The sequence below is a fragment of the Clostridium sp. JS66 genome, from assembly GCF_033561535.1.
GTDB classification, from domain to species: Bacteria; Bacillota; Clostridia; order Clostridiales; family Clostridiaceae; genus Clostridium_AM; species Clostridium_AM carboxidivorans.
Genome location: NZ_CP131467.1, coordinates 4,498,381 through 4,556,051, shown reverse-complemented (window position 1 = coordinate 4,556,051; position 57,671 = coordinate 4,498,381). Strand labels below are relative to the sequence as shown.

At 30.3% G+C, this 57,671-nt stretch carries 52 protein-coding genes and 1 riboswitch (2 of these 53 only partly in view); of the genes, 38 read left to right on the top strand and 14 right to left on the bottom strand.

Annotation, left to right across the window (positions count from 1 at the left end; all coding sequences use genetic code 11):
- The 13 genes from Q6H37_RS21130 to Q6H37_RS21070 all read left to right on the top strand — a co-directional run.
- Positions 1-57: the end of a ribonuclease H-like domain-containing protein gene (locus tag Q6H37_RS21130; RefSeq protein WP_412523879.1), read on the top strand. It extends 612 nt beyond the left edge of the window; only the last 57 of its 669 coding nucleotides appear in the window; its start codon lies beyond the left edge, outside the window; its stop codon occupies positions 55-57.
- 45 nt (positions 58-102) lie between these two features.
- The gene (locus tag Q6H37_RS21125) at positions 103-819 is read left to right on the top strand and encodes a FadR/GntR family transcriptional regulator (RefSeq protein WP_318736290.1); all 717 of its coding nucleotides are present in this window, start codon (positions 103-105) and stop codon (positions 817-819) included.
- Between the two features lie 701 nt (positions 820-1,520).
- On the top strand, positions 1,521-3,029 hold the full coding sequence (locus Q6H37_RS21120; RefSeq protein WP_318736287.1) for an L-lactate permease: 1,509 nt from the start codon (positions 1,521-1,523) through the stop codon (positions 3,027-3,029).
- Between the two features lie 45 nt (positions 3,030-3,074).
- A complete protein-coding gene (larA, locus tag Q6H37_RS21115) occupies positions 3,075-4,349 on the top strand; it encodes a nickel-dependent lactate racemase (RefSeq protein ID WP_318736284.1) in 1,275 nt (424 codons plus the stop codon).
- Positions 4,350-4,406: 57 nt separating this feature from the next.
- Positions 4,407-5,195, top strand: a complete 789-nt coding sequence (locus Q6H37_RS21110) for an electron transfer flavoprotein subunit beta/FixA family protein (protein WP_318736281.1) — start codon at positions 4,407-4,409, stop codon at positions 5,193-5,195.
- Between the two features lie 76 nt (positions 5,196-5,271).
- Entirely contained in the window at positions 5,272-6,474 is a 1,203-nt protein-coding gene (locus Q6H37_RS21105; RefSeq protein ID WP_318736278.1) for an electron transfer flavoprotein subunit alpha/FixB family protein, read from the top strand.
- Positions 6,475-6,537: 63 nt separating this feature from the next.
- Positions 6,538-7,953, top strand: a complete 1,416-nt coding sequence (locus tag Q6H37_RS21100) for an FAD-binding oxidoreductase (protein WP_318736276.1) — start codon at positions 6,538-6,540, stop codon at positions 7,951-7,953.
- Positions 7,954-8,116: 163 nt separating this feature from the next.
- Entirely contained in the window at positions 8,117-8,323 is a 207-nt protein-coding gene (locus Q6H37_RS21095) for a DUF1657 domain-containing protein (protein ID WP_318736273.1), read from the top strand.
- A 17-nt stretch (positions 8,324-8,340) separates the two neighbouring features.
- Entirely contained in the window at positions 8,341-9,201 is an 861-nt protein-coding gene (locus Q6H37_RS21090; RefSeq protein ID WP_318736270.1) for a DUF421 domain-containing protein, read from the top strand.
- Positions 9,202-9,214: 13 nt separating this feature from the next.
- On the top strand, positions 9,215-9,694 hold the full coding sequence (spoVAC, locus tag Q6H37_RS21085) for a stage V sporulation protein AC (protein ID WP_318736265.1): 480 nt from the start codon (positions 9,215-9,217) through the stop codon (positions 9,692-9,694).
- Positions 9,695-10,696: a stage V sporulation protein AD gene (spoVAD, locus tag Q6H37_RS21080; RefSeq protein ID WP_318736261.1), complete on the top strand. Its 1,002-nt coding sequence runs from the start codon at positions 9,695-9,697 to the stop codon at positions 10,694-10,696.
- 19 nt (positions 10,697-10,715) lie between these two features.
- Positions 10,716-11,069: a stage V sporulation protein AE gene (gene spoVAE / locus Q6H37_RS21075; RefSeq protein ID WP_007061968.1), complete on the top strand. Its 354-nt coding sequence runs from the start codon at positions 10,716-10,718 to the stop codon at positions 11,067-11,069.
- Between the two features lie 62 nt (positions 11,070-11,131).
- The gene (locus Q6H37_RS21070; protein WP_318736256.1) at positions 11,132-11,338 is read left to right on the top strand and encodes a DUF1657 domain-containing protein; all 207 of its coding nucleotides are present in this window, start codon (positions 11,132-11,134) and stop codon (positions 11,336-11,338) included.
- 44 nt (positions 11,339-11,382) lie between these two features.
- Here the strand turns inward: Q6H37_RS21070 and Q6H37_RS21065 are convergent, their stop codons facing one another.
- Complete coding sequence (locus Q6H37_RS21065) at positions 11,383-12,474, bottom strand: ABC transporter substrate-binding protein (protein ID WP_318736254.1); 1,092 nt, start codon at positions 12,472-12,474, stop codon at positions 11,383-11,385.
- Positions 12,475-12,752: 278 nt separating this feature from the next.
- Here Q6H37_RS21065 and Q6H37_RS21060 point away from each other — a divergent pair, with 278 nt between their 5' ends.
- The 6 genes from Q6H37_RS21060 to Q6H37_RS21035 all read left to right on the top strand — a co-directional run bounded on the left by Q6H37_RS21060 (position 12,753) and on the right by Q6H37_RS21035 (position 19,573).
- A complete protein-coding gene (locus tag Q6H37_RS21060) occupies positions 12,753-13,838 on the top strand; it encodes an iron ABC transporter permease (RefSeq protein ID WP_318736251.1) in 1,086 nt (361 codons plus the stop codon).
- Positions 13,835-14,617: an ABC transporter ATP-binding protein gene (locus Q6H37_RS21055; protein ID WP_318736249.1), complete on the top strand. Its 783-nt coding sequence runs from the start codon at positions 13,835-13,837 to the stop codon at positions 14,615-14,617. The genes Q6H37_RS21060 and Q6H37_RS21055 overlap by 4 nt, the downstream gene beginning before the upstream one ends.
- Positions 14,618-14,659: 42 nt before the next feature.
- The gene (locus Q6H37_RS21050; RefSeq protein WP_318736247.1) at positions 14,660-15,460 is read left to right on the top strand and encodes a class I SAM-dependent methyltransferase; all 801 of its coding nucleotides are present in this window, start codon (positions 14,660-14,662) and stop codon (positions 15,458-15,460) included.
- Positions 15,461-15,496: 36 nt separating this feature from the next.
- Positions 15,497-16,027 (top strand): nucleoside-triphosphatase, encoded by a 531-nt coding sequence (locus tag Q6H37_RS21045; RefSeq protein WP_318736245.1) that lies wholly within the window; start codon positions 15,497-15,499, stop codon positions 16,025-16,027.
- Positions 16,028-16,040: 13 nt separating this feature from the next.
- A complete protein-coding gene (locus tag Q6H37_RS21040) occupies positions 16,041-17,072 on the top strand; it encodes an ABC transporter substrate-binding protein (RefSeq protein WP_318736242.1) in 1,032 nt (343 codons plus the stop codon).
- Between the two features lie 173 nt (positions 17,073-17,245).
- Complete coding sequence (locus Q6H37_RS21035; RefSeq protein ID WP_318736240.1) at positions 17,246-19,573, top strand: type IA DNA topoisomerase; 2,328 nt, start codon at positions 17,246-17,248, stop codon at positions 19,571-19,573.
- Between the two features lie 43 nt (positions 19,574-19,616).
- Here the strand turns inward: Q6H37_RS21035 and Q6H37_RS21030 are convergent, their stop codons facing one another.
- The 4 genes from Q6H37_RS21030 to Q6H37_RS21015 are packed head-to-tail and all read right to left on the bottom strand — an operon-like array spanning position 19,617 to position 23,018.
- Positions 19,617-20,468 carry an ABC transporter permease subunit gene (locus tag Q6H37_RS21030; RefSeq protein ID WP_318736237.1) on the bottom strand — a complete coding sequence of 284 codons (852 nt, stop codon included), beginning with the start codon at positions 20,466-20,468 and terminating at the stop codon, positions 19,617-19,619.
- Positions 20,468-21,373 (bottom strand): ABC transporter ATP-binding protein, encoded by a 906-nt coding sequence (locus Q6H37_RS21025; RefSeq protein ID WP_318736235.1) that lies wholly within the window; start codon positions 21,371-21,373, stop codon positions 20,468-20,470. Before Q6H37_RS21025 ends, Q6H37_RS21030 begins: the two co-directional genes overlap by 1 nt.
- Before the next feature lie 5 nt (positions 21,374-21,378).
- On the bottom strand, positions 21,379-22,485 hold the full coding sequence (locus Q6H37_RS21020; protein WP_318736233.1) for a zf-HC2 domain-containing protein: 1,107 nt from the start codon (positions 22,483-22,485) through the stop codon (positions 21,379-21,381).
- Positions 22,486-22,487: 2 nt separating this feature from the next.
- Entirely contained in the window at positions 22,488-23,018 is a 531-nt protein-coding gene (locus Q6H37_RS21015; protein WP_318736231.1) for an RNA polymerase sigma factor SigX, read from the bottom strand.
- Between the two features lie 249 nt (positions 23,019-23,267).
- Here Q6H37_RS21015 and Q6H37_RS21010 point away from each other — a divergent pair, with 249 nt between their 5' ends.
- The 4 genes from Q6H37_RS21010 (at position 23,268) to Q6H37_RS20995 (ending at position 27,908) form a co-directional block, all read left to right on the top strand.
- Entirely contained in the window at positions 23,268-24,086 is an 819-nt protein-coding gene (locus tag Q6H37_RS21010; RefSeq protein ID WP_318736230.1) for an FUSC family protein, read from the top strand.
- A gap of 179 nt (positions 24,087-24,265) precedes the next feature.
- Positions 24,266-26,611, top strand: coding sequence for a xanthine dehydrogenase family protein molybdopterin-binding subunit (locus Q6H37_RS21005; RefSeq protein WP_318736228.1), 2,346 nt, complete (start codon positions 24,266-24,268; stop codon positions 26,609-26,611).
- Positions 26,598-27,434, top strand: coding sequence for an FAD binding domain-containing protein (locus Q6H37_RS21000; protein ID WP_318736226.1), 837 nt, complete (start codon positions 26,598-26,600; stop codon positions 27,432-27,434). Before Q6H37_RS21005 ends, Q6H37_RS21000 begins: the two co-directional genes overlap by 14 nt.
- Positions 27,435-27,908 (top strand): (2Fe-2S)-binding protein, encoded by a 474-nt coding sequence (locus tag Q6H37_RS20995; protein WP_318736223.1) that lies wholly within the window; start codon positions 27,435-27,437, stop codon positions 27,906-27,908.
- A gap of 74 nt (positions 27,909-27,982) precedes the next feature.
- Here Q6H37_RS20995 and Q6H37_RS20990 read toward each other — a convergent pair whose 3' ends face one another.
- Both Q6H37_RS20990 and gltX read right to left on the bottom strand, forming a co-directional pair.
- Positions 27,983-29,347, bottom strand: coding sequence for a nucleobase:cation symporter-2 family protein (locus Q6H37_RS20990; protein WP_318736220.1), 1,365 nt, complete (start codon positions 29,345-29,347; stop codon positions 27,983-27,985).
- A 168-nt stretch (positions 29,348-29,515) separates the two neighbouring features.
- A riboswitch (purine riboswitch) is annotated at positions 29,516-29,617 on the bottom strand.
- A gap of 250 nt (positions 29,618-29,867) precedes the next feature.
- Positions 29,868-31,322: a glutamate--tRNA ligase gene (gltX, locus tag Q6H37_RS20985; RefSeq protein WP_318736217.1), complete on the bottom strand. Its 1,455-nt coding sequence runs from the start codon at positions 31,320-31,322 to the stop codon at positions 29,868-29,870.
- A 525-nt stretch (positions 31,323-31,847) separates the two neighbouring features.
- On the opposite strand from gltX, the gene Q6H37_RS20980 reads away from it, so the two are divergent.
- The 3 genes from Q6H37_RS20980 (at position 31,848) to Q6H37_RS20970 (ending at position 35,636) form a co-directional block, all read left to right on the top strand.
- Positions 31,848-33,023, top strand: a complete 1,176-nt coding sequence (locus Q6H37_RS20980) for a methyl-accepting chemotaxis protein (RefSeq protein ID WP_318736214.1) — start codon at positions 31,848-31,850, stop codon at positions 33,021-33,023.
- 276 nt (positions 33,024-33,299) lie between these two features.
- Positions 33,300-34,346 carry a glyceraldehyde-3-phosphate dehydrogenase gene (locus Q6H37_RS20975; RefSeq protein WP_318736211.1) on the top strand — a complete coding sequence of 349 codons (1,047 nt, stop codon included), beginning with the start codon at positions 33,300-33,302 and terminating at the stop codon, positions 34,344-34,346.
- Between the two features lie 207 nt (positions 34,347-34,553).
- Positions 34,554-35,636, top strand: a complete 1,083-nt coding sequence (locus Q6H37_RS20970; protein WP_318736209.1) for a dihydroorotate dehydrogenase — start codon at positions 34,554-34,556, stop codon at positions 35,634-35,636.
- Positions 35,637-35,924: 288 nt separating this feature from the next.
- Here Q6H37_RS20970 and Q6H37_RS20965 read toward each other — a convergent pair whose 3' ends face one another.
- Positions 35,925-36,173 (bottom strand): hypothetical protein, encoded by a 249-nt coding sequence (locus Q6H37_RS20965; RefSeq protein WP_318736206.1) that lies wholly within the window; start codon positions 36,171-36,173, stop codon positions 35,925-35,927.
- Positions 36,174-36,352: 179 nt separating this feature from the next.
- Between Q6H37_RS20965 and Q6H37_RS20960 the strand changes: the two genes are divergently transcribed.
- Positions 36,353-37,621: a S8 family peptidase gene (locus Q6H37_RS20960; RefSeq protein WP_318736204.1), complete on the top strand. Its 1,269-nt coding sequence runs from the start codon at positions 36,353-36,355 to the stop codon at positions 37,619-37,621.
- A 78-nt stretch (positions 37,622-37,699) separates the two neighbouring features.
- Here the strand turns inward: Q6H37_RS20960 and Q6H37_RS20955 are convergent, their stop codons facing one another.
- Positions 37,700-39,214: an MBL fold metallo-hydrolase gene (locus Q6H37_RS20955; RefSeq protein WP_318736200.1), complete on the bottom strand. Its 1,515-nt coding sequence runs from the start codon at positions 39,212-39,214 to the stop codon at positions 37,700-37,702.
- 132 nt (positions 39,215-39,346) lie between these two features.
- Positions 39,347-39,952 (bottom strand): CoA pyrophosphatase, encoded by a 606-nt coding sequence (locus tag Q6H37_RS20950; protein ID WP_318736197.1) that lies wholly within the window; start codon positions 39,950-39,952, stop codon positions 39,347-39,349.
- A gap of 223 nt (positions 39,953-40,175) precedes the next feature.
- Between Q6H37_RS20950 and Q6H37_RS20945 the strand changes: the two genes are divergently transcribed.
- Positions 40,176-41,444, top strand: a complete 1,269-nt coding sequence (locus Q6H37_RS20945) for a D-alanyl-D-alanine carboxypeptidase family protein (protein ID WP_318736194.1) — start codon at positions 40,176-40,178, stop codon at positions 41,442-41,444.
- Positions 41,445-41,669: 225 nt separating this feature from the next.
- Complete coding sequence (locus Q6H37_RS20940; RefSeq protein ID WP_318736192.1) at positions 41,670-41,891, top strand: hypothetical protein; 222 nt, start codon at positions 41,670-41,672, stop codon at positions 41,889-41,891.
- A 199-nt stretch (positions 41,892-42,090) separates the two neighbouring features.
- On the opposite strand, the gene Q6H37_RS20935 is transcribed toward Q6H37_RS20940, so the two are convergent.
- The gene (locus tag Q6H37_RS20935) at positions 42,091-43,572 is read right to left on the bottom strand and encodes a nicotinate phosphoribosyltransferase (protein ID WP_318736189.1); all 1,482 of its coding nucleotides are present in this window, start codon (positions 43,570-43,572) and stop codon (positions 42,091-42,093) included.
- 183 nt (positions 43,573-43,755) lie between these two features.
- Between Q6H37_RS20935 and Q6H37_RS20930 the strand changes: the two genes are divergently transcribed.
- Together Q6H37_RS20930 and Q6H37_RS20925 are read left to right on the top strand one after the other, a co-directional pair.
- Positions 43,756-45,966, top strand: coding sequence for an ATP-dependent helicase (locus Q6H37_RS20930; protein ID WP_318736186.1), 2,211 nt, complete (start codon positions 43,756-43,758; stop codon positions 45,964-45,966).
- Positions 45,967-46,138: 172 nt separating this feature from the next.
- Entirely contained in the window at positions 46,139-46,375 is a 237-nt protein-coding gene (locus tag Q6H37_RS20925) for an SWIM zinc finger family protein (protein WP_318736184.1), read from the top strand.
- Between the two features lie 234 nt (positions 46,376-46,609).
- Here Q6H37_RS20925 and Q6H37_RS20920 read toward each other — a convergent pair whose 3' ends face one another.
- Positions 46,610-47,209 carry a site-specific integrase gene (locus Q6H37_RS20920; protein ID WP_318736181.1) on the bottom strand — a complete coding sequence of 200 codons (600 nt, stop codon included), beginning with the start codon at positions 47,207-47,209 and terminating at the stop codon, positions 46,610-46,612.
- 507 nt (positions 47,210-47,716) lie between these two features.
- Here Q6H37_RS20920 and Q6H37_RS20915 point away from each other — a divergent pair.
- Both Q6H37_RS20915 and Q6H37_RS20910 read left to right on the top strand, forming a co-directional pair.
- Positions 47,717-47,851 carry a hypothetical protein gene (locus Q6H37_RS20915; protein WP_318736179.1) on the top strand — a complete coding sequence of 45 codons (135 nt, stop codon included), beginning with the start codon at positions 47,717-47,719 and terminating at the stop codon, positions 47,849-47,851.
- A gap of 146 nt (positions 47,852-47,997) precedes the next feature.
- Positions 47,998-49,044 carry a PocR ligand-binding domain-containing protein gene (locus Q6H37_RS20910; protein ID WP_318736177.1) on the top strand — a complete coding sequence of 349 codons (1,047 nt, stop codon included), beginning with the start codon at positions 47,998-48,000 and terminating at the stop codon, positions 49,042-49,044.
- 80 nt (positions 49,045-49,124) lie between these two features.
- Here the strand turns inward: Q6H37_RS20910 and Q6H37_RS20905 are convergent, their stop codons facing one another.
- The gene (locus Q6H37_RS20905; RefSeq protein WP_318736175.1) at positions 49,125-50,231 is read right to left on the bottom strand and encodes an MGDG synthase family glycosyltransferase; all 1,107 of its coding nucleotides are present in this window, start codon (positions 50,229-50,231) and stop codon (positions 49,125-49,127) included.
- Positions 50,232-50,450: 219 nt separating this feature from the next.
- On the opposite strand from Q6H37_RS20905, the gene Q6H37_RS20900 reads away from it, so the two are divergent.
- The 3 genes from Q6H37_RS20900 to Q6H37_RS20890 all read left to right on the top strand — a co-directional run bounded on the left by Q6H37_RS20900 (position 50,451) and on the right by Q6H37_RS20890 (position 54,581).
- Positions 50,451-51,827 (top strand): MFS transporter, encoded by a 1,377-nt coding sequence (locus tag Q6H37_RS20900; protein WP_318736173.1) that lies wholly within the window; start codon positions 50,451-50,453, stop codon positions 51,825-51,827.
- A 182-nt stretch (positions 51,828-52,009) separates the two neighbouring features.
- On the top strand, positions 52,010-52,900 hold the full coding sequence (locus tag Q6H37_RS20895; protein ID WP_318736170.1) for a bifunctional helix-turn-helix transcriptional regulator/GNAT family N-acetyltransferase: 891 nt from the start codon (positions 52,010-52,012) through the stop codon (positions 52,898-52,900).
- Between the two features lie 196 nt (positions 52,901-53,096).
- On the top strand, positions 53,097-54,581 hold the full coding sequence (locus Q6H37_RS20890) for an erythromycin esterase family protein (RefSeq protein WP_318736168.1): 1,485 nt from the start codon (positions 53,097-53,099) through the stop codon (positions 54,579-54,581).
- 277 nt (positions 54,582-54,858) lie between these two features.
- Here Q6H37_RS20890 and corA read toward each other — a convergent pair whose 3' ends face one another.
- A complete protein-coding gene (gene corA, locus Q6H37_RS20885) occupies positions 54,859-55,923 on the bottom strand; it encodes a magnesium/cobalt transporter CorA (protein WP_318736164.1) in 1,065 nt (354 codons plus the stop codon).
- Positions 55,924-56,229: 306 nt separating this feature from the next.
- Here corA and Q6H37_RS20880 point away from each other — a divergent pair, with 306 nt between their 5' ends.
- Positions 56,230-57,435, top strand: a complete 1,206-nt coding sequence (locus Q6H37_RS20880) for an MFS transporter (RefSeq protein ID WP_318736161.1) — start codon at positions 56,230-56,232, stop codon at positions 57,433-57,435.
- Positions 57,436-57,594: 159 nt separating this feature from the next.
- Positions 57,595-57,671: the beginning of a DMT family transporter gene (locus Q6H37_RS20875; protein WP_318736158.1), read on the top strand. 835 nt of this gene lie beyond the right edge of the window; only the first 77 of its 912 coding nucleotides appear in the window; its start codon is at positions 57,595-57,597; the stop codon falls past the right edge of the window.

Here is a 57,671-nt window from a genome sequence, read left to right as displayed (position 1 = left end):
GAAATTTATGTGAATTGGAACATTGTAATGAAAAGAGATGAAATATTAGAGAGTTAGAGATTTTTTCTAATGCAGTTTAATAAAAAAGGGAGGTTTGATTTCATGTTCAGCCCAATAAAAAACACAAAGGTTTATGAACAGGTTATAGAACAAATTAAAAATATGATCATAGATGGCACGTTGAAAAAAGGAGATAAATTACCTTCAGAAAGGGAGTTGGTAGAACATCTTGAAGTTAGCAGAACATCTATAAGGGAAGCTTTAAGAGCCCTTCAAATTATAGGGTTAGTTGAATGTAGACAAGGTGAAGGAAATTATATTAGGGAAAGCTTTGAAAATAGCTTATTTGAACCTCTATCTATGATGTTTATGCTTCAAAAAAGTAGTTCTCTTGAAATTATGGAAATTAGAAAAATTATTGAAGTAGAGACTACTGCTTTAGCTTCTCAAAGAATTACAGATGAAGAATTGGAGCATATGAAGATGTTACTCGATACCATTAAAAGTTCTGCTGATGAAGATGACAAGGTAAAAGCTGATAAGGCATTTCATTATGGAATTGCAAAGGCTTCTAGAAATTATTTAATAATTAATATTTTAAATGCAATTTCATCTTTAATGGATGAATTTATTAAGGATGCAAGAAGAAGAATATTGGTGGAAGAAGAGAATAAAGATGAATTAGCTAAACAACATGATGACATATATAAAGGTCTTAAATCTCGTAATCCTAAAAAAGCATCAGAGGCTATGAAGAGACATTTAGATTTTACTAATGAATATTACTTGGATTCGGCAAGTAATTCTGAAAACTGTTGATAACAAATGTTGATAAAGAAATAAAAGAAACTGTTGCATTAAGGGAAAATAATACATACATTGGATTGGTTTCTAATTTACCAAACAACCTATTGTATATAAATTACTTAATGCAATAGTTTTTTTATTTATATAAGTTTAATAAATTTTATATAATATAAAAGATTTACAAATTAGATTGTTATTTAAATAACTAAAATTCTGATAAATTACATTTTGAAGGAAAATTCAAAAAATTATTCTTTTTAAAATATTAAGCATAAAGGCTATTAAATCAATGTGTAACAGTAGAAATATAAAGTTTGGATTCAATGTTAATTAGATAACAATTGTAGAAATTACTAAAATAGTGTGGTAATATTAAAACAACAACTGGTCATACCATACTACCAATTTAAATATAACAGCAAAATACATAAAATAGGAAATGGTAATTCATCCAAACATTAATGTTAAATAAATAACCTCTTTGAAGCTATTGAGCAATATTTGAAAAAATATTTAAATATTTTTTATGTAAATGTTTTAATGTGAAGGTTGCAATAATAACGTTTACATGAGCTTGAAGAATTGAATAGCTGATGTTAATGAAATAACTATTGTAGAAATATTGAGAATATTATGCTAGAATCTAGTTATCAACTGGTACTACCATAGTACCATGTTACCATACTACCAATTCATTAACAGGAGGATAAAAAATGAATATGTATGTACTATTTTTTATTGCATTAATACCAATAGTTTGGCTTATGATTTCGCTGGGAGTGTTAAAAACACCAGGTCATAAGGCAACACCAGTAACATTAATCGTAACATTAGTTTTAGCAATTGCAGTATGGAAAATGCCTGTAGTTGATGCATTGAGAGCAGGACTAGAAGGTGCAGCAAGTGCAATATGGCCTATAATTATAGTCATAATTGCAGCAGTATTTATTTACAATTTATCTATTTATACAAAGAGTATGGATCTAATTAAAAATATGATGACAAGTATTACCACAGACAAGAGAATTTTAGTTCTTATACTTGCTTGGGGATTTGGAGGATTTTTGGAAGCTATTGCAGGCTTTGGAACAGCAGTTGCAATTCCTGCCAGCATAATGGCTGCTCTTGGATTTGATCCAGTATTTGCTGCAATTATATGTTTAATAGCAAATACAACACCAACAGCTTTTGGAGCTATAGGACTTCCGGTGTCCACACTTGCTAAGCTTACAAATTTAGATCCTAATATTTTAAGTTATGCAGTTGGGTTACAATTAGCAGTGCTGATTGTTATAGTACCAGTAATATTAGTAATGATAACAGGTAAAAGTGTTAAGGCAATTAAAGGCGTTTTAGGAATATCAATAGTTTCAGGACTAGCTTTTGCCATACCAGAAGTATTGACAGCTAAATACATGGGAGCTGAACTTCCAGCAATACTTGGCTCTATAATTTGCTTAGCAGTAACTATAGGGTATGCTAAAGTATTTCATAAGGATAAGGCTTTCAAAGATGCTGAAAAAATATCCTTTAGCAAAGGAGTTATGGCATGGGTGCCTTTTATATTAGTATTTGTAGCTATAATATTTACCAGTTCTTTATTCCCAGGAATAAGTAAAGGTTTATCAAAAATAAGTACTACTGTTAAGATTTATCATTCGTATACGTTTACTTGGATTAATAATCCTGGTTCATTAATTATAATAGCAGGAATTGTAGGAGGATTAATGCAAGGAGCTAAGATTGGTGAAATACTAAATGTTTTAGGTAAAACAATTAAACAAATGACAAAATCAGCTATTACCATAATAGCCATCGTAGCTCTTGCCAAAGTGATGAGTTATAGTGGAATGATTAAATCTATAGCAGTTGTTTTAGTTGCAGTAACTGGACGTGCTTATCCAGTAATAGCACCTATTATAGGAGCACTTGGAACTTTTGTAACAGGAAGTGATACTTCAGCTAATATTTTATTCGGACAACTTCAAGTAGAAGCTGCTAAATCCTTAGGTTTAAATCCATATTGGCTAGCAGCAGCTAATACAGGTGGTGCTACAGCAGGTAAGATGATTTCGCCACAAAGTATAGCAGTGGCTACGGCAGCTACAGGACTTGCAGGTGCAGAAGGTAAGATTTTAAATGCTACGTTGAAATTTTGTATAGTATATGTAATCGTTTTGGGAGTTATAGCTTACTTTGGAGGCGCAGCATTCAATTTATAATTATAAAGAATATATTTTATATTTATTATTGGGGGGTATAATGTAATGTCAAAAATTAAAATTCCTTATCACAAAAAAATGCTAGAAATCGCCATAGAAGATAAGAATTTAGCTGGGATTTTGGAGTCAAAGGCAGGAGAATACAAGACAGATTTATCTCAAGAAGAAATAGTTGAAAAAGCTTTAAATAATCCTATTGGAAGTGAAAGCTTAGAGGATTTAGTAAAGGGTAAAAAAAATATGGTTATTATAACTAGTGACCATACAAGACCTGTGCCAAGCAAGATTACAATGCCTATACTTTTAAGGAGAATTAGAAAAGTAAATCCTGAAATAGATATAAAAATACTTATTGCTACAGGATTTCACAGGCCTACTACTCATGAAGAGTTAATAAATAAATTTGGGGAAGAAATAGTTAAAAATGAACAAATAGTAATACATCATTCCACAGATGAAAGTACTTTGGTTAAAGTTGGAACTTTACCTTCAGGAGGAGAGCTTATATTAAACAAATTAGCTATGGAAACAGAACTTTTAATAGCAGAAGGTTTTATAGAAGCACATTTCTTTGCAGGATTTTCAGGTGGAAGAAAAAGTATACTTCCAGGGATTGCATCTGCCCAAACTGTTATGGCAAATCACTGTTCTGAGTTTATAGCAAGTGACTTTGCAAGAACAGGTATACTTAAGGGCAATCCTATACACAAAGATATGCTTTATGCAGCAGAAAAGGCAAAACTTGCTTTTATATTAAATGTAGTTATAGATAGTGAAAAGAAAGTAATTAATGCTTTTGCAGGTCACAGTCAATTTGCTCATGAAGAAGGATGTAAATTTGTGCTGGAGCTTTCAAAGGTAGATAAAATAGAAGCTGATATAGCAATATCAACTAATGGTGGTTATCCACTAGATCAAAATATATATCAATCAGTAAAAGGAATGACAGCAGCAGAAGCCACTTGCAAAGAAGGCGGAGTAATAATAATGGTTTCTGCCTGCAATGATGGACATGGCGGACAATCCTTCTATGACAATTTAGCTAATGCTAAAAGTCCTAGAGAGCTTTTAGATAGAATAGAAAAAGTACCAAGAAATAAAACTGCTCCAGATCAGTGGGAATTTCAAATATTAGCAAGAATGCTTGATAAATTTACAGTTATATTGGTTACTGACATGTGTGATCCACAGATGATAAAAAACATGCATATGGAACATGCTTATACCTTTGAGGAAGCATTAAAGAGGGCTTATGAACTAAAGGGTAAGGATGCAAAAGTAACAGTTATACCAGATGGGGTATCAGTTATAGTTAGATAGAATGTTAACTTTGAATTTTAATATAGTAAATAATAAAATTTTATGGAGGTATTTCACATGGAAATATTAGTATGTATAAAACAAGTACCAGGTACTTCAAAAGTAGAAGTAGATCCAGTAACAGGAGTTTTAAAAAGGGATGGTGTTGATTCAAAGATGAATCCATATGATTTATATGCATTAGAAACAGCACTTAGAATGAAGGCAAAGGTAGGAGGTACTGTGAAGGTTATAAGCATGGGACCACCACAAGCAGCAGAAGTTATAAAGGAAGCTTATATGATGGGGGCAGATGAAGGAGTTCTTCTTTCAGATAGAAAATTTGCTGGAGCAGATGTTTTAGCAACTTCTTATACTATATCTCAAGGAATTAAAAGTATGGGAAAAGTAGATTTAATACTATGTGGAAAACAAACTACAGATGGTGATACTGCTCAAGTAGGACCAGAAATGGCAGAGTATTTGGGAATACCACATATAGCAAACGTGAGAAAAATAGAAGAGCTTAAGGAAAAGTCAATGGTAGTGGAAATGGATATGCCAAATACAATAGAAGTAGCAGAAGTTAAGTATCCATGCTTATTGACTGTAGAGAAGGATATATTCCAGCCAAGACTTCCATCTTACAAAAAGAAGCTAGAAACTAAAGACAGAGAAGTTAAAATGTTAAGTTTGAAAGATTTTGAAGATAAAAATGAAAATAAATATGGATTAAATGGTTCACCAACACAAGTTGAAAGAATATTCCCACCAGCAGTAAATACAGATAAAGAAATGTGGAAGGGAACAGGAGAAGAATTAGCAGCTAAGCTTGAAGATAAGCTGAAAAAGATGAAGTTTCTATAAGATTTAAATTATCAAATATATAATGGTTAAAGTTAGTTAAAAATGTTTTTAAGGTAAATTTAAGGAGGAACGAGTTATGGGTAAATTAGTAGTAAATCAGGAGAAATTAACTCCTTCAGCTATAGAAGAATTAGTAAAAATATGTCCCTTTGGAGCTCTAGAAGAAAAAGAAGGAAAAATAGAAATAAATGCAGGCTGTAAAATGTGCAAGCTTTGTGTTAAAAAAGGACCTGCAGGGGTTATGGAATTTGTAGAGGAAGAAGTAGAAGCTATAGATAAAAGCCTTTGGAAGGGTGTAGCTGTATATGTAGATCATGTAGAAGGTGACATTCATCCAGTAACTTATGAACTTATTGGAAAAGCTAAGGAATTAGCAGCAAAAATAAATCATCCTGTTTATGCAGTGTTTGTAGGACATGATATAGAAAAAAAGGCAGAAGAAATACTACATTACGGAGTAGACAAGGTTTTTGTATATGATGATGAAGAATTAAAGGATTTTAGAATAGAACCTTACACTAAAGCTATGGAGAACTTTATAGACAATGTTAAGCCTTCAACTTTACTTGTAGGTGCAACTACAGTAGGAAGATCATTAGCACCAAGGGTAGCAGCTAGATTTAGAACAGGACTTACAGCAGATTGTACAATACTTGATATGAAGGACAATACTGATTTAGTGCAAATAAGACCAGCTTTTGGTGGAAATATAATGGCTCAAATAATAAATCCAAACCACAGACCACAGCTTGCTACAGTAAGATATAAGGTTATGGATGCACCAGAGAGAAGTCAAGAAAAGTCTGGAGAAATAGTAACTTGTAGTATAAAGAAAGAAGAATTAGCTTCTAATATAAATGTATTAAAGGTTACAAAGAAGGAAGTAGAAGAAAGTATATCTGATGCAGATGTAATAGTAGCGGTAGGAAGAGGCTTAAAGGCAGAAAAGGATATGGAAATGGTAAAAGAGTTTGCTACTTTGATTGGAGCACAAATAGCAACTACAAGACCACTTATTGAAGCAGGTTGGGCAGATGCAAAAAAACAAATAGGATTAAGTGGAAGAACTGTTAAACCAAAGCTTATAATCACTTTAGGAATATCAGGAGCAGTACAGTTTGCAGCAGGAATGAATAATTCTGATTGTATAATTGCCATAAATAAGGATCCTAAAGCTTCCATATTTAATGTAGCTCACTATGGAATAGTAGGAGATATTTATGAAGTAGTACCAAAACTTATAAATAATGTAAAAGAAGGAAAACCTTTAACAGTGTAGTATCTTAATAAAGTTAGACTTGAGCAATTATTAAAAATTAAAACGAATTTGGAGGTAATTAGGATGGAATGTCTATGTAATAAAGAATATAAAAAATTAGATAAAAAGGACATTGATTTTTTAATAGATATTTTAGGTGAAGACAGAGTTTACACAGGGGAAAATATAAATGAAGATTTCAGCCATGATGAATTAGGTGGAATAAGTAAAATGCCAGAAGCTATGGTAGAAGTTTTAAGTACAGAGGAAGTTTCTAAGGTAATGACTTATGCTTATGAAAATAATATTCCTGTAGTAGCTAGAGGATCAGGTACTGGTCTAGTTGGAGCATCTGTTCCAATTCACGGCGGTATAATGATAAACTTAACAAATATGAATAACATACTTGAAATTGATGAAGAAAATTTAACTCTTACATTGGAGCCAGGAGTACTTTTAATGGAAATAGGCAAATATGTAGAAGAGCATGATTTATTCTACCCACCAGATCCAGGTGAAAAATCAGCAACTATAGGTGGAAACATAAATACAAATGCTGGTGGAATGAGAGCAGTTAAATATGGAGTTACAAGAGATTATATAAGAGGACTAGAAGTAGTTCTTCCAACAGGAAAAGTAATAGAAGTAGGTGGAAAGATAGTTAAAAACAGTTCAGGCTACAGCATAAAAGATTTAATTTGTGGTTCAGAAGGAACTTTAGGTATTGTAACAAAGGCCGTACTTAGATTGCTTCCATTACCTAAAAAGGCTATAAGCTTGCTTATACCATTCCCTAATTTGGAAACAGCAATAAATACAGTGCCAAAGATTATAAAATCTAAATCTATACCAACAGCTATAGAATTTATGCAAAGGGAAGTTATACTTGCAGCAGAAGAATTCTTAGGAAAGAAATTCCCAGATAATTCATCAGATGCATATTTACTTTTAACTTTTGATGGAAATAGTACTGCCGATATAGAAAAGGATTATGAAAAAGTAGCTAATATATGCTTAGAAGAAGGAGCATTAGATGTATATATTTCAGATACAGATGAAAGAAAAGAGGCTGTATGGTCAGCTAGAGGAGCCTTCCTTGAAGCAGTAAAGGCAACCACTACAGAAATGGATGAATGTGATGTAGTAGTACCAAGAAACAAGGTGGCAGAGTTTGTAAAATATACAGATGAGCTTCAAAAGAAATTCGATGTAAGAATAAGAAGTTTTGGACATGCAGGAGATGGAAATTTACACGTATATGTATTGAGAGATGATTTAGCTAAAGCAGAGTGGGAAAAGAAATTAAGTGATGTATTTGAATGCATGTATAAAAAATCTCGAGAATTACACGGGTTAGTATCTGGAGAGCATGGAATAGGTTTTGCTAAGAAGAGCTATATGTTTGAACAATATGGAGATGACTATATAGAACTTATGAAAAATATTAAATTAGCCTTTGACCCTAAAAATATATTAAATCCAGGAAAAGTTTGCGAATAGTTTTAATCAATAAAGTATGCCAGAGGAATAGAACCTCTGGCATACTTTATTTTTTGTATCTAATAATTGAAGTGCAAAATTAAGTTTTTAGAATAAAAATAAAAATACTTGTAAAAATAACAACATAAATAAATTTTAATTACATAAGAGGAGGTTGAAGATATTGACGGTTGCTTCAAAATTAAAACAGACTATAAGCAGCTTAAAGGGAGTTGAGAGCACTTTAAGGATTTATTCACTTCAAGCACAGAATAAAGAACTTAAGGTTGTATATAGAAATGCAGTAAAAGATATTGATGAAGTCATCAAAAGTTTGAAAAAAAGAGAAAAAGCTATAGAACTTGAAGAACCTCAATATAAAAGTAATTAATTTGGAGGAAATAACGTATGAGTACATGGATATTGGTATTGTTAAGGTCTATAGGGTTATTTTTTTTGACTTTAATTTTAGTAAGAATATTGACCAAAAACTATTCAGTTAGAATTACTCCATTTAGGATTATTAATTACGCTGTAATTGCTATTTTAATTTCATTAGTTTCAGTAAATGCTATTTCAAATTGGGTATTTGGAATTATTACCCTAGCAGTTTGGATTTTATTGCCTATCATATTAGATTACATGTCCGTGAAAGTAAGATTTATATATAACTTAGTTAATGGAAAGGAAAAAGTTTTAGTTAAAGATGGGAAAGTTATGGAGGAAAATTTAACAAAGCTTGGACTTACAGGAGAGGATCTTTTAAGAGAACTGCGTTCAAAGGATGCATTTAATTTAGCAGATGTAGAATTTGCTGTAATGGAGTCTACAGGAGATATGAATGTTGTTCTAAAATCAGATAAAAAGCCAATTACTCCACATGATTTAGGAATTAAGGTTTCTCCAGAAACAGCACCACAAACGGTAATATTAGATGGAAATGTTATAAATGAGTCCTTAAGTAATTTAAGGTTAAATCAAACCTGGCTCAATGAAAAGTTGGAAAACTTGGGAGTGTCTTTAGATAATGTTTTTGTTGGTCAGGTAGATTGTAATGGTGAACTATATGTGGATGTTTTTGATGATAGTATAGAACTTCCAGAAGCCAGTGTTAAGGAAATGCTTTATGCAAGTTTGGAAAAAAGTCAAGCGGATATAATTACATTCTCTTTAGAAACTGAAAATGTAGAAGCTAAGGATATGTATGTGAGAGAAGCTAATAGGCTTAAAACAATTATGAAAAAATTAGAACCATACTTATTACGTTAAGAAGGTGAAAAAAGTGGCTAGTAAGAAAAAGAAAAAATTAACACCAACACAGCAACAATATCAAGATTTAGCTAATGCAGTAGAACCAAAAAGACCTGTTCTATTAAATTCAGTTAGAGCATTTATAGCAGGAGGAATTATATGTACAATTGGTGAAATTATCCAGTTTATATTTATAAAATATTTTCATTTTAGTGAAACTACTGCAGGAAATCCAACGGTAGCAGTTTTGATTATAATATCTGTATTGCTCACTGGTTTTGGAGTTTATGATCACATTGCTCAATGGGCAGGAGCAGGAACTGCAATTCCAATTACAGGCTTTGCTAACACCATTGCATCCAGTGCTATTGAACATAGAAGTGAAGGTTATGTTCTAGGTGTTGGAGGAAATATGTTTAAGATAGCAGGACCAGTAATTACCTTTGGAGTTTTTGCAGCTTTTGTAATGACCATTATAAAAATTACTATTAAATGGTTAGGTGGGATGTAAATGATTACTGGTCATCAATCATGGAGTTTTAAATCTAAGCCAGTTATATTAGGTTCATCTGCTGTAGGAGGGCCTTTTGAAGCAAAAGGAGCGATAAAGGAAGATTTTGATATTCTTCATCAAGATATTTGGGTAGGTCAAGACAGTTTTGAAAAAGCAGAAAAGAAGATGTTAGAAGAAGCTTGTCAATTGGCAATTAAGAAATCTAATATTAAGAAAGATAAAATACAATTTTTTGTAAGTGGTGATTTAATGAATCAAATAATTACAAGCAGTTTTACTGCTCGTACGTTAGGAATACCTTATTTAGGAGTATTTGGTGCCTGTTCCAGCTCAATGGAGGGATTAGCATTATCTTCTTTAATGGTGGAAAGCAAGGCTGCACAATATGTAGTATCAGGTACTTCAAGTCATAATAGCTCAGCAGAAAAGCAGTTTAGGTATCCTACAGAGTATGGAAGTCAAAAACCACCTACTGCTCAGTGGACTGTAACTGGAGCCGGAGCAGCAGTAATAGGTCATGAAGGACAGGGTCCTAGGGTTACTTCTGCAACTATAGGAAAAGTAATAGATATGGGAATTTCTGATCCTTTTAATATGGGAGCAGCTATGGCACCGGCAGCAGTGGACACCATTGAAGCTCATTTTAGAGATTTTAATATTGAACCTTCTTATTATGATATTATTGCAACTGGTGATTTGGGAAAGGTAGGTCATAAAATTGCCAGTAATTTATTTGAAGAGCATGGTTTCAAAATGCCATCAAATATTTTTACTGATTGTGGGAAAATCATATATGAAGAAGATCAACCTGTTTTTGCAGGAGGCAGTGGCTGTGGTTGTTCTGCTGTAGTTACTTATGGCCACTTTTTAAAACGTATGTTAAAGGGTGAATTAAAGAGAATTCTAATAGTGGCAACGGGAGCGCTAATGTCACCAATGTCCTATCAGCAAAAGGAAAGCATACCTAGTGTTGCACATGCAGTGTCTATAGAGATATGAAGAGAAGGGTGAATAATATATGGAAAAATTCATGTGGGCATTTATAGTAGGTGGTGGTATATGTGTAATAGGCCAAATTATGATGGATGTATTTAAGCTTACACCTGCACATACTACAACCACTTTGGTAGTGGTAGGAGCAATATTGGGAGGCTTAGGCTGGTATGATCCTTTAGTTAAATTTGCTGGAGCAGGAGCTTCTGTACCTATAATGAGCTTTGGAAATTCTTTAGTAAAAGGTGCCATGATGGAAGCAGAAAGAGATGGGCTTATTGGTGTACTTACTGGAACTTTTGAAATTACCAGTACAGGTATTTCTGCAGCAATTATATTTGGTTTTTTAGCAGCTTTAATATTTAAACCTAAAGGATAAGTAATTAAGTATTAGAACTAGTAGTAATGGAATAAAAAATTTCAGGCAAAGGAGGTGGTGAAATGACAGTAGGAACTCAAATGCAGCAAGCAATTGCAGGAATACAAAGTGCTGCTGCTACAATGAAAACATTTGTGCTTGAAACTGAAGATAAATCTGCAAAACAAGATTTTCAACAAATAGCTAAAAATCTTGATAGTGCTCTTGAAGTTTTAAAGGGAAGACAAGAATATATTGAAGAACAGGAACCTCAATATAAACAATGTTAATTTACATAAAAGCTGAAGGCTGTCCTTCAGCTTTTTATTTAAAGTTATTTGGAAATAGGATCATCATCATTGATGATTCTATTAGCTTCTTCTTCTGAAAGATCATAATTTAAAAATGTTTTATAAAAGTTTCTTGTTTCTTTAATTATATCTATATTAGCAAATTTATCTGGATTTATAATTTTTGCAGCCCATTGAATTTGTAATGCCTCTTCTGCACTATATCTATCCCAATAAAATGCTCCATCTGGATTGAAGTATACTTTCGATGTCTTGACAGCATTTACTTTTTGCCAGGATTGATCATTCAATAAGTTATCCATGCTTTTTTTGCCATTATTTAATTTCATTAGAGTAGTACTGCTTAATATTACAATATCAGGATTCCATTTTAGTACTTGTTCCATAGATACTTGCTTATTGTTTCCTTTTACTTCTGAGGCTGCATTTACGCCACCAGCTGTATTTATCCACGCATCAATTATTGTATTGCTGCCATCTACAGTTAGTGGAGAAAGTGAAGTTACATGTAGAACTTTAGGCCTCTGTTCTTTAGGTATTTTCGATGTTACGCTGGTTATAGCATTGAGTTTACTATCTAGATATGATATGTAAGCATCTGCTCTTTTCTTACTATTATCTCCAAGAATATCACCTGTAAGTTTAATACATTCCTTTAGACTTTTAAAATCAGTAAAATTTAATTGAACAACTGGAATGCCCAAGTCTGATACTTTTTTTGCATTTTTATCATCTAAAGGCATGAATATTATATCAGGTTTTGCTTTTACAAGCTCTTCTGTATTGACACTATCTGAAGTAAATACTGTTGATGCATTTTTCATTTTAGGGTTTACTTTATATAGCCAGGGTCTTCCCTTTTCTGTAAGAATTGTTGAGACAATCTTATCTCCAGCGCCTAAAATGCATAAAACTTCATTATGTGCCTGCCAGGCATCTCCAATCTTTTGTATATTGGAAGGTATAGTGACTTTTTTTCCAGCAGAATCAGTAATTGTTTTTGATTGTCCACTTTTTTCAATTGTCTCTTTTGAACTTTTACCACTGCTGCAGCCAACTAGTAAAAAAATCATTGAAAAAATAATGATGAGCATAGATTTTAAATTTTTTTTCATAAGTGACACATCCTTTAAAAAATTTAATAGCAGCAAAATATTATGCTGTTAAAATCATTATGGAATCCATTACAATGTTAAGAAAATTATGTTTACATTAGCATAATAAACCGTTATACTTATAATAACATAACGATTCATAATAAATCTATACTTTTGTGTTCTATTTGTTGAAATTTAGAATTAATTAAATAAAGATGAAGTAAATGATTTTCATTAGTAGTATTTTATGAAAATTTATTATATAAGCAATTATAGTTGAAAGGGATGAAAAGCAAGTGTCAGAACCATTAATACTAAATGATACACAGGAAAATTCAAAATTAAAAAATCATGAAAGAAAATTTGAGCAAAGAAAAACAACTTACCTCATGATCATTATTGCTGTGATGCCTATAGCTGCTATTTTAATTTCATTAACTATTGGCAGATATTCAATATCCTTACCACAATTTTTTAGTGTTATATCATCAAAAATTTTTGGACATAGTGTAACTCAATCCAATACTATTGAAACGGTGCTTTTCAATGTTAGGGCTCCTAGAATTTTATCAGCATTAATGGTTGGAGCAGCTTTATCTGTGTCTGGAGCCACATATCAAGGGCTATTTAGAAATCCAATGGTGTCCCCAGATATACTTGGAGCTTCTGCTGGTGCGGCATTTGGTGCAGCATTTGGAATACTTTTATCATTTAATGCTTTAAGTATACAAATTTCAGCATTTTTATTTGGGCTTCTAGCTGTAATAATAACATATTCAATAAGCAACATAATATCAAAGGGTAACAATGTCGCTTTATTATTAGTGCTTACAGGAATTGTTGTTAAAGAACTATTTACATCTTTTATTTCAATTACAAAATATGTGGCAGATCCATATGAAAAGCTTCCAGTTATAACTTTTTACCTTATGGGCGGGTTATCCTCTGTTACCATGAAAGACATCAAAATGTTATTAATACCAATGATTATAGGAGTTATACCACTATTCTTACTAAGATGGAGGTTTAATGTTCTTTCCTTTGGAGATGAAGAAGCAAAATCTTTAGGTGTTGATACTTCAAAGCTAAGATTAATTGCAATTCTTAGTTCAACCTTAATTACAGCAGCGGCTGTATCAATTAGCGGTATGATTGGATGGATAGGACTTGTAATACCTCACATAGCTAGAATGATTGTGGGTCCTAATTTCAAAGTATTGTTGCCTAGTTCATTACTTATAGGAGGTACTTTTCTTTTGTTAGTTGATGATGTGGCTCGATGTGCCTTTAGCATAGAAATTCCTTTGGGAATTTTAACATCGTTAATAGGAGCTCCTTTTTTTATTTACCTTTTAGTTAAAGGAAGGAGAGGATGGATATGAAGTTAGAGATCAAAAATGTAGTTTGTGGTTATGGAAAAAAGAATGTGGTGAATAATATATCCATGAATGTAAATTCAGGAGAAATATTATGTCTATTAGGGCCTAATGGTGTTGGTAAGACTACTTTTTTTAAAACTATATTGGGTTTTTTAAAACTAAAAGGTGGAGAAATATTAGTAGATGGGAAAAACATACATAGTTGTTCCAGAAAACAATTAGCCAAAATTATTGGTTATGTTCCTCAATCACATACTCCTCCATTTCCATTTAAAGTTTTTGATGTGGTATTAATGGGAAGGACTGCGCATCTTTCAATGTTTTCTTCTCCAACTAAGGAAGATAGGGAAATTGTAGAAGGAACCTTAGAGGATTTAAAAATAGATTATTTAAGAGATAAGATATATACAGAAATAAGCGGTGGGGAAAGGCAAATGGTTCTAATTGCTAGGGCTCTTGCTCAAGATCCTAAGATACTTATAATGGATGAACCAACTTCAAATTTAGATTTTGGAAATCAGATTAGGGTGTTAGAACAGATAAATAAACTTTCACAAAGAGGACTAGCGATTATTATGACTTCACATTATCCCAACCATGCTTTTTTATGTTCTACAAAAGTAGCATTTATGCAAAGAAATAATGTATTTACAGTAGGTAGTGTGGATGAAGTTGTTACAGAAGACAATCTTAAAGAAGCATATGGCATTAATGTAAAAATAATAAATACATTTAATTCTAAAGGTGACAATGTAAAAGCTTGTATTCCTATGATCAATTGATTTAAATTTTTATTGAAAATTAGTGATGAGAGGATTAATTATATGGAAATAAAAGAGATGATAAATAATTACTGGTCAAAAAGAGCTGATGAATTTAGTGAATGTCGTCTTAAAGATTTTGAAGGTTTGCAGCGTAAAGTGTGGACAGATATAATTAGCGAAGTAGTTCCTAATGGAAGAGGACTTCGTGCACTGGATGTGGGCACAGGTGCTGGTTTTTTTGCATTTTTACTGGCTGATATGGGTTTTGAAGTAACAGCTGTAGATTATTCTCAACGTATGATCCAGAATGCGTTAGCTAATGTAGAAAAGCTTGGATATAGAGAAATAGAATTTCTTGAAATGGATGCACAAAATTTAAAATTTGAGGATGGTAGTTTTGATTTTATCATATCTCGAAATGTGACATGGACATTACCAGATCCTAAGAAAGCCTATAAAGAATGGTGTCGTGTCCTTACAGCAGGAGGTAAAATTATGAATTTTGATGCCAATTATGGACAGGGCTTTAGGCAAGCAGAGAAAATGGGACAAACATACAAGCAAATGCAAAATTGGTCTCCTAGTTCATATAATCGAAAACTGCAAAGTGAAGAGCTGATTTGTGAACGTAATAATTATGCAAAACAACTTTATATATCTAATATTGTGAGACCACAATGGGATGTAGATGTATTGATTCAAAATGGTATTAATAAAATAACTATTGACACAGAAATTAGTAAGTCTGTATATGTGAATAAGAAATTATTGGATATAGAAAAAAATGAAACAGTTTATTGTAAAATCAAAAATGATTCAGATTCACAGATGTTTATGGTATGTGGTACTAAAGGCAGATAAATTAAGATTTTAATAGAGAAAGGGGATTAATATATTATGAAAAAGATTTTCTTTACTGGTGAAAGGGGAGTAGGAAAATCTACATTGCTAAAAAAGATTATTAAAAATGTGGATTGTTCTATAGGTGGTTTTATTCAAGAAAAAGAATTTATAGGGGAAACTAAAAAATTCAAAGTAAATTCACTTTATAATTTAGAAGAAAGTTATACCATTGGAGTTTATGATGCAGATAAGCATGAACTACATTCAGATATGAATATGTTTAATGTCATATCTCAAGACATACTGTTAAAAAGCTTAGACAATAGGGAATTAATAGTATTAGATGAATTGGGATTTATGGAAGAAAAAGCTCCATTATTCAAAGATACTGTTTTTAAAATACTTAATAGTGATAAGCCTGTTATAGGAGTATTAAAAGAATGTGATGGAAATTTTGTACAGAAAATAGCAAAAAGAGAAGATGTACAAGTATTTAAAATTGATGAAAGTAATAGAGATTCAATGGAAGATGAAATTTTTAAAATGCTGCAAAACAATAATGTAAAGTTAAAGAAAAAATTATAGGGGTGATAAAAAAATGAAAAGAATAGCTAAAATTTTAATTTTAGTACTAATTGTATGTACTTTTGGAGCCTGCAGCAAAAACTCAACAGCTACGCAAAGTACAAATAGTACAGATAGCAATAAAAAAATTACTGTCACTGATGGAATGAAAAGAAAAGTAGAATTGTCCAAGCCTGCTGAAAAAGTATTAACTAACTATCCTATAGCAGTTCAAATACTATGTGCTTTGAATAAGCAAGATAATATTTTGGGTGCAGATGGAAATGCTATAAAGAATCCACTAACTTTTTCACCAAAGGCAGGTTCAAGCAAAACAGCTGCTAGTAATGATATAAATGTGGAACAAGTAATAGCTGCTAAACCAGATCTTGTTATCATTTATAAAAAGAACAAAGAAATTGTACCAAAATTAGAGAAGTCTAATATTAAAGTTTTTGTTATAAGTGCAGAGAACCTTGATGAATTAAAATCTACCGTAAAAGATTTAGGAATACTTACTGGTAAAGAAAAAAAATCAGAAGAATTTATGGATTATTATACTAAAAAGTTAGATTCTATTAATAACAAACTTAAAGCTGTAGATCAAAAAAACAGACCTAAGGTATACATGGCAGGTGGAAGTATGTATTCAACTCCAGGGAAGAATATGTTTCAAAATTCATTAATTGAGTTAGCTGGAGGAATAAATGTTGCTGGTTCTTTAAGTAGCAATAAATGGTGTGATATATCTGCAGAACAGCTAATTGGTTGGAATCCTGATATAATAGTTCTTACACAATATTCTGGAGTAAAGCCACAAGATGTACTTAATAATGCTGCTTTAAAAGATGTGAATGCTGTAAAAAATAAAAAAGTTTATTTAATACCTTCAAAAATAAGTGCTTGGGATATGCCTTGTCCACAGACAATTTTAGGAATAATGTGGTTAAGTGTAAAGACAAATCCTGAAGTATTTAAAGATACAAATATAACAAAAGAAGTGGATGATTTTTATCAACAATTTTATGGTACTACTTATACAAAACTTGGTGGTACTTTAGATTAATTGGATAAAAAATACCTCTCTGGCAATAATATTATGTGAAAAGCTAAATTATGATATAATTGATTTTGAAACTATTTTAAATGAAATTTTTAAATTTAGTTACTTTGGTGTATAATTGGACAAGTAACTTGTGAAAATGAATACTTAAGCATTAAGATACAGAGAGGTTTTTTATGAGTAAAGCTTTATTTATTACAGAAAAGCCGTCAGTGGCTATGGAATACGTTAAACTTTTAAATGTAAAAGGTACCAAAAGAGATGGATATATAGAATCAGACAAGGCTGTGTTCTCATGGTGTGTGGGACATATGGTGACTATGAGTTATCCAGAAGCCTATGATCCTAATTTAAAAAGATGGTCCTTAGATACTTTACCTTTTTTACCTAAGGAATATAAATATGAAATTATTCCGGCAGTATCAAAGCAGTTCAATGTAGTTAGTGGATTATTAAAAAGAGAAGATATAAATACAATATATGTATGTACCGACTCAGGAAGAGAAGGAGAATACATTTATAGACTTGTAGATCAAATGGTAGGAGTACAAGGTAAGGAAAAGAAGAGAGTGTGGATTGATTCTCAAACAGAAGAAGAAATACGCAGAGGTATAAAAGAAGCAAAGGACATTTCAGAATATGATTCATTGGCTGATTCAGCATATTTAAGAGCTAAAGAAGATTATCTTTTAGGAATAAATTTTTCTAGACTTTTAACTCTTAAATATGGAAAAACTGTGGCTAATGCTACTGGAGATAAATTGGTGGTAATTGCAGTAGGCAGGGTTATGAGCTGTGTTCTTGGAATGATTGTAGATAGAGAACGGGAGATTAGATCTTTTGTAAAGACACCTTTTTATAAAATTTTAGGAAGCTTTGATGGTAATTCTAATGGAGAATATGAAGAAGAAATGGTTTATGAAGGTGAATGGAAATCTGTAGAGGGTTCTAAATATAAGGATTCACCTCTTTTATATAATGAAGGTGGTTTTAAGAAAAGAGAAGATGCTGAAAAGTTTATAGAAGAAATAGGTGAGAAAATTTTTGAACAGGAGCCTGTTATAGAGAATATAAAAAAGACTGTAGAAAGTAAAAATGCTCCTTTGCTTTTTAATTTAGCAGAACTCCAAAATGAGTGTTCAAAGAAGTTTAAAATAAGCCCTGAAGAAACCTTAAATAAAATTCAATCCTTATATGAAAAAAAGCTGCTTACATATCCAAGAACAGATGCCAGAGTTTTGTCTAAGGCTGTAGCAAAGGAAATAGATAAAAATATAAGAAAACTTTTGAAATACGATGGAGATAAAGAAATAAAAGGTATAGCGGAAAATATATTGAATAATAAATGGTATTCAAATTTGGAAAAAACTAAGTATGTAAATGATAGCAAAATAACAGATCACTATGCTATTATACCAACAGGAGAAGGGCTTCAAAGCTATAATGGTCTCACAGATTTGGAGAAAAAGGTATACAATTTAGTACTTAGAAGATTTTTGGCTATATTTTATCCTCCAGCCAAGTATAACAAAATTGCCATTACAACTCAGGCAAGGGGAGAAAGATTTTTTACTACAGATAAGGTTTGTGTAGAAGAAGGATACCTTAATGTATTAAAAGAATATAAAAAGAATAAAGAAGAAAAGAATTTAAAGTTTTTAAGCAAACTTAAAAAAGGGCAAATGGTAGATGTAGTTGACATGGAAGTAAAGGAAGGGGAAACTTCACCTCCTAAAAGATATACTTCAGGATCGATAATCATTGCTATGGAAAATGCAGGTAAGCTTATTGAAGATGAAGAACTTAGAGAACAGATAAAAGGAGCTGGGATAGGAACTTCTGCAACACGAGCTGAAATATTAAAGAAGTTAGAAAAAATAGGTTATATTATGTCTGACAAGAAAACTCAAGTTATATCTCCAACTCAAAAGGGAGAAATGATATATGAGGTTATAATAAATTCTATACCCACACTGCTTAATCCTACACTTACAGCCAGTTGGGAAAAGGGATTAAAAATGGTGTATGGAAAGGAAATAGAACCTGATCTATTTATGAAAAAGCTAGAGGATTACACTAAACTTAATGTAAAAAAAGTTATGGATAGAATGAATATGGGAGATATGCATGGCTTTTTTGAAGAAGTTAAGGGTAAAAATAGTAATGGAGTAAAAGTTAAAAGTTCTTCTAAAAGCAAGAAAAGCTCAAATACAGATAAAAATGAAAATGGAGCTAGAGAATCATTAGGATTATGTCCTATATGTAAAACAGGTGATATTGTAAAGAATAGTAAGGGATATGGCTGCAATAATTGGCAAAGTGGATGTAAGTTTTTTGTATCAGAAATTTGTGGAAAAAAGATACCTGTTGAACAAATTAAAAATTTAATGAGTCATGGAAAAACAGATATTATAAATGGCTTTAAATCAAAAAAAGGCAATGAATTTAATGCAAGACTCATAATAAAGGGAGGAAAAATAGAACTTTCTTTTGAAAATTCATAAATACATTAAAAGATCATGCTAGGGGAACCCAGCATGATTTTTCTTATCCAATATCTTTTTTAGAAAAGTTTTTAACGCTTATAAATATAAAAAATACTAAGTATATGCATACATAAAACATCATATATAAGCTTGGTGTTGTAGATTTTTCTGTCATACCAAAGCCTGATAGAAAGTTAAAGGAGCCTAAAGAAGTAAAAATAGTAGAAATCATTTTTCTATAAATAACTTCAAAGGGAGAAATTAAACTTGAAATTATTCCAATGGTGGAAAGAGAATCATTTTTTGTATATGATCCTATTTCTTCCATTACTCCACCAATTAGTCCAAGTATATATAAAGACATTATTAATATTCCATTATTTAAGGTTTTTAATTTAGTACTTCCATAAAGAGATAGAGATAATATGGTTAAAGGTTGTAAAATAAAAAACAGGAAGCCTTTAGCTAAAACGCTTATTCCAAAGGTTTCTACAATAGATATTTTACTTACAGTGGAAATAACAATTACTGCTATGTAAAGAACAATGCTGTATAAAATAATTAGAATAGCTGTCCCTAAGTATTTCCCAAGTATATATTCACTTCTTCTAATTGGTTTTGTTAAAATTGTTAAAATTGTCCCATTTTCTATTTCAGAAGAAACAGTTCCTATAGACAGCATTATGGTTAGAAAAGCTACAAGCATACTGGAAAAATAGAAGCCAACTATAGAAATAGTTGAAGAAAGATTTACAACCATATCTATCATGCCATTGTTTTGATGTATATTCTTACCTATAAATCTAAAAATAATAGTTAAAAGAATAAGATATATTATAGTTAATATGCCTATAAAATGAAAAATTTTCTTTCTATAAATTTCCTTAAAAGTAGATAGAGCAATTATAAGCATTAATTTTGACCTCCTTCAACAAGCTTTATAAATAGGTCCTCAAGACTGTTTCTGTGTGGAGTAAGTCCATATAGCTTTCCGCCACTTGATATAATTAATGATGCAATTTGATGTATTTCATCATCTTCCTTTACGTGCATTTTAATGTTTTTTCCATCAAAGGTTATATCTTCATCAAATTTTTCAAGCTTATTTAAAATTTCATTATTTATATCCTCTACATGAATATCCAGAACAGTATTTCCTTCTAAAAGATCATTCATTTTTCCTTGTTTTATAATATTTCCTTTGCTGATAATGGCAGCACTATCACAAATCATTTCCACTTCACTTAAAAGGTGACTGTTTAAAAATACAGTTTTACCCATACTTTTTAATTTTAACATAATATCTCTAACTTCTTTTCTACCTATGGGATCTAGAGCAGAGGTAGGCTCATCTAAAAAAAGTAGCTTTGGGTCACAAAGAAGAGCACTGGCAATTCCTATTCTTTGCTGCATTCCTTTACTATAAGTACCTATTTTACTTTTTTCAGCACCCTTTAAATTAACAATTTCAAGAACTTCTTCTATTTTTGCAAAAGAAGCTTTTTTGTCAAGCTTGTATAATGAAGAATGGAAGGACAGGAGATCCAATCCTGTCATCCATTCTTGATATTTAAAAAGTTCAGGCAAATATCCTATTTTTTTTCTTGTTTCCATGTCTCCAATAGGTTTGCCTAGTATGTGTGCAGTACCTGAAGTGGGAAGTAGTAATCCTACAACGGTCTTTATAAATGTGCTTTTTCCTGCACCATTAGGACCTAAAAATCCATAAATTTCGCCTTCAGCTGCAGATATATTTATATTTCTACAGCCTTTGTTATTTTCATATATTTTAGAAAGATTTTCAGTTTCAATTACCAAATTTATCACCTCATAGATTTTGCAATTTCTATTAGTTCATTTTTACTTGCATTACCATCAATGCTGATTAAAATGTCATCTTTAAGCATTAAAATATAAGAATGTTTTGATTCCTTGTCATTCTTACTATTATCGAAACATCCAATGGCTTTCATTCCATTTATGGTCATTTCTTCAGATTTATTTCCTACATTAGGAACATACAAGGTACTTTTCCAATCTTTCATTGATTTTAATTGCTTTTGCATATCATATGGAAGTACAGAAAGATCTGAAATAGCATTAAATATTTCATCCACATTTGCATCATCAGGTGCAATAATTTCTGGCATTTTACTTTCTGATACAGCTATACGATTACCATTTGTAGGATTTTCATAGAAAATGTCTAATGTTCCACCTGTGTTTAAAGAAAAAGTTTTTCCATCTAAGTTTTTAGGAAATAGCTTTTTTCCTCCTAAGGATTTAAGAAGTTGATTTATATTTTCAACATTTAATGTAAAATCACATTTTGAAGGTTTGTTTATGGAAATATTTTTTATATTTCTTGATGGCATATTTTTAGGATATAGTATTGTAAATGGTAATGCTTTTTTGGCTTCATCGATAGTTACAGTTTTTTGTTCACCGCCTTGGTATTTTACCTTACCTATTTTATCAATATTAATATCTGATTTATTCTTCTCAAGCTCATTTTTAAGCTTTTTAACATCATCCAATGAAATATTTACACTTTTAATATCATTTGCTCTAAAAATTGAAACTGCATTAATAACTGATGCCCTTATAGGTTGAACGGAAACACAAGTAGTTATAGCAAGAGCAACACAAGCAGCTGCTGTCACTTTTTTATATCTTTTCATAATTTTAGATTCTCCTTTTCTATTTTTTATTTTAATATCCATATTTACTGGCTTTATAGGGGTTATATTAAAATCCTTTTTATAATCCTTAAGTTTATCCATAGCAAAGCTGTTTATAGACTTTAACTCTTTATAAACTTCTTTACATTTTTCACATTGAAAAAGATGCATTTCTACTTCTTTCATTTCAATATCATTAAGTTCTTCATCAATGTATGCTTGAATAATTCCTTCATTTAGACACTTCACTTTTATTCACCTCTTCCTTCTAAATTTAAGTAGTTTTCCTTAAATTTTGTTTGTGCTCTTGATATAAGAGTGCCTACGGAATTTTTATCAACTCCGATTACTTCTGCAATTTCACTATATTTATATCCAGAAAACTTAAGAAGCAGACACATACGATCTCTAGGTGAAAGTATATTTAGTACCTTTTTAGTTAAATCTACTTCACAATTATTAATTGCAACCTCTTCAATTGAAACTACATTATCCATTTCTTTTTTATAAATCATCTCATTTTTTCCCTCATGAACTTTTTTATCTCTTATATAATTGTAGGAAGTATTAGTAGAAACTTTATTTAACCATGCAGCAATGTTGTCATGAGCAGGTGGTGAATTATATAATTTTATAAATACCTCCTGTGTTAAATCTTCAGCTGCATGTATGTCACCAGTGAGGTAAGAAATTTTTTTAAAGATGGTGTCATAATATTTCTCATATGCAGTTCTAAAATTTTGTTCTTGTTTTTTCTTATTAAAATAGCTAATAACACCCATATTTTAATTGTCTTCCCCCTTAGGTAACTTTGTCCAAAAGCTTTTGATTAAAATATTCTAGAATATTTTGATACCTTTTCTTAATTTTGGTATCTATAATATTAACACATAAGTATTAGAAATTGTGACAGGGATTAGAAAAAAGTATAATTTTTCGTATATTGTGCAAGTTTATATTATTAACCTATGGGAGTAAGGTGTTAGGAGGATTTTAGAGAAAATAATTATCATGTTTAAGAAGGTGAAGCAATGAATTTGAAAAGAAAAGCAATTAGAGTAGGAATTGCTGCTTCCTTATGTATATTGGTATCAAATTTACTAAAATTAAAATATCCTTTTTTTGTTGTTCTTCCTGCAGTTATGCCTATATCCACTTTTTTTGGTGAAACAATTAAGTTTGGAGCAAATAGGATTATTGGTAGTTTTATTGGAGCTATAATTGGGGTTGTACTTATAACTTTCCAATGGCAAAATACTATTTTAATTGGAATAGGAGTAATGCTTATTATTTATATTTGCAGTTATCTTAAATGGGATAGTACTACATCTATTGCCTGCTTAGTATTTGTGTCTATTATGCTTGGCGTAAAAGGAGCTGGAGCTATTTCATATAGTGCTTACAGATTGTTGGATACATTAATAGGTATATCTATTACTACAATTGTAAATAACTATGTTTTCAATCCAAATATGATTAAAGTACTTAAAAATAGAGCTCAAGATATACAACAAAGTCTACTTAATTTAGCTAGCGATAAGGAATTTATAGAAGACAAAAGTGAATTAGACAATATTGAAAAAAGTATAAACAGTTTAAAGGAAAACTTAAAGATATATTCTGAAGAAATTAAAGTTAGTTCAAAATTTTTGCCTGTAAAAAATAAATTAGATAAAATGATGTATATTTTTGCTATTATTTTTCAACAGGTAGAAATAATTAATTATATCAACGTTAATGATAATTTTCATGATCTTAATAAGGAACATATTAATATGATTATTAGCTTTCATAAGGATATATTTTTTCGTGAGATGAAAAACTTAAACGAAATTATAAAAAGTATTTAGGCAGTGTACATATTATGTAAAATTTAAATAGCTATTTGTAAATACAAATTACAAAGTGTGATAAATGAGTCTATATAACTAATATGAATATTATACATATAAAAGTAAATAATATCCTTGTATAAAGATATTTTATGTTAATAAATGGTGCGACTAAGTTATATAAGGAGGAGTTTATAATGTCAGGTCCTATAAATATAGGAGTAAGTATTCCCAGAAAGGAATCTTTAGATAAGGTTACAGGTGCAGCTAAATATACAGATGATACAATAATCCCTGGTATGCTGCATGCAAAGCTATTAACAAGTCCCTATGCACATGCAAATATAAAGTCAATAAACATAGAAGCAGCTTTGAAAGTAAAAGGAGTTAAATCCATAATTACTGGAGATTATTGTAAAGTGCTGTTTGGTGCAAATGTTGAAGATAGACCGCCTATAGCAGAAGGTAAGGTGAGATACTTTGGAGAACCTGTAGCAATGGTAGTAGCAAATAGTGAACAAGAAGCTATGGAGGCCATAGAACTTATTAAAGTGGAATATGAAAAGCTTCCTGCGATAAATTCTGTTAATGAAGCTATTAAAACTGATGCTCCTTTAATACACCCTGATTTATCTAAATATGCTTGTGTTGTTGATTTTGCAAATCCTAAAGAAAATACTAATATTGCTTCACAGATAAAGATTCGTAAGGGTGATATGGCTAAAGCATGGTTAGAAAGTGATGTAGTGGTTGAGTCTAGTTTTACAATGCCTCAATCAGATCACTTGGCTATGGAAACCAGAAATGCAAGGGTACAAATATTACCTGATGGACATGTTATTATATACACTTCTTCACAAGCACCTTTTCATGTAAAACAGATTATAAGCAAAAAATATAATATTCCTGAAGGCAATTTGATAGTTCGGGTTCCATTTGTAGGAGGAGGATTTGGTGGTAAAGCTTGTATACAATTAGAAACTCTAGCATATTTAGCATCAAAGTCTGTAGGTGGTAAAATGGTTAAGATAGCAAATACAAGGGAAGAGGATATTAGGATGTCCCCTTGCAAAATAGGATTAGAAGCAAGTCTTAAAATAGGTGCTACTAAGGATGGAATGATAAAAGCATTAGAATGCACTTATTTGGTGGATTGTGGTGCTTACAGCGATACAGCACCAACAATGGCTAAAGCTATAGCAGTTAATTGTACAGGACCTTATAATATTGAAAATGTTTATTGTGATTCTTTTTGTGTATATACTAATCATACCTTCGCAACATCTTATAGAAGTTTTGGTCATGTATCTTTTACATTTTGCATTGAAAGATTACTTGATAAATTAGCAGTGGCTTTAGGAATTGATATGCTTGAATTAAGAATAAAAAATGCAATTTCCCCTGGAAATTTTTCACCTACTCAGGTAAAAATAACCCAAAGCAATACGGGATGTTTGCAAAGATGTCTTAAAAAACTAAAACAAGTTATTAATTGGAGACCTGAAAATATAATTGAAACTAATGGTGATATGGTTCATGCAAAAGGTATAAGTTGTTTTTGGAAAACCTCAGACTCCCCATCAAATGCTACTTCTGGAGCAATTTTAACATTTAACAAAGATGGAAGTATAAATTTAAATTGTGGTGCTGTAGAAATTGGTCCTGGTATGAAAACTACTGCAGCACAAATATTAGCTAAAAGAATGAATATGGATGTAAGTAGAATTCATGTATTTATGGGAGTGGATACTGAAGTTTCACCTAGACACTGGAAGACAGTAGCCAGTATGACAACCTTTATGGTAGGTAGAGCAGTTTTAAGAGCAGCAGAGGATTTAATAAAACAATTAACAAAGACAGCTTCTATAGCTATGAAATGTCCAGAAGAGGATTTAGAAGTATCTAATGAAAAAGTTTTTTTGAAGGATGATCCTAGCATATATATAGCTTTTAAGGATTTGGTATATGGTTTTTCATATGCTAATGGAATAGCTATAGGAGATCAAATAATAGGCAGAGGCAGCTATGTAATGAGACATATAACCGAACTTAATAAAGAAACTGGAAAGGGAAAGCCTGGACCATCATGGACAGTAGGTGCACAGGCAGTTGAAATTGAATATAATCCTAAAAATTATAGCTATAGAATTTTGAAAGCCGTCACCGTTATTGATGCTGGAAAAATAATTAATCCTAAAGCAGCAAAAGGATTAATAATGGGCGGTATGAGTATGGGACTTGGTTTAGCTAGTAGAGAAGAATTTTTATATGATGATGAGGGAATTCTACAAAATACAAGTTTGCGTACATACAAACCAATGCATTTTGGTGAGAATCCTGAATATATAGTGGATTTTATTGAAACTCCTCAAATTGATGGACCTTATGGAGCAAGAGGATTAGGTGAACATGGAATTATAGGTATTCCAGCGGCTTTTGCCACAGCGTTATCATTAGCAGCAGAAAGTGACTTTCTTAAAATACCTATTACACCAGAAGTTATCTGGCAAACTAAGACTGGAGGAAAATATGATACCCTTTGATTTTGAATACTATAAACCTGAATCCATAAATGAAGCTGTTACCTTATTTAAAGAATTACAAAGCCGTGGAAAAGAACCTAAATATTATGGTGGTGGAACAGAAATAATAAGTATGGCAAGAGCTAATAACATCTATGCAGGAGCTGTAATTGATATAAAAGGGATACCTGAATGTAATATACATACGCTTCAAAATGATAGTTTAATTATTGGATCAGCTGTTACACTTACAAGTATAGCAGAACAAGACTTTTTTCCACTGCTCAGTTTAACAGTAAAAAGAATAGCTGATCACACTATACAGGATAAAATAACTTTAGGTGGAAATTTAGCAGGAACGATAATATATAGAGAAGCTGTACTTCCACTTTTATTAAGTAGCAGTGGAGCAGTAATAGCTGGAAGCTGTGGTATAAGAAAAGTACCAATAATGAATATTTTCGAGGAAAGAATTCAAATTGATAATGGTGATCTTATTGTACAAATAGAGGTAAAAAGAAATTTTTTGGATATGCCACATTTACATGTAAAAAGGACCAAAAGTGATAAAATTGATTATCCTTTAATAACCCTTGCAGCACTAAACGACAATGGCATTATTAAAGTTGCATTTAGTGGATTATTTAAATATCCTTTTAGATCCTTTGCTTTGGAAAATATAATCAACAATAAAGCATTAAATGTAAATCAACGTATAAACAATATAATAAGCAGTATATCATCCAATATCTATAGTGATTTAAATGGATCTTCAGAGTATAGAAAGTTTGTATTACAGAGTATGCTTTTAGAGACAATAGAAAAGCTTGAAGGGGGGACTTAAATGCTGCAAGTTTTGGAAAAAGCAATAATTACACTAAATGTCAATGATGAAGATGTAGAAGTAGTTGTTAAACCATCTGATATTTTATTAAATACTCTAAGGCTTGAACTTGGTCTTACAGGAGCAAAACCTGGTTGTGAAAATGGAGATTGTGGTTCTTGCACGGTTCTCGTGGATGGATGGCCTATAAAATCCTGTTTAATGCTTACAGTTGAGGCAATTGGTAAAAAAATAACTACCATAGAAGGTTTAAAAAATACTCTAATACAACAAGCCTTTGTTGACAATTTCAGCTTTCAATGTGGATATTGTACATCAGGATTTCTAATGGTTTGTCATGCTTTAACTAATATTCATCCAGATGCAAATGATTATGTTATCGTAGAATGGCTTCAATCTAATATATGCAGGTGCACCAGTTATGAAGAGATTAACAACGCTATTAAATTAGTGTTAAATACAGGTAAAAGCTAGATTTTAGTCTAAAAGAGGGTAACAGTATGAAACTGTTACCCATTATTTATTAAAAATAATTCTTATTTTAAAAATTAAGCTTCAGAACATTTTGGGGAAGTGTCTACATCAGTATGAATGTTAGTTTCAACATTTTTGTTTCCATGGTTTAAAAATGCATTTAATAGTACAGCAACAACTGATGCGGAAACTATACCACTGCTGAATATAGATTTAAAAATTGATGGAGTATGATCAAGTAAAGTAGGTACACCTGTAATTCCAAGACCTACACCAATAGAACAAGCAACAACAAGCATATTGCAATTGTTATTAAAATCTACATCAGCAAGCATTTGAATTCCAGCTACTGCAACCATTGCAAACATTATAGTTGTAGCTCCACCTATAACAGGTTGAGGAATAATTGTAGCTATAGCTGCAAATTTTGGAATTAAACCAAGGCATACTAAAATGATACCAGAAGCAACTACAACAAAACGGCTTTTTACCTTACTTAGTGATAAAAGACCAAGATTTTGATTAAAAGTTGTATAAGGGAAGGAATTAAAAATGCCTCCTAAAATTGTGGCAATTCCTTCTGCTCTAAGACCACGTACAATATCTTTTTCGGAAATTTCTTTATCACAAACTCTTCCAATTCCAAGAAAAGTACCTGTTGATTCAATCATTACTGTTAACATAACAAAAGTCATCATGATTATTGAACCAATATCGAATTTTGGAAAACCAAAGTTAAATGGATGTACAAAACTTATCCATTTTGCATTCATAACTGGTGAAAAGTTTACTTTTCCCATAAATGAAGCAACTATAGTACCTAAAATAATACCGTTTAAAACAGAAATTGCTTGAAAAAAGCCTTTAAAAAATTTATTTGATAGTAGAACCACAATCATTACAAATCCAGCTAATAAAAGATTAGATACACTTCCAAAGTCTTTAGCACCTGAACCACCACCAATGCTAGTTATACCTACATTTATTAGAGAAAGACCAATCATAGTAACAACCGTGCCTGTTACAACAGTAGGGAAAAACTTAAGTATTTTGCCATACAGTGGTGCAATAAGTACTACAATAATTGCGGCCACTATTATGGAACCATAAGCTGCCTGCATTCCTAAATTTTTACCTACGATTATAAGTGGACCAACAGCTGCAAAAGTACAACCTAATATTGCTGGCAATCTAATACCTATGTTAGGTCCTATTCCAAGTGCTTGTATTAAAGTTGCAATTCCACAAGTAAATAAGTCGGCTGCAACTAAAAGTTCTAATTGAGCTGGTGTTAACCCTACTGCACCACCTATAATCAATGGTACAGCTACAGCGCCTGCGTACATAGCAAGTACATGCTGTAAACCTAATGTAAACAGTTGAGGAGCAGGAAGAACTTCATTTACCTTATCAACTGTATTCATTTTTTCATCTTCCATAATAAAAAACCTCCTGTAAAATTAAAAAATAGTATATAATATTGCTTACTTGAGGAATTTTTCCACAAGCTTTTAAATACAAAATAAAAATCCGCGGCTAATTCATGGAGAATCTGCAGCGGAATTCGAAAAACATCTCATTAAACTTGATAAAAGTTTAATGTATATAGTTTCCTCAGATTCATCCATAGAAAGGAAATTACGGTTTCCTAGTAGAGACTCCTAAACCTAAATTATCAGGATTATACGGATGACTTATTTAGTATTATGACATAATGTTAGCATAGTTTTTTAAAAATATCAATACAATTTAATAAATTCAAACATAAATATTCGTATTTAATAGTATTTTTTTACATATAGGCATGTTATAGTTCGTACTGTAACGAACTATAGTGTTTAAAATTTAATAAGTCAAAATTTTGTATGTGAAAAGTTGAGTAAATTAAATAAAAGCTGTGAAATAAAGGTAGCAGTACCTTTATTTCACAGCTTTTCAAACTAAAAATGAAATATAGGTTTATTGTGCAGCTTTAAGCTTTTCAATACCTACTTGAATTCTTCTTAAAGTTTCTTCTTTACCTATTATTTCAGCTATTTCGTAAGCGCCACCTGGAGTTGATTTTTTACCTGAAACAGCAGTTCTTACAGGCCATAAAACTATACCATTTTTAACTCCAAGTTCTGCAACTAAATCCATACAAACTTTTTCTATATTTTCGAAAGTCCATGGAGTTAAAGCTTCAAATCTAGGTAATATTTTTTCTAAAACATCTAGTGAATTTTCATAGTTTGTTTTCATCTTCTTATGAACATAAAGCTCTGCTGAGTGTTCTGGAAGAGCTTCAAAAAAGTCTACCATATCAGGTATTTCATTTAAAACTTCTACTCTTGTTTGTAGAAGTGGGCTTATTTTAGTAAAATCTAAATCTTTAGTTATAACATTTTTATAATAAGGAAGAGCTAATTTGTGAAATTCTTCTAATGGAAGCTTCTTTATATACTCTCCATTCATCCATCTTAATTTTACATCATCAAATATAGCTGGTGATTTATTTATATTTTTATAGTTAAAGGTTTCCACTAATTCATCAATAGTGAATATTTCTTTTTCACCACCTGGATTCCAACCAAGTAAAGCTATATAATTTAGAATAGCATCCTTTAAGTAGCCTTTTGCCATTAAATCTTCAAAGGAAGCATCTCCATTTCTTTTACTTAATTTATGATGAGTATCCTTCATTATTGGAGGACAATGTACATATATTGGAACGTCCCATCCAAAAGCTTCATATAATCTGTTATATTTAGGTGATGATGATAAGTATTCACTTCCACGAACTACATGAGTTATTCCCATTAAATGATCATCTACTACATTAGCAAAATTATATGTAGGGAATCCGTCTGATTTTATAAGTATCATATCATCTAATTCTGAGTTATCTACAGTTATAGTTCCGTAAATATCATCTTCAAAGCTTGTAGTGCCTGTTGAAGGATTATTTTGTCTTATAACATAAGGAATACCAGAAGCCAACTTTTCTTCTATTTCTTCCTTAGATAAACTAAGACAGTGTTTATCATATTTAGCAGCTGTATTATTAGCTTCAGCTTCTGCTCTCAAAGTTTCCATTCTTTCTTTAGAACAGAAACAATAGTAAGCCTCACCTTTTTCTATCAACTGTTTAGCATATTCTATGTATATATTAGTTCTTTCGCTTTGAACATAAGGACCTACTGGACCACCTATATCTGGACCTTCATCATGTTTAAGCCCTGTAACCTTTAATGTGTTATAAATTATATCTAGAGCACCCTCTACAAATCTTTCTTGGTCGGTATCCTCTATTCTAAGTATAAAGTCTCCATTTTCATGTTTGGCTATTAAGTAAGCATATAATGCTGTTCTTAAATTACCAACATGCATATAACCTGTTGGACTTGGGGCAAATCTTGTTCTAATTTTAGCCATTTTTACCACTCCTATATTTATTAAAATAAAAACCCTTCATCACAGTGACGAAAGGTAAACTAACTTAATATTACTACTTATAATAATATATTAACAATCAACTGGTGTCAAGATACGCTGGGAAAAAAGGGAGATGCAAGATATTATATAAGGAAAATTCAAAATTTCTAAAAAATTTAAATATAATTATGTAGAATAATTTATTATTATATTATTGATAAAAATTAAACAATAGAATATAAAGAAAAATATGTATACGTTTGTACAAAGTCGAAAAATAAAAAAGTAAAAGTGCATACGACATAAAAATACAAAAAAATCCATTGAGCTTTGCCTGAAAACAGGTCAGAAGTTAAATTATATTTAATAGAACTCTTTAAAATAGCAACAAATGTTAGTATACTATATTTAGTAACTGTAATTCATGACTTAAACTAATGTATAGTTTTTTTATATGTAGTATTATAAATAATTTATTATTGTGAGTTACAGATAAATAAAATCAAATTAGAAGAGGGGATAGACATGAAAATCAAAAGAAAACTGTTGTCATTTTTTGTATTAAGCTCCATAGTACCTTTTATACTAATAATTACATTAGTCTGTTTTATAAATAGTGGTTCAGGTGGATATGATTTCACATGGAAACCTTCAAGTATAATAATTACTGTTTTTACTATTATTATTATAATTTTGGCGGCTTTTGAAGGAAGGAATTTGTTCAAAGTTATTGAACAAACTAACGATGTTGAAAAGAACGAAAATGAAAATTCAACTAAGTTTGAAGCTGATTCATGGATTAAAACATCATGTGAACATTTAGAAGAAGTAGTATCTGGATTTTCTAGTAGGTCACATGAAATGCTAGCATCAGCAAATGAAGTTGCAAATTCAATACAGCAAGTTGCACAAGGAGCTAATGATCAATCTAATGAAATTATGAAAATTGTAGAACTTTTAACAAGTTTGACAAAGGAAACAGATTTAGTTCAAGAAAAATTGCTCACTGTACATAAAAATACACAAGAAACTGAAACACAGGCAGTAGAAGGTGAAGGTAAAATATATGAGCTTATAGACTTTATTGTAAAAGTAAAGAACTCTTTTGATGTAGTTATGGAAAATGTAAATAATTTATCTGGCACTGTATCAGAAATAGGCAAAATTACCGATGTAATAAATGCTATATCAGAGCAAACTAATCTTTTAGCTTTAAATGCATCAATAGAGGCAGCTAGAGCTGGAGAGCAAGGTAAAGGTTTTACTGTAGTAGCAGAAGAAGTTAGAAAGCTTGCAGAAGAATCTAAAATTTCATCAGGAAAAATAGTAAGTCTTGTAAAGTCAATTTCCCAAGGAACAGAAAGTGTATTGGATAATTCAAGTAAAGTTGGAGCATTACTAGAGGGGCAAGCTGAAGTAGCAAATGATACTATAATATCATTTGAAGATATTATAGCTTCAGTAAAGAACGTGCCTGTACTTATAAAAGAAACAGGAGAATCTTTAAATAAGGTTACAGAAAACAGTAATTCTGTTTTAGATAAGGTGAAAAAGGTATCAGAAGTATCAGAAGTAACATCCGGAACTTCTGAAGAAATATCTGCATCCTGTGAAGAATTGGTGGCATCTTGTGAGGAAGTTTCTCAGTTAGCTAGCAAATTGGAAAATGAAGTAGAAGACTTAAAAAATAAAAATAATTAAAATAAACTTAGAATATTATATATATTATCTGCTGTAATTTAAATACAGCAGATTTTTTTTATATTAAGCTATGATATTGGAAAAAAGAGTTATAGGGTGAAAATGAAAGATAAAATAGCATAATTTAAGTGGGAGCAAAATTGACACAAGCGTATATTATTGGTATAAATAATATAGCACATATGTGAAATATAACACATATATTAATAACAAAAAGTCTAATATGCTATATTAATATTCTGACAATTAGGTATTAAGGATATAGGAGGAAATAATATGTCTATAAAAGTTGCTATTAATGGTTTTGGAAGAATAGGTAGAGCAGTGCTTAGGATTGCTCAAAATAGATTGGATAAGGATGTAGAAATTGTGGCTATCAATGCTAGAGCAGATAGTGAAACTCTAGCTCATCTTTTCAAATATGATTCTTGTTATGGTAGATTTAATGGAAAGGTAGAAACTACAGAAAATTCAATTATAGTGAACGGTAAGAGTATAAAAATATTAAGAGAAAATGATCCGGAAAATTTACCTTGGACAAAAATGGATATAGACATAGTAGTAGAGTCTACAGGAATTTTTAAAGATAAAGAAAAGCTTATGAAGCATATAAAAGCAGGAGCTAAAAAGGTTATATTAACAGCACCGGGAAAAGATGAAGATATAACTATAGTTATGGGAGTTAACGAAAAAGAGCTAGATGTTGAGAAACATTGTGTAATTTCAAATGCTTCTTGTACTACTAACTGTTTAGCACCTTTTGCTAAAGTTTTGGATGACAAATTTGGAATAGTAAAAGGATTGATGACTACTATACATTCTTATACTAATGATCAAAGAATATTGGATAAAAATCATAAGGATTTAAGAAGAGCAAGAGCAGCAGGAGAATCAATAATACCAACTACAACAGGAGCAGCAAAGGCTGTAGGAAAAGTTCTTCCAAATCTTAAAGGAAAATTAAATGGTTTTTCTGTAAGAATACCTACTCCAACAGTTTCACTTACAGATTTAGTTTGTGAACTTTCAAAACCTGTAACTGTGGATGAAATTAATAATACATTTAAGGAAGCAGCTTCAGGATATATGAAAGGAATACTTGGCTATTCAGAAGAACCACTAGTTTCTATAGATTACAAAGGAGATGAGAGATCATCCATAGTAGACGGGCTTTCAACAATGGTAATGGAAGGAAATATGGTAAAGGTAGTTTCATGGTATGATAATGAATGGGGATATTCTTGCAGAACTGTTGATTTAGTAAATTATACTGCAATGGAAATGCAAAAGCAGTGTGAATATAAAATGGGAATGGTTGTTTAGTAGAAATTTAGAAAAGTTAGAACTTGGGATTAAAAGTGGATATTTAGGGGAAAAATATAAGGCTGCCAATTATCAAATTGACAGCCTTGTACTTGTCAAATTGACAGGCCTAATATTAATAATTTTGACCTTTTTGTGAAGGAAAACATGAATAAGTGTAGAATTAAATAAGTAAAATGATTTAAGTAGTTGATTGGGGGTAATAATGTGGCTAATTTAAATGTAGATCTTCACGGAATAAAGATAAAAAACCCTATTATGCCAGCATCTGGACCACAGGTTAGAAATGCTGATTGTATGTTAGAATGTGTAAAGCAGGGAGTAGGAGCACTAGTAACTAAAACTATATCCGAAAAGTTTGTTAGAACTGCTAGACCTTGTATGCAGGAAACAAAGGATGGTGCTTTTTTAAATAGTGAATTATGGTCGGAACTTTCCGTAGAACAATGGGTAGAAAAGGGATATTCAAAATGTAAAAGTTATGGTGTTCCTTTTATAGTAAGTTTAGGTTATACTGCAAAGGAAATTGAAAAGGTACTGCCTATTATAACACCTTATGCAGATATTATTGAAATATCAACTCACTATATGGAAAAGGACTTGGAGTCAGTAGTAGATTCGTTAAAAATAGCAAGTAAAAGTGATAAGCCTGTGTATATAAAAATAAGTCCAGGTATAACCAAAATAGGCTGGTATGTTAAAAGACTTGTAGAAGAAGGTGCAGCAGGATTTGTTGCAATAAACTCTCTAGGACCTTGCCTTCATATAGATGTAGAAACAGGTCTTCCTTACTTAGGAGGTGAAAAGGGTTACGGATGGCTCTCTGGAAAATCTTTAAATCCTATAGCGTTAAGATATGTGTATTCTATAGCTAATTCTGTAAAAGTTCCTGTAATAGGTGTAGGAGGAATATCCTCAGGAGAAGATGCAGTGGCAATGATAATGGCAGGAGCATCAGCAGTTCAGATTTGTACTGCTGCTATACTAGAAGGAAATGGTGTATACTCAAGGGTAACTAATGAATTAAATAGTTGGCTTGATGCACATGGATTTGAAAGTGTTGAGGATATTAGAGGATTGACAGCTAGAAAGATGCAGGAAAGAAAAGTTATAAGAGAACCTATATTCCCAAAAATCAATAAGGAAAAATGCAATTCTTGTGGTAAGTGTGTTAAAAGCTGTGCATATACCGCTATAACAATAAGCGATAAAGCAAATATAAATACTACTAAATGTTTTGGCTGTGGTCTTTGCTTAACTAGATGCCCAGAAACCGCAATAGAAGTTTAAAAATATGATATCAAGTGATTCTTAGACTCAGGTGGAGTTTGCTTGTTAGGAATACCTCTTCATCTGAGTCTTAGAAGAACTTATCCAGGCGCGTAGCAGTGCTTATCCCACAGTTAAGTAGAGAGCCAAAATCTATGATTTTGTGCGAATCACTTACTCCTTCGACAATAGGAGAAGGAGTTTCATACAAAGAAAGTGGGGGTATTAGCAATGGTAGCGATCGGATAAAAAAATAGACATAGATGATTTTAGAAAAATTGTCTATGCCTATTTTTTATATTTAATGATTTAAAGAATCATATGTTTTACATTTACTCCTTTTACTTCTGTTAACTCTTTTTCCAAGGATTCTACTTCACTTGGATCTGAACAAATATGTAAAAGTATAAGACCAACTTGAGAACAATTCTCAGTTTGAACTTCATGAAGGCCTAGTCTTGTTTTTATTATACAACCGTATTTAGTTAGAATTGTTTGAACTTCTGGTGCATGAATGTTTCTTGAATCAATGGATACTGCCATAATTGTAGTTTGCATAAAAATCACTCCTTTTTTAATATACGTATATAGTATATACCTAATTTGTAAAATCAAACATATTTTTGTAGTAAAAATATTAACAAAAAATTTAATTTTTAGTAATGATATTGTAACTTAATTGTCATATTAGTAAAATATAATTTTAATTGAAACAGTATGGGATGGAGGGATATTTTGTGAATACTTTATTAAGAAAAAAGCTAGGTGCAGTTCTTCTTTCTTGTGTGTTCGTATTAGAAGGTAGTTCTGCTTACGCTTCAGAAAACAAAACATTATCAACAACAAAAGTAAAAGGAGCAAAAAAAATAGTACAAGTCTCCAACAAATTCGATATAAATAGTATAAAGAGTTCTATATCAGGTGTGGAAGTTATAAGATTACAGGATGGAACATATATAATCATATCCAGTAATTTAAGTGATTCACAGCTCCAAAAGCAACTTTCTAAATTTAAAGGCATTAAAAAAATACAGAATCCTAAAAATATAGGCATAGTAAAGCCTATACAAAGAACTCCAGTTCAAAATGTTAATCCACCAAGCACCAATACTAGTGGAGGAACAATACTTAATGATTCATTCTATAAATATGAATGGGATATAGGATATACTGAAAGCAATAAGGCATGGTCATTGGTAAATCAAAAAAGAGAAGTAAAAGTAGCAGTAGTAGATACTGGTGTAGATTATAATCACGTGGATTTAAAAAACAGAGTGTTAAAGGATTTAGGATATAACTTTGTAAATAATACTAGTGATGCTATGGATGACAATTCTCATGGTACCCATGTAGCAGGAATAATTGCTGCAGAGGCCAATAATAAGCAAGGTATATCAGGAATTACAGGTAATCTGGATGTTAAGATAATACCAGTAAAAGTTTTAAATTCTAAGGGCGAAGGACAATCCGATACTATAGCTAAGGGAATAGAGTATGCTGCAGATAAAGGAGCAGATATAATAAATTTAAGTTTTGGCTGTGATGAAGAAAGCACAGATATAGAAAATGCAATACAATATGCTAGAAACAAAGGAGCGTTTGTAGTAGCTGCTGCAGGAAATGACGACGAAAATTGTGATAACAGCAGTCCGGCAGGTGAAGCAGGTGCATATACAGTATCAGCAATTAATCCTTCATATATGAAAGCATACTTTTCTGATTATGGTAATTCAGTAAAGGTAGCTGCTCCAGGAGAAGAAATAGTAAGTACAGTACCTGGCAACAAATATGAAGCTTGGGATGGAACTAGTATGGCAGCACCAGTGGTATCTGGCGTTGCTGCAATGGTTAAAGCAGAAAATCCATCAATTACACCAAGTGAAATGGAGGATATACTTGACAAGTCTGCAGTGGATGTAATGCAAAAAGGAAAAGATAAGTATACTGGGTATGGATTGGTAGATGCTTATAAAGCTATACAATTGGAAAAGACTATGGAAAAGTAAGAAAGTAAAGAGGTTAGCACTTAAAGTAAAGTGTTAACCTCTTTTTATATATTCTGATTCAAATAATGTAAATAATTTTTAAATACCCTTTATCTCTTCTCTTATTTTTTCAATAAGAAGTTCCTTATCAATTGAATCCAAATCTTCTATGGAGTTTATAACTGAAAGAATTCTGTTTCTAACTACGCTGAATTTTTCAGGAGCCAATTCAGGACTAAATGTATCGCCGGGTTTAGCTATATAAGTAGAATATCCCTTTGATAAAAGTAACTCATTGAAGCTTTCTTGAGCTTCGGTATCACCATGAACTAAAATAACCTTTTCAGGTTTAGCTTTTAAAGCTTCAAGCCATTCTACAAGGCCATCCCTATCTGCGTGACCAGATAAACCATGTAAATTATATATCTTAGCATTTACTACAACTTCTTCTCCAAAGAGCTTTACTTTTTTGGCACCATCAACTATGCTTCTTCCTAAAGTGCCTTCTGCTTGATATCCTACAAATATTATAGAACTTTCTTTTCTCCATAAGTTATGTTTTAAATGATGTTTTATTCTACCAGCTTCACACATACCACTAGCAGAGATTATAATAGCACCACTTTGAACTTTATTAAGCTTTGCAGACTCTTCAGGAGACTTAGTAAAGGTTAAACCAGGGAAACTTAAAGGATCACTTCCTTTGGACAGGATTTCCTGAGCTTCTTCATCATAATATTTATGATATCTAGAAAAGATAGCTGTGGATTCAGAGGCTAAAGGACTATCCACATAAACGGAAACTCCCTTTAAAATATTGTTTTCCACATAGTTGTTTAAGGTATATAAAACTTCTTGAGTTCTTCCCACTGCAAAGGATGGAATTATTACATTTCCTCCTCTTTTAAAAGTACTTTTAATAATTTTGGCAAGATCAGTAAGTTCTGATGATATGGAAGTGTGAAGTCTGTTTCCATACGTAGTTTCCATAATTAAATAATCTGCATAATCAATTATTGTAGGGTCTTTTAAAATAGGTATATTCTTGTTTCCTAAATCACCAGTATAAACTAATTTAATTTGCTTTTTGTTATCCTCAATAAGCATTTCTATTATAGCTGAACCTAAAAGGTGTCCAGCATCTCTAAATCTTATTTTGAAGCCATCAAATAATTCTATCCACTGATCATATGGATATCCGTTAAATAGATACATAGCTACATTGGCTATTTTTTCTGTATATAAGGGTTCAAGTGGAGGAAGACCTTGACGTGCTCTTTTTCTATTCTTCCATTCAACTTCTGATTCTAATATGTGTCCGCTGTCTGAAAGCATTACACTACATAAGTCCTTAGTACCCTCTGTACATATAACATCACCTTTAAAGCCTTGTTTATATAGAAGAGGTATTCTACCACTATGGTCTATATGGGAGTGAGATAAAATAACGTAATCTACGTCTTTAGGATTAAAATTAAAGGTTTCATTACCCCTTTCTTTTTCATCCTTTCCTTGATACATGCCACAATCTAAAAGTATATTTTTATCCTTTACCTTTAAAAAATGACTTGATCCAGTAACACAACCAGATGCTCCATAAAATTCAATTTTCATTTAAAGTACCCCCTTATCCTGTGTTGTTGTTACTATTATACATTATATTTTGAAAATTTTAAATATTATTTTGACATAAAATAAAATATTATGAAAACATTTGGTGATCTTATAAATTAATGTATGCTTTTGTTATTTAGTGTTAATTATATCTATAAAATTTTTTATAATAAAAGCTGTAAATCCCCATAGTACATAATCTTTATATTTATAAAAGTATTCAGGAACACATCCAACACGAAATTTATAGTCCTTCCCATTTCTTATAAGCTCATAGGGAAATGAATTTTCCGGATTAGGAAGCAAATTTAACTTATAGAGTTCTGGAGGATTTTCTATGAAAAATTCTATAGGAACTTCGAAAATATGGTCCACTTCATCTTTATTAGGTTTTATGTTGTCACAATTTAAAATTGCTATAAAAGGATACATTATAAAATTATAAGGGGTCACAACGTAATCCATGTTTCCCACAAATTCTAAGTTTTCTCTTTTTAAATTGAGTTCCTCCATAGTTTCTCTTATGGCGCCATCTACTGGCAATTCATTTTCTTCTAATTTACCTCCAGGAAGACATATGTCACCAGGTTGATGTCTCAAATTAAAAGCTCTTACTTCGAAAACTATATTGATTTTACCTTGTTTTTTATGAAGTAAAATCATTACTGCATTTTTTCTATAGTGTCCCATTATGCCTTCCTGTCTATGTTTGAATATATTTCTTATGTTGTTTATCATATAAAATCCTCCAGTACTATTTAGTATTTATATATAAATTTTGTTTGCGTTTAAGCTTTGAAAATAAACTAATATGAAAATTGTCAAATTCTCTTCTAGGTGTTATACTAATGGTTGGTATAATTTAATTATAATACTTTAATTCATAATATTATGCATTAATTAATTGAAAAATTAATAAATTTGATAATATTAAATATAGAAGTAAATGGAGAGATGAAATTTGAAAAAGAAAAAATTACCTTTATTGTTATCACTTATTATTGCTTCTTCTTTAAATTTTAATGTATTAGCTGCAGAAAATTCTGCATCTAAGGAAATTGAACCGCAAATTTATGGTAAAGCTGCTATAACATTAGATATGAAAACCGGAGAGATAATTTATGCTAAAGATATAGATAAGCAAATGTATCCTGCAAGTACTACTAAACTTCTTACAGCCTTGATTCTTGCTGAAAATAAAAATAAAAATGATGCTTTGAAATATACACAAAAAGCTAAAATTCAGCCACCATCTGCACTAAATGCGGATCTTCATCCTATAAATGTAGGGGAAACTATGACAGCACAGGATGTTATGGATGGATTGCTTCTTTATTCAGGTAATGATATGGCTTATGTAATAGCTGAGAATGTAGGAAAAGATGATGTGGATTTTGCAAATAAAATGAATGAAAAAGTAAAGCAATTAAATTTGAAAAATACTCACTTTGTTACTCCAAATGGTTTACATGATCCAAATCATTATACAACTGCATATGATCTTAGTACCATTGCTAGCACAGCTTTTCAAAATCCGTGGGTTAGAGAAACTATGGGAAAACAGAAAAATACAATAAAGACTTCTAGTGGTACTACATTTGTTATAGAAAATAGAAACAAGCTCTTAGGTAAAAATGGATGTATTGGAGGAAAGACTGGATATACATCTGAAGCTGGAAAATGTCTTGTTACTGTGTATGAAAGAGATGGCAGAAAAATTTTAGGTGTAGTCATGAAATCTGTATATGATGCAACAGATATGGCAGTGTTTAACGATATGGAGAAAATAATAAATTGGAGCTATGCTGCAAAACCTGTTACTCTTTATAAAGCAGGAGATGTTGTTACTACAAAGTCTATAAAATATAAGCCTTTAATAATTGGACCTGAAAAAACTATAAATGTATCTGTATGTACAAAGGAAGATATTGTATATTATGATAATTATATAAATAAGAATGAATTGAGTAAAACTGTTAATTTATCAAATATTAATACTTCTAGTATAAAGGGAGAAAGTTCTATTGGAAATCTAACAGTTAAAGAAAGAAATGTAACAAATAACTATAAATTATATTCTACTGTGTCTAAGTCAACTTTTGCTAAGAATAATATGCCGTATTATGCAGCGGCTGCAGCTATAGTTTTGTGTATAGTAGGTGCTGGGGTATATGCTATAAGAAAAATTATTAGTTTAAATAGAAGAAATAAAAGAGGAAAATATATTTAATGTTAAAATAAAGAATTGAGGAATTAACAAAGCCTCAATTCTTATTTTTATGTAAGAGAATATTATTAAAGGGGTTAGAAAACTATTTATAAATGATTTTATCATTGTATAAAAATTCATATGCCTACAAATTTAAAAAAATTCAGTAAATTCCTTTATTTTCATTAGTAAATATTGTATAATGAAAACCGAGATATATAAATTCTTGGGAGAGGGTGTAGGAAGATGACTGAGTGTCCTTTTTTATCAACTTATGACAATAGTATAGAGTGTTTTAAGGAATGTGCTTTATATAATTATAAAGCCACAGGAGATAATTGTCCTTTTCAAAATTTGAATGAATATTTAATGGAAAAAGTAGATTATAAAAATGAAATAGAATCTGTTCAAAAAGACTTAATGTTTACTAAAGAATATTATGTAGAATTTCATAATCAATATTCGTAAATCGTAGTTTTATTTTAAAAAATGATCGTGCTAAAATGTGTAATAATTATTGTAGGATAAAAATAACTAGTCAAACATGGAGTATATTTGGTGCTATTTTTTATAACCACAACCCTTAAGGTATTAATGATTATAAAATAGCACAAAATAATCTCACAACATTTGACTAGTTATTTAAATTTTTAAAATCATTTTTTTATTATTCTTCATATGTATTGGAATACTTGTGAAGTAAATCTTGTTTTAAATCCCATAGTTTCTTTGATAAATCTACATAATATGTATGAGGATTTTCAAACCTTAAAACTTCAGGCCACATTTTACTTGTTTCTTCCTCAACAACTTTCTTAATGTCCATAACATTAGGATTTTCGTATATAGGGATTCCTTTGTCAAAAATTTTAACCATTAATTCTTTTACATAATAATCTTTAATTTTTTTCTTTTTCCATGTAAAAACTGGATCAAATATTTCAATAGGTTCATTTAAGTTTAATTCTTCATCACGTAAAGTTATTAAGTCTGCAATAGCTTTATTGTCTTTTTTATCATATATTCTATATATATTCTTAAAACCTGGATTGGTTATTTTTTCTTCATTTTCACTTATTTTTATCTTAGGAATTATGTTTCCCACAGGATCTTCTATGGCAGATAGTTTGTATACTCCTCCAAATACAGGTTCAGATCTTGCTGTAATCAGTCTTTCGCCTACGCCAAGGGAATCAATACAAGCACCTTGGCTTAAGACATCACTTATAATGAATTCATCAAGAGAATTTGAAATAACTATTTGTACATCGCTAAAACCTGCTTCATCAAGAATTTCTCTACATTTTTTAGTAAGATAAGTTATATCTCCACTATCTATTCTTATACCCTTAGGTCTAAAGCCATTAGGAAGTAAAATTTCATTGAATACTTTTATAGCGTTAGGTAATCCAGACTTTAATACATTATAAGTATCTATTAAAAGTACGCAGTTATCAGGGTAAACGTCTGCCCAAGCCTTGAAAGCGTCATATTCTGTTGGAAATAGTTGTATCCAGCTGTGAGCCATAGTTCCTACAGCAGGTATGCCAAACATTTCTTCAGATATTGTGCAGGCAGTTGATGAACATCCACCAATAACAGCAGCCCTTGCTCCATAAATTGCACCATCATATCCTTGAGCTCTTCTAGAACCAAATTCCATTACAGGTCTATTTCCTGCAGCTCTACAAATTCTATTAGCTTTTGTAGCTATTAAAGTTTGATGATTTATTGTAAGAAGTATCATAGTTTCTACAAATTGTGCTTGAATTGCAGGACCCTTTACAGTAACTAAAGGTTCATTAGGAAAAACAGGATTTCCTTCAGGAATAGCCCAGACATCACAAGAAAATTTAAAGTTTTTTAAATAATTTAAAAATTCCTCAGAAAATGAGTTTTTATTTCTTAAATATTCAATATCATCTTCGGAAAATTTTAGATTGGATAAGTACTCTATAACCTGTTGAACACCGGCCATAATACAGTATCCACCACCATCAGGTACTCTTCTAAAGAACATGTCAAAATAAGCTATTCTTTCACCCATATCGCTATGCAGGTAACCATTTCCCATTGTAAGTTCATAAAAGTCCACTAACATTGTAAGGTTTCTTCCAGTTCTTATGTTAAAATTTTTAGTATATTCCATGGTTAAATCTCCTCTATATGTTTTAATTAAAATAATCATGTTAAGAATTATAAGTGTATATACACATTGTAATACTTTAATAAAATTATTACAATAGTATAGAATTAACTTACATTAAGCAGTATATGCAATTAAGCTAATATTATATAAATAAAATTAAAGTTAAAGTTAGGTGGATAAAGAGTGATTGAAGAGACATTAAAAAAAGAGTTTTGCTATTTAAGGGATAGAATTATTGAAAAGCGTTATAGATATCTTGACTTAATGCAGAGAAAAGCAGTTTTGAGTAATGAAAATAATTATGTTGTTATTGCTTGTCCTGGAGCGGGTAAGACTCAAGTTATTATTAATAGGATTGATTATTTGTGTACATTCGGTCCTATATATAAAACAAATTATGTTCCTCGTTCCTTGCAATCGGGGGATTTGGAACTCATGAGGGAATATTTGAATAATGATAGTTTCAGAGAAAATACAATAATTATAAATAGGATAATACATATTATAAATGATTTGAGTATCAACCCTAATAATATGGTAGTAATAACTTTTACTAAAGCAGCTGCTGTAAACATGAAAAAAAGATATATAAATATGACTGGCAGTAAAAGGACACCTTTTTTTGGAACTTTCCATGGGCTTTTTTATAAAATACTCATAAGGCATATGGGGAGAATTAATATAATAGATAGTTCAAAAGCTTATAGAATAATAAATGAGGTTTTAATATCCTTTTTAGATTCAGTGGGAGACGAAAAAGTAAAGGAAGTAATAAATAATATATCTCTTTTTAAAAATAGCAAACAGGAATTAGAATATTTTAAGCCAAGCATAGATAAAGATATTTTCATAAAGTGCTTTAGGGTATATGAAGAATATAAAGAAGAAAATCAACTTATGGATTTTGATGATATTCAATTGAATGCACAAAAACTATTTTTAGAAAATCCACAGCTCTTAGAAGCATATAAAAAACTTTTTAAATACTTATTAGTGGATGAATTTCAAGATTGTGATGGCTTGCAAATAGAACTTTTACAGATGCTTGGAGAGAATAGCTCTATTTTTGCAGTAGGAGATGAGGATCAATGTATTTATGGTTTTAGAGGCTCAAGACCAGATTGTATGGTGAATTTTAACGAATATTTTAAGAATGGGAAAAAGATATTTTTACAGACTAATTATAGAAGCAATGAAAATATAGTAGATATTTCAAAAAAAATAATAGTAGGTAATAAAAATAGAAATAGTAAAATCATAGAAGCAAATAAGAAAACTAAAGGTATTATAAATTTTTTTAATTTGAGTGGTGAAAGAGAACAAGCATTAAATATATGTAAGATAATAGAAAACTTGTGTGAAGATAGTTCATATAGTTTAGAAGACTTTGCAGTATTATATAGAACTAATTTAGAAAATAGGAGTATTGTAGATCTTATGTTAAAAAAGGAAATACCTTTTAAAATACTGGATAAGCAGTATAATTTTTTTGAGCACTTTGTATGTAAAGACTTAATAGCTTATTTAAAGTTATCCTTAGATATCACTGATAAAGAAAGCTTTGGCAGAGTAATTAATAAGCCTTTTAGATACATAAGTAAGGTTTATATTGAGAAAGTCAAAAAGAATATAAATAAAGAAAGTTGTTTTAAAATTTTAACGGAAATAGAGGACTTACCTATTTTTCAAATTAAAAATTTAGAAAGATTGGAAAATGAAATATTAAAATTAAATAAAATGAGTTTAAGAGATGCTTTAAACTTTATAACAAAGGATTTAGGTTATTATGATTATATTAATGAATACAGTGAAAGATTAAAAATGGATAGTAGAGAACTAAAGGATGTAATAGAAGAATTTAAAGCTTCTGCTTCTGATTATGGCAGCATAATTCCATTTTTAGCACATATAGAAGATGTGGAGGAAAAGCTGAAAAATAAATCAAAGGAAGATAGTGGAGTCATATTGAGTACCATACATGGTGTAAAGGGAATGGAATTTAAAAATGTATTTATTATAAATTGCAATGAAGGGGTAATACCGCATATAAATAGCATTCCTAAAAATGTTGAAGAGGAAAGAAGGTTGTTTTATGTAGGTGTTACAAGAGCCATAGATAATTTAACTTTATATAGTACTAATATGTTTAAAGGAAAATCAGCACATATGTCCAGATTTATTGAAGAATCAGGGGTTTATAAGAGTATTAGAGAAGAGAGTACAGAAAAGTTAAAGAGTATGTTTAATATAGGTGATGAAATTATACATAAAACTTTTGGCAAAGGAAAAATAGTATCCTATGAAGGAAGTTATATAAATATTAGGTTTGATAATTCTATAGAAAGAAAATTTGATGCTTATGTGTTAAAAAATAGTGATTTGCTTGTAAAGTAAGGGTACCTTGTTGTAGGGCAATTGTTCCATATATGTAACCACTTTAAAGTGTTTTGCTAAGTTTAGTGTAATAGTATGAGATAATAGGTTGATTTATAGCATTAATTTTGTTCATAGAATCATATTATAATATAGGTGGTGATATATATATTAATTTATTGGAGGCAGCATAATGACAAATTTGGAACTATTAGTTGAATCTATTAGAGAAGCCCAAAGAGGAAGATTTCTACATTATGATAATCCAAAAAATACTGATGAAAAAATAGTAATAGATATTAATACTAATGTTGTAAATATAGTAACAATAAAAGATGAAATGGTTGATTCATGCACCTGTAAAGACGTGAAGCCATGTAAACATATGGTCATAGTATCAATTAAATTTAAAATTGATATGAGAATATAATGTATAGTTGTTTGAAAAGAAAAATTTATTAAGTTACTTGATTTTTTACTGAAAAATGTGTACGCAATATTTTAATAATTTATCATAAGTGTTTACATAATTATTTAGTTTATAATAACTGAAATTCCCATTATCAATATGTATATTTTTATACAAAAAAAGTAACCTCTTTGCGTTTTGAATGATTTTATGATAAAAATTCACAAAGAGGTTTGTTTTAATGTTTTATAAAAGCTATACCATTTCACAGCTTATTTCAAGCTTAGCATACATTTTTTCTTGCTGCTTTGTTGTAAATTGAAAATATATTTCTGTGTTAGAAACAGATTTATGGCCAAGCCACCACTGAAGCTCCTTTATATCCATACCAGATTCAGCTAGATGTACAGCTGTAGTGTGCTTTAAAGAGTGAAAATGATACTTAGTTTTATCAGAAATATTTGCAAGGGAACAGTATTTTTTTATTAAATAGTCAAGAGTTTGCCTAGAAATAGGTTTATTTTGTTGACTTACAAATAATGGACTTGATTCTGATAATATATTATATTTAGCTATGTATTTATCTAAAACACTTTTAGTTTTTATATCAAGTCTAATAGTGTTATTGCTACTTCCTTTTAGTCTTTTACAATAAAGTTCACCTTTTGAAGCATTATAATCTTCTAATTTTATTAAAGCAATTTCAGATGCTCTTAAACCACATCTATATGCAACTCTAAAAATTGCTAAATCTCTAATTGAATGAATGCCTTGAAACGATTCAATTGCATTAAAAAGCTTTTCTGCTTCATTTTGAGTAAAATATTTTATCCTATTCTCGGGGTTACTTGTCATTAAAATATCTCCTTTTTGTACAAAATTAAACAAAATAGATATTTTGTACAAATTTATTATAACATAAAATTCATTGGAATCCAATTATTATGAGAGAAAGTGTATTATTATGGAATAAAATGAAATAAATTAATAAAATATAAATGTAGTTTTTTGTATTAATGTATATATATTGTATTTTGCATGAGGGAAAATGTATTAATATTATGATGAATTATACAAAATATCTATTTTGTTCTAATAAATAATATAGTTTAAAAAAAAAGATGTCAAAGGTAAAAAAAGTAATAATCTTATAGGTAATATTTAATAGGAATAATAAATTTTTACAATGGATGAAAAAACTATTAGCGCGTTTCATTAATTGTGAAAACTCATTGTAATAAGAGATATTGTGCTAAATACTTAGAAACCGACATTTTTCGCTATTTTAATACAAAACTTAAGTTTTTTGTTAAATATTCGATAAAATATTATGGATGCCGCAAATACAAAAGAAGAATTTTTATGAGAAGTATTAAGTCAAAGATAACATTAATAATTTCTTTGGTATGCATTTTAAGTTTAGTGTTATCATCGCTAATTACTTATTCTATATCTTATAATTCTATAGTGAAAGAATCTATGGCGGTAAATGCATAAAGGTAATCTGAAAATATAGAAAAAATAAAAGCAAGTATTGATTAAAATACAAAGGCTATATATCAAGCAACTGTAACAGTTCAAAGCCTTAATGGTATGATTCAAAAGTTTAAAATTTAAATTTATTATATTTTGGAGGAATTATTATGTCGAAAATAGTTAGTAGTAATGATGTTGATTTAAATTTAATAGAGATAAAGGATGTTATTGATATTGATTTACTTCAAAGATTTCAAGACAATTTTGCAGAAAGCATGGATATTGCCAGTATAACAGTAGACATTAATGGAAAACCAGTAACTAAGCCAAGTTCTTATACAGATTTGTGTTTGAAGCTTACTCAATCAACTAAAGCAGGTGACGACAGGTGTGCTGAATCACATAAAAGAGGTGGTGAAGAGGCTGCAAGAACAGGAAGACCGTATGTTTATACTTGTCATGCAGGATTAATTGATTTTGCGGCACCTATATTGGTGGAAGGAAGACAAATTGGAACAATTTTAGGTGGACAAATATTAACTTCTGCTCCAGATGAATCTAAGTTTAGAAAAACTGCAAAGGAAATAGGAGTTAATGAAAATGGATATGTGGAAGCAGTAAATAAAGTAAAGATTACTACTGAAAAAAGCGTAAGAGCAGCTGCAGAAGTACTGTATATAATTGCTAATGCTTTATCAAAAATAGGTTATGAAGAATTAAAGATTAAAAATATGTCCCAAGTGCTTTCAGAGAATTTTAGTCAGATTTCAGCTACTATGGAAGAATTATCAGCTTCTTCAGTTAATGTAACTAATAATCAACACGTTTTAAGTGAAGAAATAGTTAATGTAAAAAATATATCTTTGGAAATTAACACAATACTTGATTCAATAAAAAGTATAGCTGACCAGACTAAAATGCTGGGATTAAATGCAGCTATAGAAGCAGCTAGAGCAGGAGAAGTTGGAAGGGGTTTTGGTGTTGTTGCAACTGAAATAAGAAACTTGTCTCAAAATTCTAAGGAAACAGCTTTGAAAATATCAGAACTTACAAGTAAAATAGAGAATTCTGTAGATAAAACTATGGAATCATCTGATTCTACATTAGAAAATACAGAACAACAATCTGCTGCAATTGAAGAAGTTACTGCAAGTTTACAAGAGATTACAGAATTTGTTGATACATTAAATAAATTAGCAAGTTCTCATAAGTAAAATTAAAGTATTAAGTTTATTTTTTTATGAAAATGACATTCACATTAAGTTAGAGTGAATGTCATTTATATATATATAAACTAATCATTTTTAATAACACTTAAAATAAAGTTTGCAATGTCTCTAGCAGCATTGGGATTATTATAATTTATTTGAGATCTTTTTATTTTATTTAAATTTTCTGCATTGTTTTTAAGTAAATCTTCTATAGTATCTTTCATTTTTTTTACATCTGCGCATACTGCTGCTAGATTATAATCTTCGGCAAACTTTGGATTGCCTTCTTCCTGGCCAGGTAAAGCACCAGTGATAACTAAAGGTGTATTGCATGCTATGGACTCCATCATAACATTTGGACTTCCTCTTGTAAAAGCAATATCAGAAGAAAACATTAATTCTTGTATGTTTTCCATGAATCCATAAATTTCAACCTTATCACCATACTTTTCTGACAAGGATTTGTTAAGCGAGTTTTTAAGCCTTGTGTTTCTACCTGCAATAATTCTAACAATGCAGTTAAAATTGTTAAGAAGAACTTCAGCTATTTTTCTCATATTTCCTACGCCTTCTCCACCACTCATTATTAAGCATTTTAAAGGCTTATCTGTCTTATAATCACTATGTTCACCATGATTATTAAACCTTGAACGTACAGGAAAACCTAAAACTTTTATTTTTTCTTCTGGAACCCCAAACTCCATACATTTATCCTTTGCTTCTCTTGTTGGACTTATAGTATAATCAGCCCTAGGCTCTGCCCAGAGAGGATATATGCTTACTAAGTCTGCTATTAAAGTAATAAATGGTATTTTAATTTTATTTTCTTCTAATACATTTATAACAGAACCATTGAAATTAGGATGTACAGATAAAATTAAGTCAGGATGTACTTCTTCTAAAAGCTTCATTAAATGATCCTTTATTATTAATTCAATAAATTCATTAACTAATACTGGTTTTAGTGTAGACATATTCCATACCAATTCCCATAAACTTTGAGATTTTCTTGTTATAGGACCATAAGATTTGCCTATCTTCAAAAGAGTATTACCACCTAATGAAAAGCCGTCTACAACGTGAATGTTAACATCATTATTCTCAGAAAAAACTTCGCATAAGGATTCAGTTATGCTTTTATGTCCATGTCCTGTGTAATTAGAGGAAATAATAAGTATGTTTTTGGCCATAATAAATATCATTCCTTTCTTAAATAACATTCAGATATGTAAAAAACTTATTCTAAATTATATTGGGTGAAATAAAAAAACTTTTTATTTAATTATGTTACCTTAAAAATTAATTTTTTATGTAAATTTGGTAGAAACTATAGTTTAATAGATAACTATTTTGAATATGTTTGAACTTATGAGAAGAGGTGAAGATTTACGAATAAGGAAAACTTAAAAATGATATACACCATATTTGTTTTTGTGGCTTTGGCTGCTTTTGATAATATTATTATAGGGTTATTTCCACCGCTATTTTCGTCTATAGCTAAGGAATTAAATGTGAATTTATCTGCACTTGGAGTTGTTTCTGCTGTTAATATTCTAGTTACAGCATTTTCATCAGTTTACTGGGGATATCTTTCAGGAAAATTTAAAAGAAAAGGACTTATTATTATAGGTACTATAATTTGGTCAATAGCAGTGTTTTTGACATCTATAAGCAGCAACTATTTACAACTTTTGATTTTTCAAATTTTTACTGGAATAGGACTTGGATGCATAGCATCAATTGGATTTAGTGTTTTAACAGATTATATTCCACACAAAAAGAGAGGTATGATTTTAAGCCTTTGGGGAATGTCTCAAGGCTTTGGAGGAATTGCAGGATCATTAATGGCTTCTCTTACTACTACTTATGCAGGATGGAGGAGACCCTTTAAGATTGTGAGTATAATAGGTTTTTTATTGATTATTTTATACCTCTTTATAAAGGAACCTACATTAGGGGAAGCTGAACCTGAATTAAAGGAGCTTATTAAAGAAGGTTATGAATATAATTACAATATAGAATTTAATCATTTGTATGAACTGGCTTCAAAGCACAGCAATATCTTATTGTTTTTTCAAGGCTTTTTTATGAATATTACAACTGGAAGTTTAATATGGCTTCCAACGCTGTATATTTCAAAAATACAACACGAAGGATATGATAATAAAACAGCAATAATTGCTTCAGGTTTTCTTTTTGCTATATTTCAAATAGGTGGATTAACATCTTCGTATTTTGGTCACCTTGGAGATAAATCACAAAGAAAGAATTATAAAGGAAGAGCTATATTAACTTCATTTTTTGTTTTTATTACTATGCCATTTTATATACTAATGTTTGTAATGCCAATGAAAAATTTATTATTGCCCGGGAATTATAATGCTTCTTTAATTTTTTTTAGTTTATTAAGAGAAATAGTTTTAAATCCATGGATTGCTGCAATGTTTATTTTATCTTTTTTTGCTTCAGCAGCACAATCTGCAAATACACCAAATTGGCTTGCTTTAATAACAGATGTCAATCTTCCAGAGCATAGAGGAACTTCCTTTAGTACAGCTAATCTTGCCAATAGTTTAGGAAGAACTTTAGGAAATGTTGGAGTTGGAACACTTTTAGCCGCTGTATCTAGATACTCAGGAGAACCTAATAATTATATAATTACTTTGTCAATATTCCAATTATTTCTCATTCCATCAGCCTTTTGCTATGTAAAGATGGCTAAGAGTAATGAAAAGGACATTAATGAAGTTAAAGCGGTTCTTTATAAACGATCAAAGTTAACATGACTTGCTGGTAATTTGTAACTTGAAAGGAATAACATAATCAGAAAAATAGGGGCATAAGATATTTTTATAATTATCTTTATATGAAGTTTTTAAATAGTGATAATTCGTATTTCCAAATGTTGCAGTATATATTTCAATATGATATAATTTTGTTGATATTATCAACAAAAGGTGGGGTTGGATTGGATAGTGTGGAAATAGTTAGAAAAGAGCTTCGACTAATTATAAGGGAATTAGGTTTACTCAATCATAATTGTCTAAATTCTGGATTAACGTTAGCTCAAGCACATATATTGAGTTACCTTAAACAAAATGGAAGTGTTCCTTTTAGTGAATTGGTAATACAATTAGGAATTGATAAGGCTTCATTAAGCAGAATTCTTAATAATTTAGTAACTAAAGAATTTATTAAAATAGAGAAATGCAATACCGATAAAAGAATGAAGCACGTTAGTATTTTATCATTAGGTATGGAAGCTATAATAAATGGAGATTGTAAGTCAAATAACTTTATTAATGAAATTTTAGATTTAGGATATAAGGATCTCAATGAGGATATTGCAAAATCATTGAGAGAATTTCGTATTCTTGCATTAAAAAATAATCTTATAAAAGATAACTCTCGAATAAAAATAGAAAAAGTTTCACTAAATCATATGGATGATGCAATTAGATTAGCAGCAGAAGTATTTAGTTATGAGCAGAATATTCCTGAAAAATTAATGCCTATAAGTGAAGAATTGAATCCAATTTGGTGGTGTGCGAGAGTAGGAGAAGATATTATAGGAATAATAGCTGGGTGGACTGAAAATAATCAATGGCATTTGGGAAGGTTTGCAGTTGATAAAAGGCTAAGAGGTTTAAGTATAGGCAAAAAAATGCTTATGTTTTCACTAAATGAAATTTTTAATCTTGGCACAGAAAAAGTTTTTGCTGAAGCCAGGGATATAACTATGAAGATTTTAGAACAATTTGGTTATGAAACTGTAGGAAAAGCAATAGACTTTTATGGGGAGCCAGTTACACCTATTGTAATAAAAAAGTGTGATTTTATGAATAAGGTAAAACTATAAGTTCAATGTAGTATTAAATAATAAAATTTCCTCTTTTGGTTGAAATGATTGTAATGAGTTTATTTGAATTAAGTGATATAATTTATAGTATATGGCTAAAAGTTGCAAGATGATTATAAAGCAATAATAGATTCATGTTAGGAATATAGTTTAAATAAACATTAACTAAAAAGCCAGCAAATGGGGGAAAGTATACATGAAAAATTTCAAAAGGTATCTAAAATTTTTACTTCCTATACTGTTTATAATTATGGTTTTATTTAAATATGAAATTATAAACATAAAAGCAGATAATGTACAAAAATTTGATTTGAAGAGTAAGTTAATACCTTTAAAAACTACAAAGGCTGGAAATGGTTTTGAGGACTTAAATAAGCTTCAGGAAATATTAAAAGATAAAAAAATTGTAGCAATGGGAGAAGCAACTCATGGTACTAAAGAATTTTTTGAAATGAAGCATCGTTTCTTTGAATTCTTAGTTGAAAAAATGGGATATAGAATTTTTGCCATAGAAGCTGAATCAGGTGGCACTCAAGATGTTAACGATTACATACTTAATGGAACTGGAAACGCGAAGGATGCTGTTAAATCTATGAAATTTTGGACATGGTCAACAGAAGAAGTAGTTGATATGGTGGAATGGATGAGAATGTACAATAAAAATCCTGAGCATAAAAGAAAAATTAAATTTTATGGTTTTGATATGCAGTCTGCAGATAAAAACAGTTCTAGAATTTTAGATTATGTAAAAAAAGTTGATAACAATAATTTTCCTAAATTCAAAGAAAAATTATTATATGTGGATAATCAAATGTATTCATTAAGTAACGAAAGATTAAATGGCTTAGAAAAAGATACTGAAGAATTAAAAAGTATCTTTCAACAAAATAAACAAAACTATGTTAAAAAGACCTCTATTAGTGAATATGAAAAGGTGTATCAGGATTTAAATATAGTTATTCAATGTGTAAAATTTTCAAAAATGGCAAAAGGTAAAGATTTAAAAGAAGCATCTATTGTTAGAGATTATTATATGGCACAAAATGTTAAGTGGATTTTAAATTATGAAAAACAATTTGGTAATGATAAAATTATGCTTTGGGCACATAATGGACATGTAACTAAAAAGAGTTCTATCTATAAATCAATGGGAGAAAACCTTAAGGATATGTTTAAAGATGAGTTCTATTCAATAGGATTTGATTTTTATAAAGGCAGTTTTAGAGCAATACCTTGTAATAATAGTGGAAAAACATTTGGTTATACACCAGCAAAATTCAAAGTGGATAAGTCAGCTTCAAATTCCTTTGAATACAGTTTTGAAAAGACAGGGATACCTTTAAGCTTTATGGATTTTAAGTTTGCTTCAGAGGATAAGAATATTGCAAAGTGGTTATCACAAAAACAGTTAACTCACAGCGTTGGAGCTGTTTATAATGGAAATATTGAGCAATTTGTGATGCCTGAAGTACCAATAGAATCTTATGATGGATTAATATTTGTTAAGGAAACTTCAGCAGCTGTAGGTATTGAAGGCTATCAAACAGGTATAATTAATGGAGATACTATAACATTTGTATATAGAAATATATATAAGATTGTTGTGCCATTTATTTTAATAATTATTTTAATAATTGGCATGTATATATATAAGAATAAGAAAGCGAAAAACAATATGTAATTAATAAATATGTACTTTTAATATCATAAATTGATTATAGTACATTAGGAGGTTATACCTTAATTTTTAAGCACTATAACTTATGATTAATTATAATTTTTGCTTACTAAAATTACATAAAACAGTGCAATTATGTGAGTACACTTGAAGTCACTAGTTTGGATTTTAACTTTTATGCAGTGATATATGATAACACCCTTATCATATATCATGGAATAAAAGTTAAAATCCAAACTTCTACTGCAACTTACGTCGCAATGTACTCATTTTGCAAAACTTAAATCCACATTTTCTTTTTAAAGTATCTAATCATCAGTAATGTTATGATTACTACAATAACCCAAAAGAGGCCATAACCATAAGGCAATTCTAGCTCTGGAATGTACTTAAAATTCATGCCATATACTCCAGCTAAGAATGTTATAGGGATAAAAATAGTTGATATTATGGTTAGAACCTTCATAACATCATTTGTCTTATTGCTTATGCTGGAAAGGTAGGTATCCAGCATACCAGACAGCATATCTCTATATACTTCTACGGTATCAATTATCTGTATGATATGATCATATACATCCCTTAAATACACAATAGTATTTTCAGTGAAATGGGAGTTATCACCTCTTATGAGTATACTTACAACTTCTCTTAAAGGCCATATGGAATTACGTAAAAAAAGCATTTCTCTTTTAAGATTGTGTATGCTTTTTAAAATTCCTTTTTCAGGTTTGTTTATTAGTTGATCTTCAACGGAGTCTATTTTATTCCCAAAGTTTTCAAGCATGACAAAATAGCTGTCTACAATGGCATCTATTAAAGCATAGAGAAGGTAATCTGCTCCTAGTTTTCTTATATTTCCATTGGAAACTTTAATTCTATTTTTTACATTGTCAAAAACACCTATATCTCTTTCTTGAAAACTAATAATACAATTGTCAATGAAAACGAAGCTTACCTGTTCAGAATTTATTTTCTTTAAATCTTTATTATAGGTAAGTACCTTCAATACAATAAATACATAATTATCGTAGTCATCAATTTTGGCTCTTTGGCCTGTATTTAATATGTCTTCAAGCAAGAGAGGATGAAGTTTAAATTGTTTTCCTATTTTTTCTATAATAGAAATGTCCTGAAGCCCTTCTATGTTTAACCATTTAACTTTTTTATCATTAAAATGAGAAAAACACTTATCAATATTATTTGTATGCAGCATTTCTTCTGTTTCATTATCATACTGAATAAGTGTTATTTCTGACTTTTCCTTAAACTTGCTGCCAATATGCATAAGTGTTCCAGGGGCAGAGCCCACTTTCTTAGGATTAGTAACAATATATCTGCTCATGTATTTTCACCACCATAATAACTAATAATTTAATTTTAACATTAAAAATTAAAATCTCAACTTTTGAAGAAAATTTTAGATTTTTCTTTCCAGTGTATGATATATGTAAGTAGTGACGGATTTATGTCTTAAAGCACTGGAAATAAAAAACTTGTGTGTATAGCTGGAATTCATACTTGTAAACGATATCATAAAGAGCAAGTATAAATAATACTGTAATTTGTAAATTTAGTATATAAGTAGTTATGGTACAATTATAATCAGTGATTTAGTTGCATTTTAAATTTAGCTGGGAGTGATACGTTTATGAATTACATTCAAAAAGGTACAAGGGAGTTTCGTATAGTTAGTATTGCCCTATTTGCAGGTGGGTTTAATACTTTTGCTATTTTATATAGTACACAACCTTTGATGCCATATCTATCTAGGGAATTTGCTATTTCGCCAACTGTGGCTAGTTTATCATTGTCAGTAACAACTTGTGTTCTAGCAGTAAGTATGTTGATTTTTGGTTCAGTATCAGAAGTACTTGGACGAAAGCCAATAATGTCCTTTGCCATGTTTACATCATCCATACTAGCAGTGTTAACTGCATTTGTTCCTAATTTTCATAGTTTACTTGTACTTAGAGGTTTACAGGGATTTGTTTTAGCAGGATTACCAGCCATTGCTATGGCTTATATCAGTGAAGAAATTGATAGAGCAAGCTTGGGGATGGTTATGGGACTTTACATTAGTGGAAATTCTATTGGAGGAATGAGTGGACGTATTATTATTGGGATCATCACTGATTTCTTTAATTGGAGAGCAGCACTAGCCTGTATAGGGATATTGGGAGTTTTAGCTAGTGTTATATTTTCGATGAAATTACCAGCATCCAAACATTTTAAACCACGTTCTTTTGAAATAAATAAGTTATTAAAATCTATGGGAAATCATCTAAAAAACCCTGATTTACTTTGCCTTTATTGTATTGGTTTTTTGATTATGGGAAGTTTTGTTGCTTTGTATAACTTTATTGGTTTTCAGCTAATTAAACCTCCATATAGTCTTAGCTCAAGCCTAGTTAGCTTTATCTTTGTTATTTATATTGTGGGAACATTTAGTTCTACTTTTATGGGGCGTTTGGCAGATAATTATGGGGAACATGAAGTCCTTTGCATTGCACTTTTAACAATGTTTATTGGGGTATTTATAACATTGGATATGAAACTGTTGTTAAAAATTATTGGTATTGCTATTTTGACTTTTGGTTTCTTTGGAGGCCATTCAATTGTTAGTGGTTGGATTGGTAAAGTAGCAACACACGATAAGGCACAAGCTTCATCATTATACTTGCTGTTCTATTATATAGGTTCCAGTGTCGGTGGAACTGCTGGTGGAAATTTTTGGTCTTCTTATGGATGGCATGGAGTTGTTGGTATGATTGTATGCTTTTTAGCAGTAGCTTTTTTTATTTCAATCCGCCTATCATCAATTACAACAGTTATTAAGGCAGAAAATTATAGATAGTATAAATAAGCATTAACTAATATTATAAGAAAAAGAAGTTCTTAGTCTTTTAAATTGTTCAATATGCTAAAACCTTCCCGTTTAAAAAGCAGGAGGGTTTTGATTTACATAAACTAAGTTTTTTATTATATTTAAAACGGGAAAGGAATGATTATTACCGTGGAAAACAAATCAAATATTCTTCCGTATATAACTGCATTGGCAATGAATTTTATTTTTGGATTAAGCTTTTTATT

Bases quoted from the DNA above. Each gene is read 5' to 3' on its own strand.
- Q6H37_RS21055 (WP_318736249.1), top strand. From the start codon at position 13,835: ATGAAGTTAGAGATCAAAAATGTAGTTTGTGGTTATGGAAAAAAGAAT.
- Q6H37_RS21090 (WP_318736270.1), top strand. From the start codon at position 8,341: ATGAGTACATGGATATTGGTATTGTTAAGGTCTATAGGGTTATTTTTT.
- Q6H37_RS20925 (WP_318736184.1), top strand. From the start codon at position 46,139: ATGACAAATTTGGAACTATTAGTTGAATCTATTAGAGAAGCCCAAAGA.
- Q6H37_RS21000 (WP_318736226.1), top strand. From the start codon at position 26,598: ATGATACCCTTTGATTTTGAATACTATAAACCTGAATCCATAAATGAA.
- Q6H37_RS20900 (WP_318736173.1), top strand. From the start codon at position 50,451: ATGATATACACCATATTTGTTTTTGTGGCTTTGGCTGCTTTTGATAAT.
- Q6H37_RS21030 (WP_318736237.1), bottom strand. From the start codon at position 20,468: ATGCTTATAATTGCTCTATCTACTTTTAAGGAAATTTATAGAAAGAAA.
- Q6H37_RS21045 (WP_318736245.1), top strand. From the start codon at position 15,497: ATGAAAAAGATTTTCTTTACTGGTGAAAGGGGAGTAGGAAAATCTACA.
- Q6H37_RS20990 (WP_318736220.1), bottom strand. From the start codon at position 29,347: ATGGAAGATGAAAAAATGAATACAGTTGATAAGGTAAATGAAGTTCTT.
- Q6H37_RS20975 (WP_318736211.1), top strand. From the start codon at position 33,300: ATGTCTATAAAAGTTGCTATTAATGGTTTTGGAAGAATAGGTAGAGCA.
- Q6H37_RS21015 (WP_318736231.1), bottom strand. From the start codon at position 23,018: ATGGGTGTTATTAGCTATTTTAATAAGAAAAAACAAGAACAAAATTTT.
- Q6H37_RS20880 (WP_318736161.1), top strand. From the start codon at position 56,230: ATGAATTACATTCAAAAAGGTACAAGGGAGTTTCGTATAGTTAGTATT.
- Q6H37_RS20890 (WP_318736168.1), top strand. From the start codon at position 53,097: ATGAAAAATTTCAAAAGGTATCTAAAATTTTTACTTCCTATACTGTTT.
- Q6H37_RS20955 (WP_318736200.1), bottom strand. From the start codon at position 39,214: ATGAAAATTGAATTTTATGGAGCATCTGGTTGTGTTACTGGATCAAGT.
- Q6H37_RS21125 (WP_318736290.1), top strand. From the start codon at position 103: ATGTTCAGCCCAATAAAAAACACAAAGGTTTATGAACAGGTTATAGAA.
- corA (WP_318736164.1), bottom strand. From the start codon at position 55,923: ATGAGCAGATATATTGTTACTAATCCTAAGAAAGTGGGCTCTGCCCCT.
- Q6H37_RS21035 (WP_318736240.1), top strand. From the start codon at position 17,246: ATGAGTAAAGCTTTATTTATTACAGAAAAGCCGTCAGTGGCTATGGAA.
- Q6H37_RS21105 (WP_318736278.1), top strand. From the start codon at position 5,272: ATGGGTAAATTAGTAGTAAATCAGGAGAAATTAACTCCTTCAGCTATA.
- Q6H37_RS21070 (WP_318736256.1), top strand. From the start codon at position 11,132: ATGACAGTAGGAACTCAAATGCAGCAAGCAATTGCAGGAATACAAAGT.
- Q6H37_RS20905 (WP_318736175.1), bottom strand. From the start codon at position 50,231: ATGGCCAAAAACATACTTATTATTTCCTCTAATTACACAGGACATGGA.
- Q6H37_RS20920 (WP_318736181.1), bottom strand. From the start codon at position 47,209: ATGACAAGTAACCCCGAGAATAGGATAAAATATTTTACTCAAAATGAA.
- Q6H37_RS21010 (WP_318736230.1), top strand. From the start codon at position 23,268: ATGAATTTGAAAAGAAAAGCAATTAGAGTAGGAATTGCTGCTTCCTTA.
- Q6H37_RS21110 (WP_318736281.1), top strand. From the start codon at position 4,407: ATGGAAATATTAGTATGTATAAAACAAGTACCAGGTACTTCAAAAGTA.
- spoVAE (WP_007061968.1), top strand. From the start codon at position 10,716: ATGGAAAAATTCATGTGGGCATTTATAGTAGGTGGTGGTATATGTGTA.
- Q6H37_RS21120 (WP_318736287.1), top strand. From the start codon at position 1,521: ATGAATATGTATGTACTATTTTTTATTGCATTAATACCAATAGTTTGG.
- Q6H37_RS21050 (WP_318736247.1), top strand. From the start codon at position 14,660: ATGGAAATAAAAGAGATGATAAATAATTACTGGTCAAAAAGAGCTGAT.
- Q6H37_RS21040 (WP_318736242.1), top strand. From the start codon at position 16,041: ATGAAAAGAATAGCTAAAATTTTAATTTTAGTACTAATTGTATGTACT.
- Q6H37_RS21065 (WP_318736254.1), bottom strand. From the start codon at position 12,474: ATGAAAAAAAATTTAAAATCTATGCTCATCATTATTTTTTCAATGATT.
- Q6H37_RS20935 (WP_318736189.1), bottom strand. From the start codon at position 43,572: ATGGAATATACTAAAAATTTTAACATAAGAACTGGAAGAAACCTTACA.
- Q6H37_RS20965 (WP_318736206.1), bottom strand. From the start codon at position 36,173: ATGCAAACTACAATTATGGCAGTATCCATTGATTCAAGAAACATTCAT.
- Q6H37_RS20910 (WP_318736177.1), top strand. From the start codon at position 47,998: ATGTCGAAAATAGTTAGTAGTAATGATGTTGATTTAAATTTAATAGAG.
- Q6H37_RS20940 (WP_318736192.1), top strand. From the start codon at position 41,670: ATGACTGAGTGTCCTTTTTTATCAACTTATGACAATAGTATAGAGTGT.
- Q6H37_RS21100 (WP_318736276.1), top strand. From the start codon at position 6,538: ATGGAATGTCTATGTAATAAAGAATATAAAAAATTAGATAAAAAGGAC.
- gltX (WP_318736217.1), bottom strand. From the start codon at position 31,322: ATGGCTAAAATTAGAACAAGATTTGCCCCAAGTCCAACAGGTTATATG.
- Q6H37_RS20980 (WP_318736214.1), top strand. From the start codon at position 31,848: ATGAAAATCAAAAGAAAACTGTTGTCATTTTTTGTATTAAGCTCCATA.
- Q6H37_RS21005 (WP_318736228.1), top strand. From the start codon at position 24,266: ATGTCAGGTCCTATAAATATAGGAGTAAGTATTCCCAGAAAGGAATCT.
- Q6H37_RS20995 (WP_318736223.1), top strand. From the start codon at position 27,435: ATGCTGCAAGTTTTGGAAAAAGCAATAATTACACTAAATGTCAATGAT.
- Q6H37_RS20950 (WP_318736197.1), bottom strand. From the start codon at position 39,952: ATGATAAACAACATAAGAAATATATTCAAACATAGACAGGAAGGCATA.
- larA (WP_318736284.1), top strand. From the start codon at position 3,075: ATGTCAAAAATTAAAATTCCTTATCACAAAAAAATGCTAGAAATCGCC.
- spoVAD (WP_318736261.1), top strand. From the start codon at position 9,695: ATGATTACTGGTCATCAATCATGGAGTTTTAAATCTAAGCCAGTTATA.
- Q6H37_RS20915 (WP_318736179.1), top strand. From the start codon at position 47,717: ATGAGAAGTATTAAGTCAAAGATAACATTAATAATTTCTTTGGTATGC.